Below are 57,671 nucleotides of genomic sequence, written 5' to 3' on the forward strand. Positions count from 1 at the left end.
CGCAGGATACCTTCATGGGGTACCGGCGGGCGTCGGGCCGGGTCGGGACGCGGAACTTCATCGCCGTGCTGACCTCGGTCAACTGCTCCGCCACCGCGGCCCGGCAGATCGCGGCGCATTTCACCCCGGAACGACTGGCCGACTATCCGAATGTCGACGGCGTCGCGGCCTTCGTGCATGGCACGGGCTGCGGCATGGCCGGACAGGGATCGGAAGGCTTCGAGGCGCTGCAGCGCGTGATGTGGGGCTATGCCAAGAACCCCAACGTCGGCGGCGTGCTGATGGCGGGACTGGGCTGCGAGATGAACCAGATCGACTGGCTGGTGGAGGCCTATGGCCTGACGCCCGGCCCGCTGTTCCAGTCGATGAACATCCAGGACGTGGGCGGCCTGCGCAAGACGGTCGAGCTGGGCATCCGCAAGATCGAGGCGATGCTTCCGGTGGTGAACGACGCGCAGCGCGAGGAATGCCCGGCCTCGGAACTGATGGTCGCGCTCCAGTGCGGCGGCTCGGACGCGTGGTCGGGCATCACGGCGAACCCCGCCGTGGGCCACGCCTGCGACCTGCTGGTCGCGCAGGGCGGCACCGGCGTGCTGGCCGAAACGCCGGAGATCTACGGCGCCGAGCACCTGCTGACCGCCCGCGCGGTCGACCGCGAGGTGGGCGAGAAGCTGGTCGGGCTGATCCGCTGGTGGGAGGATTACACCGCGCGCAACAAGGGCTCGATGGACAACAACCCCTCGCCCGGCAACAAGAAGGGCGGCCTGACCACGATCCTCGAGAAGTCGCTGGGCGCGGCGGCCAAAGGCGGCACCACGCCCCTGACCGGCGTCTACAAGTACGCGGAGCCCGTGACGGCGAAGGGCTTCACCTTCATGGACAGCCCCGGTTACGACCCGGCCTCGGTCACCGGCCAGATCGCCTCGGGGTGCAACCTCGTGTGCTTCACCACCGGGCGCGGGTCTGCCTTCGGCGCGAAGCCCTCGCCCTCGATGAAGGTCGCGACCAACACCGAGATGTTCAACCGCCTGACCGAGGACATGGACATCAACGCGGGCTCGATCCTGACCGAGGGCAAGTCGGTGGAGGAGGTCGGCCGGGAGATCTACGAGATGTGGCTGCGCATGGCTTCGGGCGAGAAGACGAAGTCCGAGTTGCAGGGGCTGGGCGATTTCGAGTTCGTGCCATGGCAGATCGGCGCGGTGATGTGAGGGGTTTCGCCCCGGCTGCGCCGGGACGACCCGCGGGGGCGCTGCCCCCGCACCCCCGAGGTATTTTCACCAAGATGAAGGCAGGGGCGCATTGGTTGCCGTTGCCCGGAAGACGGAACGAGAGGACGACTTCATGACACGTTTGCCGTTGTGCGTGGTGGGCGCCGGCTCCATCGGGCAGCGCCATATCGAGGTGGCGGGCCTGTCGGAGATGATCGACCTGGTGGCCGTGGTGGAGCCGCATGCCCCGCTGCGCGAGGTGCTGGCGGCAAAAGGGCTGCCCATGGTGGCCGCGCTGGACGATGTGCCGGAGCGGGTGCGCGCCGCCGTCGTGGCGACGCCGACGCAGGATCACCATGCCTCCACCCTCGCCTGCCTGTCGCGGGGCTGGGCGGTGATTGCGGAGAAGCCGCTGGCCGGCACACTCGACGACGCACGCGCCTTGCGGGACGCGGCGCAGGCGGCGGACCTGCCGCTCTTCACCGGGCATCATCGTCGCTGCCATCCGTTCTCCATCGCGGGACGAGAGGCGCTGTCCGCCATCGGCCCGCTGGTGGGCGTGCAGGGTTTCTGGTCCCTGCGCAAGCACGACAGCTATTACGAGGCCGACTGGCGGCGGAAGCCCGGGGCCGGGCCGCTGCTGACCAACATGACGCACGAGATCGACCTCCTTCGGTTCCTGATCGGCGAGATGACGGAGGTGACGGCCCTGCTCTCCTCTGCCCGGCGGGGATTCGAAATCGAGGACACCGCCGCGCTGGCCTTCCGGTTCGGCAACGGCGCGCTGGGGTCCTTCCTGATCTCGGACGCGGGCGCCTCGCCCTGGTCGTTCGAGAGCGCATCGTCCGAGAACCCGGCGATTGCCGGATCGGGCGAGGATTACCTGCGCGTGACGGGCACCGAGGGGGCGCTGGCCTTCCCGTCGCTGACCCGCTGGGGGCGCTCCGGGCCGGGGGAGATCGAGTGGTCGAAACCGCTGGCGCGGACCGACGGCGCGCGCTTTGACCGGATCGACCCGCTGCTGGCGCAGATCGAGCGCTTCGCGGCCGTCGTCGCGGGCGGCGAGGATGACGTGCTTTGCACTGCCGCGGACGGGATCGCGGCGATGGAGATGACGCTGGCCTGCGCGCTGTCGGCCCGCGAGGGACGGCCCCTGACGCCACGCGATGTACCGGGACATTACACCGGGGTATGAGCCCCGGCGACCATACGGGAGGACAACCATGAGACTGCAGGGCAAACGCGCCTTCATCACCGCCGCCGGACAGGGCATCGGCCGCGCCATCGCCGAGGGCTACCTGCGCGAGGGCGCCACCGTCGTGGCCACGGACCTGAAGGCCGGGCTGATGGAGGGCCTCGGCTGCGAGACGGCGGCGCTGGACGTGACCGACAAGGCGGCGGTGCGCGCGGCGATCGAGGCGGCAGCACCGGACGTGCTGGTGAACTGCGCGGGCTTCGTGCACGCGGGCCCGCTGCTCGACGCCACCGACGACGAGTTCGACTTCGCCATCGCGCTCAATGTCCGCAGCCAGTTCCATGCGATGCAGGCGGCGCTGCCGGGGATGATCTCGCGCGGCGGCGGGTCCATCGTCAACATCGCCTCCGTGGCGTCCTCCATCGTGGCGGCGCCCAACCGCTGCATCTACGGCATGTCGAAGGCGGCGGTGATCGGGCTGACCAAATCCGTCGCGGTCGATTACGTCAAGCAGGGCATCCGGGTGAACTGCATCTGCCCGGGCACGGTCGACAGCCCCTCCCTGCACGACCGGCTGCGGGCGATGGGCGATTACGAGGAGGCACGCAAGGCCTTCGAGGCGCGCCAGCCCATGGGCCGGATCGGCACCGCGGAGGAGATCGCGCACCTGGCGATCTACCTGGGCTCGGACGAGAGCGCCTTCACCACCGGCCAGGCGCATGTGATCGACGGCGGCTGGGCGGCGGCCTGACACCGGCGCGCTGAACCCGCCCCCTGAAGCGAGAGGACCGAGGATGTCGGAGGTGAAACCGCGCGAGGACCGCACCCGAACGGGTGTGCTGCTGATGGTGCTGGCGGTGGCCTTCTTCACCTGCATCGACAGTTCCGCGAAGCTCCTGATCATCGCGGGGCTGCCTGCGCTGCAGGTGGTCTTTGCCCGCTACACCGGGCATTTCCTTGTCGCGGTCCTGCTGTTCGGCCTGCGCGATCCGTCCGCCTTCCGGAGCCATGCGCCGTTCAAGCAGTTGCTGCGCTCGCTCTTCCTGCTGGGATCGACGGTGCTGAACTTCTCGGCCCTGCAGTTCCTGCCGATCACCGTCACCACGACGATCATGTTCGCGGGACCCATCGCCATCACGCTGCTGGCGATCCCGCTGCTGGGCGAGAAGGTGGGCCTGAGGCGGATCGTGGCGGTCTGCTGCGGCTTTGCGGGCGTGCTGGTGGTGATGCAGCCCTGGGGCGCGGATTTCCACCCCGCCATGTTCCTGTCGCTCGGCGCGCTGGTCTGTGCCGCCTTCTACTTCATCCTGACGCGGATGCTGTCGGACGTGGAGGCCAACGCGACGCAGCAGCTCTGGTCCTCGGGGGTCGCCGCTCTGTGTCTGTTGCCCTTCGTGCTGCAGGACTGGACCTGGCCCTCGGGCTGGGCGTGGGTGCCCTTCGTGCTGATCGGGTGTTTCGGGGCCACGGGACACATCGCGGCGACGGCGGGCCATCGGCTGGCAGATGCCTCGATCCTTGCGCCGGTGGTCTACGTGCAGATCTTCATGGCCGCCTTCGCGGGCTGGGCGCTGTTCGACACCCTCCCGACCGTATGGACGCTGGGCGGCGGGGCGATCATCATCGCCTCGGGGCTCTATATCTGGCAGCGGGAGCGGGTGGTGCGCGGCCGTGTCCGCAGGCCTGTCCCGGCGCAGCGGTAGGCGCGCCCGCTCCTGGTTCAGCCTGTCACGCCCGTCAGTGCCGGATACGGACGAGTTGCAGGACCCTGAAACGGCAGGGCCGCCCGGGCGTACACCCGAACGGCCCAGTGATCCGTTGTCTTCCATGACGTGACATGCCGGACGCGGCCGGGTTGCCCCGCCCGCCCGGAAAAGCTCAGCCGCGCCCGATGTAGGGCATCGCGGAGGCCATGACCGTCATGAACTGGACGTTCGCCTCCAGCGGCAGCGACGCCATGTGCAGCACCGACGACGCCACATGCGCCACGTCCATCACCGGCTCGACCTCGATGGAACCGTCGGCCTGCGGCACGCCCTTGGTCATCTTCTCGGCCATGTCGGTCAGCGCGTTGCCGATGTCGATCTGCCCGCAGGCGATGTTGTAGGGCCGCCCGTCCAGCGAGAGCGACCGCGTCAGCCCGGTGATCGCATGCTTCGACGCGGTGTAGGGCGCCGATCCCCAGCGCGGCACGTAGGCCGAGACCGAACCGTTGTTGATGATCCGCCCGCCCATCGGGTCCTGCCTGCGCATCCGGCCAAACGCCGCGCGCGCGCAGATGAAAGAGCCGGTCACGTTGATGTCGATGCACTTGCGCCAGTCATCGACGCTGATCTCGTCCACCGGGCCGCCCATGACGGACACGCCCGCGTTGTTGAACAGCGCGTCGATGCGGCCCCATTCGGCCATCGCCTTGTCGAAAGCGGTATCCACCTGCGCCTCGTCCACCACGTCGCAGGGCAAGGCCAGCGCGTTCTCGTGGCTGTCGGCCATCTCGGCCACCGTTTCGGGCGTGCGGCCCACGATGCCCACGCGCCAGCCTGCATCCAGGAAGACCTGTGCGCAGGCCTTGCCGATGCCGCGCGCGCCGCCGGTGATGATGATCGTCTTGCTCATGTGAGCCTCTCCCCCGTGTTTCTTCGAGCCTTGGAAATGCCGGAGGGCGCGCCGGGGGCCCTGCCCCCGGTCCTTCCCGGATCGCGCCCGCCCGGTCTCAGTGGTTGTCGCGGGGCAGGTCCCTGCGGATCTTCTGGTAGGCCGTCGCCAGTTCGAGGCAGCCGCCTTCGGCCAGTTGGCCGACGTGCGTGCGGTAGATCTCCTGCCACGGCGTCTGGTGATGAATCTCCGGCGCCTCCCATGCGTCGATGCGGGCCTGCCACTCTGCCTCGTCCACCAGCGCATCCATGCGCGAGGCGTTGAGGTCCAGCCGCACCCGGTCGCCGGTCTTCAGGTAGGCGAGCCCCCCGCCGACCACCGCCTCGGGCGAGGCGTTCAGGATCGACGGGCTTTCAGAAGTGCCCGACTGCCGCCCGTCGCCCACCGTCGGCAGGTGGTTGATCCCCGCCTTGATGAGCGCGTCCGGCGGTTGCATGTTCACCACCTCGGCCGAGCCGGGATAGCCCACGCAGCCCACGCCGCGGATGAACAGGATCGAATGCTCGTCGATCTCCAGCGAGGCGTCGTTGATCCGGTCGTGGTAATCCTCCGGCCCTTCGAAGACCACGGCCCGGGCCTCGTAGGTGCCCTCCTCGCCCGGCGTCGACAGGAACCGCTTGCGGAAGTCCGGCGAGATCACCGAGGTCTTCATCAATGCGCTGTCGAACAGGTTGCCGGTCAGCACCTTGAAGCCGGCGTTGGTCCGCAGCGGCTCTGCATAGGTGCGGATCACGTCGAGGTCGACGCTTTCCACCCCGGCGAGGTTCACGCCCATGGTGTTGCCCGTGGCGGTCATCGCGCCCTCGTGCAGGCGCCCGGCCTTCATCAGTTCGCCCATGACGGCAGGGACGCCGCCCGCGCGGAAGAAGCTCTCCCCGAGGTATTCACCGGCGGGCTGCATGTTCACCAGAAGCGGCACGTCGAAACCGACCGTCTCCCAGTCCTTCACGTTCAGTTCCACCCCGGCGTGGCGGGCCACCGCCTGCAGGTGCGGCGGCGCGTTGGTCGACCCGCCGATGGCCGCGTTGACGATGATCGCGTTCTCGAAAGCCTCGCGCGTCAGGATGTCGGACGGTTTCAGGTCGTCGAGCACCATCTGCACGATGCGCTTGCCGGTCTCGTAGGCCATGGCCATCCGTTCGCGGAACGGCGCGGGGATCGCCGAGGACCCGGTCAGCGTCATGCCGAGCGCCTCCGCCATGGCGTTCATGGTCGAGGCGGTGCCCATGGTGTTGCAATGCCCCAGCGACGGCGCCGAGGAGCAGACGCGTCCCATGAACTCCTCGTAATCGATCTTGCCTTCGGCCAGCAGCCGACGCGATTCCCAGACGATGGCGCCCGATCCGGCGCGCTTGCCCTTCCACCAGCCGTCCAGCATCGGACCGCCGTTCAGGGCAATGGCCGGGATGTCCACGGTCGCCGCACCCATCAGCTGCGCAGGCGTGGTCTTGTCGCAGCCGGTGGTCAGCACGACGCCGTCGATCGGATACCCGTGCAGCACCTCCACGAGGCTCAGGTACGCTAGGTTGCGGTCCAGCGCCGCGGTCGGGCGCTTGCCGGTTTCCTGGATCGGGTGAACGGGGAATTCCATCGGAATGCCGCCCGCCTCGCGGATGCCCGCCTTGATCCGGTCCATCAGGAAGACGTGGATCTTGTTGCAGGGCGCAATGTCGCTGCCTGTGTTGGCGATCCCGATCACCGGGCGGTCGGACATCAGCTCTTCGCGCGTGTAAGTGCTGTTCTGGTAGCGCTCCACGTAAAGTGCGGTCATGCCCGGGTTGTTCGGATTGTCGAACCACTCCTGGCTACGGAAACGCTTCTTCGCGCGTGTGTCTGACATACTCTTCCCTCCCTTCCCCGTTTCGGGCGATTCCCGGCGCGGGCTTCGCGGCATCCTCGCCATTTGGTATACCAAATGCAAGCACCGCCCTTGACAAGATCGGCCCGCCCCCGTGCTATGCCACCCGGAAAGGGCCGCCGCCCTGCGCGCGCCCCGAGGGAGGACATCATGAACCGTGCGCTGCCCATGCTCGCCGTGGCGTGGCTTGCCCTGCCCGCTTGGGCAGAGGAGCCCCTGACACCGGCCATCGACACCGCGGCCGTGGCCGGATGCGTGGCCGAGGCTCAGGCGCGCAAAGCCGCCCCCGACATCTGCATCGGCCCGACGCTGGCGGGCTGCGGCAGCCTGCCTGCCGACGCCCCGGCGCTGGCCACGCTCTGCTATGACGAGGCGCGCCGCCAGCTGGCGGAGGCCACGGCGACACGGCTGACCCTGCTCGACGATACGGCGCCCGAACCGCTCGCCCTGCGCGCCCGGGTAGAAGCCAAGTACGACCTGCTCTCCGGCCTCCTGCAATGTGACCGGCTGGAGGAACTGGGGCGGCTCGACGACACGCCCGCAGAGGCCCTCGCCCTGCAGAAGACCCGCTGCGAGGCGACCGCCTCCGGCCTCGCCTACATCCGCCTGCTCTGGCGTGTGGCACCGGACGACCAAGACCTGACACCGCCGGACGGCCCGGCCCAAGGAGACTGACCCATGATCGAAGAACCGCCCGTCCTGACCATCGTCGAAGGCGCACCCACTCCGACGCCGGAGCAGATCGCCGCCCTGAAGGGGGTGGAGACCGCCTTCATCTGCGACGCGATGGGCGGGATCGCCGCCATGTCCACCGCCATCGCACCGCTGGGCCTCGGGGAAGAGCTTGACCGCCACGTGGTGGGCCGCGCCCTCGTGGCCGACAGCGGGCCGATGGACATAATGGCGACCCTCGCGGCCGTCAACCTTCTGACGCCGGGTGACGTGGTGGTCCATGCCGCACATGGCCACGGCGGCTGCGCCACCATCGGCGACCAGTTGTCCGGCATGCTGAAGAACGCGGGCGCCGCGGCCTTCGTCACCGACGGGCCGATGCGCGACTTCGACGGCATCCGCGCCACCGGCCTGCCCTGCTGGTGCGCCGGCCTGAACCCGAACTCTCCCTACGCCAACGGCCCCGGCACCCTCGGCGGCGCGGCCGTTGTCGGCGGGCGCGAGGTGGCGACGGGCGACATCATCGTGGCTGACCGCAACGGCGTCGTGGTCATCCCCTACGCCCGGATCGACACGGTGATCGCCAAGGCAAAGGCGGTCGCGCAGATGGAGAAGGAGCTCGAGGTCAAGGTGAAGGACGGCTTCTGCACCCCGCTGGACATCGACGCCATGCTGGCAGACGGTCGCGCGAAGAAGGTGTAGGGGCCGCGCGGGCGGCCCGCCGATCCGGAGAGGCCGCCCTTGCCCCACGACCTGCACATGCCCTGCCGCTTCCGCCCCGCGACCGGGGCCGAAGCCGATACCCTCGCCGACATCCGCGTCGCGGCGATGCGCCCGAGCCTCGAAGCTATCGGGCGCTTCTCGCCGGAGCGCGCCCGCGAACGGTTCCTGAAGGGCTTCGATCCGGCGGACACGACGGTGATCGAATGCGGGGAAGAGATCGCCGGCTTCTTCGTCGTGCGGCGGCGGAAGGATCACCTCTACCTCGACCACCTCTATGTCACGCCGTCCCGCCAGGGCCGCGGACTGGGTTGGCGCGTCGTCTCGGACCTGCAGGCACGGGCCAGTGCCGAAGGGCTGCCGATCCGCCTGATGGCGCTGAACGGCAGCCCTGCCAATGAGTTCTACAAGCGGTGCGGGTTCGAGGTCGTGTCCTCCGACGCGCTCGACACGATCTATGTATGGCAGGCGCGCGCCACGTCCTGAAACGCCCGGGTCCGCTCGGTCAGTTCATGAAACGGCTGCGGCGGCCCTGCCGACCGGCGCGACCTGCTGTCACCAGACCGCATTCCTGAAAGCGGGCCTACCGCCGGATCAGCTGTCGTCGGACACTGGCGGAAAGCCGATAAAATACCGGCATTTCCTGCGGTACTTCGCAGTCCAGTCGCGTCCCAAGGCTCAGGGCCACCAGCCGCCCTTCGCGACAACCTGTAGGGCGGGGCTTCGCGCCGCCCCGCCGCAGCCGTCAGGCAAAGGCGCTCTTCATGCCGCCCGACATCTGTGTCCGGAAGATCGAGGTGTTGTCTTTCGCGGGCGGCAGCGGCATCCGCACCGGCACCTGCTCCAGCCTTGGCGTGAAGCACGGCTCGCCGGTGATGATCCGCTCCTGCAGGTCCGCCCAGAAGCCGCGCTGGCCCAGCCCGTGGATGTAGCTCGACGCGCCCAGAAGCGGCCAGGCATCGGCACTGGCGCATTCGTAGAACAGGATCTTGCGCGCCCGGTCGGACCGGTTCGGGGCCGAACCGTGCAGCGCGCGGACGTGGTGCACCGTCATGTCGCCCGCCTTCCCGGTCAGCGTCACCGCCTTCGACAGATCGAAGTCCGGATCGTCCGGCGACACCGCCCCGCAGAAATACCCGTCGTGGTGGTGCGACAGCACCGGTCCGCGGTGCGAGCCCGGGATCACCATCAGCGGCCCGTTCTCCTCGTCCATGTCCTCCAGCAGCACGCCGAAGGCCAGGAGGTCGTCGTTGGTCGCGGGGTAGAAGGCCCAGTCCTGGTGCCATTCCACCGCCGCCCCGCCGCCCGGCGCCTTGCAGTTCAGCTTCGACGTGTTGATGATCGTCGACGGCCCGAGCAGATCGTTCAGCACCTCCGTCACCCGCGACGCCGTCAAAAGCTGCCAGAAGAACGGATCGTTCCGGTGGGGCAGCTTCACCCGGGTCAGGCGCGGGGTCTCTGCCGAATGCCCCTTGTCGAGATCGTAGAGCTCGTCGCTCTCCGTCACGCTGCGTGATCCTTCGATCCAGTCGGTGACGATGGACTGCGCCCGGGACAGCTCCTCCGCCGTCAGCACGCTTTCGGCCTTCAGGTATCCGTTTTCGGCGTAAAACGCCTTCTGTGCCTCCGTCAGCATCCGCGCTCCTCCCTGCGTCCGACTCGATGGTACCGATACCACCGTTTCATGGTATCGGTACCATCGCTACAGCAAAGGTGTCAAACGCGGACGGGACAGGCATGACGGAACAACGGAAATGGGTGACGATGGGCGACGTGGCGCGCCAAGCGGGCGTGGGCAAGATCACCGTCAGCCGCGCCCTGCGCACCCCCGGCAAGGTCAGCCCCGACACGCTGACCCGCGTCATGACGGCGGTCCGGGACCTGGGCTACGTCCGGGACGAAACCGCCGGCGCCCTGTCCTCGCAGCGTTCACGCATCGTCGGCGCGCTCGTATCGACGCAGGAACAGTCGGTCTTTGCCACCACCATTCGCGGGCTGGAGGAAGGCCTGCGCGACGGCGGCCTGCAACTTCTGCTCGCCAGCACGGGCTACGCGCCCGAGACGGAGGCCGCGCTGATCGCCACCCTGCTGGGCCGCCGCCCCGACGCGCTGGTGCTGACCAGTTCGCTGCACACGCCAGAGGCGCGGCGCCTGCTGGACGGGGCGGGCCTGCCGGTGTTCGAACTCTGGGAGCTGCCGGAGGATCCGGTCTTTGCCGCCGTGGGGTTTTCCAACCGGGCCGCGAGCCGTGACATGACCCGCCACCTCGCGGACAAGGGCCGCGAAAGGATCGCCTTCCTGCGCACCGACCGTCCCGCCGACACGCGGGCGGAGATGCGACAGCAGGGTTATCTGGACGTGGTGGCAGAGCCGCGCATCCTTGCCGTGCCCCCCGATCCCGGCCTCACCGGCCCGGACTACGGCGCGCAGGGGCTGGCGCGTATCCTCGACCGCTGGCCCGACACCGACGCGGTGGTCTGCGTGTCGGACACGCTGGCGCTCGGCGCCTGGTGCGAGGCGATGCGGCGCGGCCTTCCGGTGCCGCAGAGGCTTGCGCTGACGGGCTTCGGCGACACCGACTTTGCCGGGGAGTCGGGCATCGGCCTGACCACGGTACGGGTCGACGGCGACACCATCGGGCGCACCGCCGCCGCGATGATCCTCGACGCCACGGCGGGCGAGGACATCCCCCGCCGCACCGTCGATCTCGGTTACACGCTGATGCTGCGCGGGACGGCCTAGCGGCCCTTCGCCGCTTCCTCCGCCATCTCGACCCCGTTCAGCCGCGCCACGTGGTCGGCCAGCCACGGCACGTAATCCTGCGCATGGCCGATGGCCTCGGCATGGACGAAGTACTGCCGCGCGGCGCCCAGCATCAGCGTCATCACGTCGGCCTCCGCCGCCATCGAACCCGCATACTTCAGGTCCTTCGACGCGTTGGCGATGGAGAACTTGTGCACCTCGCGCTCCCCGTCGACGACGCAGCGCATGAAGGTGTCGAAGAAGCCGTTGCCCAGCCGCGAGGACCCGATGACCTTCTGCACCATCTTCGGCGGGATGCCCGCCTTGGCGCCCAGCACCGTGACCTCCGCATAAAGCGCGGCGTAGCCCATCGAGATGGTGTTCATCAGGAGCTTCATCTTGTGGCCCGCGCCGACACCGCCCACGCGGTTGATGTTGCCCGCCCAGCACTCGATCACCGGCAGCACGCGGGCAAAGACCTCCTCGTCCGCGCCCACCATCGCGTCGAGCGTGCCTTCCTCGGCTTCCTTCGGGGTCCGGCCCAGCGGCGCATCGACGAAATGCCCGCCCTTCTCGGCCAGTTCCGCCGCCAGCACCATGGTGGAGGTCGGGTCGGCCGTGGTGCAATCCACCACGATCAGCCCCTCGCGCGCCCCGGCCAGCAGCCCGTCCTCGCCGCGGAAAACCGATTCCACCTGCGGCGAGTTCGACAGGCAGATGTGGACGATGTCGCACTGTTCCGCCATCTCGCGCGGGCTTGCCGCCTCGGTCGCGCCCATGCCCACGAGGCTCTCCACCGGCGTGCGGTTGCGGTTGCCCTTGACCATCATTGGATGGCCGTTCTGCAGGATGTTCTTGGCCATCCCGTGCCCCATGTAGCCCAGCCCGATGAAGCCGACCTTTGCCTTGTCCGACATATCCATTCCTCCCATGTCGCTGAAATTTCTGCGCCTGCGGGCTGGCGGGCGGGCGCCTTTGCGTCAGCAAACAGTGCCGTCCGCCAGCCCCGCGATCCGTTACAGCCGCGCGGTGATCCCCCCGTCCACGTACAGGACGTGGCCGTTCACGAAACTCGCCGCGTCCGAGCAGAGGAACACGCAGGCGCCTGCCAGCTCCTCCACCCTGCCCCAGCGGCCCTGCGGCGTGCGTTCCTCCAGCCAGCGGCAGAACTCCGGGTTCTCCACCAGCGCCTTGTTCAGCGGCGTGTCGAAATAGCCCGGCGCGATGGCGTTGACGTTCAGCCCCTTCGGCGCCCAGTCCGTCGACATGCCCTTCGTCAGGTTCGCCACCGCCCCCTTCGAGGCTGTGTAGGGCGCGATGCCCGGCCGCGCCTGCAAGGTCTGGACCGAGGCGATGTTGACGATCCGGCCCGCACCGCGCCCGATCATGTGGCGCGCGCAGGCCTGCCCCACGTAGAAGGCCGAGGCCACGTTGGTCCGCATCAGCCGGTCGAAGATCTCCGGCGGGAACTCCTCCAGCGGCGCGCGGTGCTGCATGCCGGCGTTGTTGATCAGGATGTCGATGGCGCCCGTTCCGGCCTCGAATCCGTCGACCGCCTCCCGCGCCGCCGCCGCGTCCGTCACGTCGAAGGGCAGCACCTCGACCTCCGCCCCCTCGCCGCGCAGCACCTCTGCCGCCGCCTCCAGTTTCTCCACGCCGCGCGCGTTCAGCACGAGCGATGCGCCCGCCTGCGCCAGCCCGCGCGCCAGTGCGAAACCGATCCCCATGGAGGCGCCCGTGACAAGCGCCCTCCGGCCCGACAAGTCGAAAAGTCCCATGTTCCTCCCGGCGGTCTGTCTTCGCGCGTTGACATCCCTGCGCCCAGCCGCTTTGTTCCAAATGGTATACCATCCGCGAAGCGATGCAACCCGAGGTGCGCGAAGACGCCCCGCTCGCGATGGTCACCGGAGGACCACATGCCACACACGACAGGCGCGCGATGCTGACCTTCGCCGCCGCCGTCTTCTTCCTGATCGTGACACCCGGACCCGGCGTGCTCTCGACCGCCGGGCTGGGCGCCGCCTACGGCTTCCGCGCCGGACTGCGCTATCTGATCGGCCTGTTCATCGGGACGAACCTCGTGGCGCTGGCGGTGATCTCCGGCGTCGCGGCCATCGTGCTGTCGGTGCCGGTGATCCGCTGGGTTCTCATGGTGGCCTCCATCGGATATCTCCTGTTCCTCGCCTCGCGCATCGCCTTCGCAGGCTCGCGCCTCGCCTTCATCGAGGCCAAGGCCCCGCCGGCCATAGGCGCCGGCATCCTGCTGCAGGCGATCAACCCCAAGGCCTATGCCGTCAACACCACGCTCTTCGCCGGCTTTCCCTTCGCCCCCGACAATCTCGTGTTCGAGACCGTGGCCAAGCTCCTGATCGTCAACACGATCTGGATTCCGATCCACCTCGGCTGGCTCTTCGCCGGGGCTTCGCTGCACCGCCTCAACCTCTCCGACCGCAGCCAGCGGATCATCAACATCGCGATGGCCGCCTCCATGCTGCTGGTCGTCGCCCTTGCCCTCTATTCCGGCCTGAAGAATGCCTGACACATTGCACACCAACGCCCTCACCCGTCTCACCGCCCTGCTCGGAGACCGGCTCGTCACCTCGGAGGCCGACCGCCGCCTGCACGGCCAGAACGAGACCTACTACCCCAACACCCCGCCCGACGCGGTGGCCTACCCGGAGACGACCGCCGAGGTCTCGGAGATCGTGAAGATCTGCGCCGACACCGGCACGCCCGTCACCCCCTACGGCGCCGCCAGTTCGCTGGAAGGACAGCACCTCGCCGTCCAAGGCGGCATCAGCCTCGATTTCGCGCGGATGAACCGGCTGCTTTCTGTCTCCGCCGAGGACCTGCTCTGCACCGCGCAGCCCGGCCTGACCCGCAAGCGCCTGAACGAGGACCTGCGCGACACCGGGCTCTTCTTCTCCGTCGATCCCGGCGCCGATGCCTCGCTGGGCGGCATGGCCGCCACCCGCGCCTCCGGCACCACCGCCGTCCGCTACGGCACCATCCGAGAGAACATCCTCGCGCTCGAGGCGGTGATGGCGGACGGCACGATCATCCGCACCGGGTCGGAGGCGCGCAAGTCCGCCACCGGCTACGACCTCACGCACCTGCTGATCGGGTCGGAGGGCACGCTGGGCATCATCACCGAGCTGACGCTCCGCCTGCACGGCCTGCCCGAATCCGTCGCCGCCGCCACCTGCCGCTTCGCGTCCGTCGAGGACGCGGTGAACTGCGTGATCCTGACGATCCAGTCCGGCCTGCCCATGGCGCGCATCGAACTGCTGGACCACATGATGGTGCGCGGCTTCAACCGCTACGCCCAGGCCGACCTGCCGGAAGAACCGCACCTCTTCCTCGAATTCCACGGCTCGGAGGCCGGCGTGGCCGAACAGTCCGCCGCCTTCCGCGAGATCGCCGCAGACTTCGGCGCCTCGGGCTGGAAGGACGCCGTGAAGGCCGAGGACCGCAACGCGCTCTGGGCCATGCGCCACAGCGCGCATTACGCATCGGCCGCGCTCGGCGAAGGCCGCCACATCTGGCCCACCGACACCTGCGTGCCGATCTCGAAACTGGCGGAGGCGGTGACATGGGCGCAGACCCGCGCCGCCGAGATCGGGCTGACGGCCACCATCGTCGGCCACGTCGGCGACGGCAACTTCCACGTGGGCCTCTCCGTCGATCCCGAAAACCCGGCCGAGATGGCGCGCGCCCATGACTACACCCACGCGCTGGGAGAGATGGCGCTGCGCCTGCGCGGCACGGTCAGCGGCGAACACGGCATCGGCATCGGCAAGCAGGATTTCATGACCGAGGAACACGGCCCCGCCGTCCCCTTCATGCGCGCCATCAAGCAGGCGCTCGACCCCGGGGGCATCCTGAACCCCGGCAAGTTGCTCCCGCCCGCCTGACATGCGACACCCTGAGTTTTCGGACGAAAACTCTGCCCCTTCAGGACTTTTCGAAGAAAAGTCCTCTGCCACGGAAAGACGACTGATGACACTGAGAAACCCCGACCCCAAAGGCACCTTCCTCGCCCGCGTCCTGCGCCCCGGCACAGGCCCCTGCATCGCCCGCCTCGACGGCGACACGCTGGTGGACATCACCTCGAAGACCGCGCCGACGATGCGCGACCTGCTCGAACTCGACGACCCGCTGGCCCATGTCCGCGCGGCAGAGGGCGAGAGCTTCGCCACCCTCGCCGACATCGGCACCGGCGGCCTGGAGCTGCTCGCCCCCTGCGACCTGCAGGTGGTCAAGGCCTCCGGCGTCACCTTCGCCCAGTCCATGGTCGAACGCGTGATCGAGGAGCAGGCCGCCGGCGATCCCGACCGGGCGGAGGCGATCCGCACCCGGGTCGGGCGGATCATCGGCGACAGCCTCGCGGGCCTCGTGCCCGGCTCCGAGAAGGCGGCGGAGGTCAAGAAGGTCCTGCAGGCCGAGGGCCTCTGGTCGCAGTACCTCGAGGTCGGCATCGGCCCGGACGCGGAGGTCTTCACCAAGTGCCCCACCCTCGCCGCCGTGGGCCATGGCGCCGACGTGGGCCTGCACCCCATGTCGCGCTGGAACAACCCCGAACCGGAGGTCGTGCTGGCCGTCACGTCGAAGGGCGACATCGTCGGCGCCACGCTGGGCAACGACGTCAACCTGCGCGACGTCGAGGGCCGTTCCGCCCTGCTGCTGGGCAAGGCCAAGGACAACAACGCCTCCGCCTCCGTCGGGCCCTTCCTGCGGCTCTTCGACGAGACCTACGGCATGGCGGATGTCGAATCCGCCGAACTCACCCTGACGGTCGAGGGCGAGGACGGCTACACGCTCAACGGCAGTTCGTCGATGTCGAAGATCTCGCGCCCGCCCGCCTCCATCGTCGGGCAGACCATCGGCAAGCACCACCAGTACCCCGACGGCTTTTTCCTCTACCTCGGCACGCTCTTCGCGCCGACCGAGGACCGCGACACCAAGGGCCAGGGCTTCACGCACAAGGTGGGCGACGTGGTGACCATCGCCGAGCCGAAGCTCGGCGCGCTGACCAACACCGTGCGGCTTTCGACCGACTGTGCGCCCTGGACCTTCGGCGTGGCGGCCCTGATGCGCAACCTCGCACAAAGGGGGCTTCTGTGAACTTCCTCTCCATCGGAGAAATCATGGTCGAACTGGCGCCCGCGGGCGAAGGGCTGCTGCGGCAGGGCTTTGCCGGGGACACGTTCAACACCGCATGGTACGCCCGCCGCCTGCTGCCGCCCGGCTGGACGGTCAGCTACGGCACGGTGATCGGCGAGGATGCGGTGTCCGAGGACATGGCCCGCTTCATATCCGGCGAAGGGCTGTCGACCGACGCGCTGGCCCGCCACCCCGACCGCACCGTCGGGCTCTACATGATCTCGCTGAAGGACGGCGAGCGGAGCTTTTCCTACTGGCGCGGCCAGTCGGCGGCAAAGACGCTGGCCGACGATCCGGCGCGGCTGGCGGACATGCTGAAGGGCCGCGACAACATCCATTTCTCCGGCATCACGCTGGCGATCCTGCCCTCCGAGGCGCGCCGCACCTTCTGCGATGCGCTCGCCACCGCGCGGGCCGAAGGCGCGCACATCAGCTTCGACACCAACCTCCGGCCCCGCCTCTGGGAAGGGACCGACGCCATGCGCGACGGCCTGACGCTCGGCGCCTCCGTCGCCGACACCGTGCTGCCCTCCTTCGACGAGGAACAGACCGTCTTCGACGACAAGACGCCCGAGGACACCATCGCCCGCTACGCCAATGGCGGCGCCACCTGCGTTGCGGTCAAAAACGGCGGCGCGGCGGTGACCGCATGGGCGTCCTCCGAAGGCAGCGCCGAAATCGCCCCGCCCCGCGTCGAGCAGGTCGTGGACAGCACGGCAGCCGGCGACAGCTTTGCCGCGGGCTTCCTCTGCGCGCGGGCCGAAGGGGCATCCGCGGCCGAGGCGGCCCACCGCGCGGCGGACCTCGCCTCGCGGGTCATCCAATATCGCGGCGCGCTTGCGCCGGCCATCTTCACGGGAGACGAGACATGAACATCCTCATCATCGGCGGCGCGGGTGTCGTCGCCAGAAAACTCGCACGCGCCCTCGCGGACAAGGGCACCCTGCGCGGCAAGGACATCAGCAAACTGACGCTGGCCGACATCGGCGAGGCCGAGACGGTCGACGCGCCCTTCCCGGTCGAGACCGCGCAATGCGACATCACCGATCCGGCCTCCGTCGCGAAGATCATCACCGAAGAGACCGACGTCATCTACCTGCTCGCCGCCGTCGTTTCGGCCCATGCCGAGGAGGACTTCGACTTCGGCTACAAGGTCAACATGTTCGGCACGCTGAACGTGCTGGAGCGCTGCCGCGCGCTGGGGACGAAGCCCGTTCTGGTCTTCACCTCCTCCATCGCCGTTTTCGGCGGCGAGGTGCCGCAGCCGTTCCACGACCATTCCGCGCTCAACCCGCAGATCAGCTACGGCGCGCAGAAGGCCATCGGCGAACTGCTGGTCAACGACTACACCCGGCGCGGCTTCATTGACGGGCGCGGTTTCCGTCTGCCGACGATCTCCGTCCGGCCCGGCAAGGCCAACCGCGCGGCCTCGTCCTTCATGTCCTCGATCTTCCGCGAGCCGCTGCAGGGCCAGGAAGCGGTCTGCCCGGTCGACGAGGCGTTTCCGCATTTCTACCTCTCGCCGAAGCAATGCGCGCTGAACCTCGTGACCGGCGCCGAGATCCCGGCCGAGGACCTCGGGCTCTGCCCGACCATGACCATGCCGGGCCGGGTCTGGACGATCCGCCAGATGATCGACGCGATGACCGCCGTCGCCGGGCCCGAGCCGGCCAAGCTGATCCGCTGGGAGGAACAGCCCGAGATCGCGCATATCCTCAAGGGCTGGCGGCTCGACGTCCGCCCGCAGAAGGCCGAGCGCCTGGGCCTGAAGGCCGACGACAGCTTCGAGGACAACATCCGCTACTTCCTGGAAGAGGACATCGTGCGCTGACCCGGCGCACGATCCCCGAAGCTCACCAACGCCACAGGACCACCACACCCCGAAAGGAGTGCACATGCCCGATTTTGCCATCTACCCGAGCCTGAAAGGCAAGTCCGTCCTCGTCACCGGCGGCGCCTCCGGCATCGGCGCCGAGATAGTGAAGGCCTTCGCCGCGCAGGGCGCGCGCGTGGGTTTCGTCGATTTCGACGAGAAGACCGCCGAGGCGCTGGTCGCCGATACCGAGGGCGAGCTGGCCTTCGAACCCTGCGACCTGCGCGACATCGACCAGCTCCGCGCGGCCTTTGCCCGGATCGCCGACCGCATCGGCGCGCCGACCGTGCTGGTCAACAACGCCGCCCGCGACGACCGCCACGGCTGGGAAGACGTGACGCCCGAGTACTGGGACGAACGCTTTGCCACCAACTTCCGGCACATGTTCTTTGCGATCCAGGCGGTGGTGCCGGGCATGATCGAGGCCGGCGGCGGTTCGATCATCAACATGGGGTCGAATTCGTGGTGGGAGAAATCCACCGGCATGCCCGCCTACACGGCCGCGAAGTCCGCCGTGCACGGGCTGACGCGGTCCTCGGCCAAGGAGTTCGGCAAGCACCGCATCCGGGTCAACGCCGTGGTGCCCGGCTGGGTCATGACGGAGCGCCAGAAGGAGCTCTGGGCCACGCCGGAAAAGCTGGACGAACACCTCAAGGGCCAGTGCCTGCCCGACCTGATCGAGCCGGTCTACCTCGCCCGGATGGTGCTGTTCCTCGCGTCTGACGATTCCGCCATGTGCACGGCCAGCAACTTCTTCGTCGAGGCCGGGTCCGTGTGAGGCGCGGGGGAGGGGGCGCCGCCCCCCTCTTGGCCTGACGGCCAATTCACCCCCCGAGGTATTTTCCGCCAAGATGAAGGTGGAGGTCGTGCTTTCGGGGGAGAGGGGTTGTGTCGGGCGGTTGACGGTTCGCGCCCCGCTGTCGCGGGCCTGGCCGGGCGGCGGCCATCTTGGGCACCGCCCGGCAGAGGGGTCAGTTGACCGGCGTGACGAGGTCCTTGCCTTCGAGGAAGGCGGTGATGTTGGCCAGTTGCAGCTCGGCCATGGCGCGGCGCGTTTCCACCGTGCCGGAGCCCTGGTGCGGCTGCAGGTGCACGTTCTTCAGCTTGCGGAAGCGCGGGTCGATGTCGGGTTCGTTCAGGAAGACGTCGAGCGCCGCGCCGCGCAGCTGGCGCTTCTCGAGCGCATCGAGGAGCGCGCCCTCGTCCACCGTGGTGCCGCGCGAGATGTTGACCACCACGCCCTCGGACCCCAGCGCCTCGAGCGCCTCCGCCCCGACGAAGTTGCGGGTCTCCTCGCCGCCGACCAGCGCGATCACCAGCCAGTCCACCGCACCGGCCAGAGAGACCACGTCGGAGTGGAAGGTCCAGCCCGGTGTCTCCTTCTCGGAGCGGGCGAAGTAGTGGATGTCCATCTTGAAGGCCGCCAGACGGTCCGCGATCTCGCGCCCGATGCGGCCCAGGCCCACGATGCCCACGGTGCCACCCGACATCTTGCGGTTCAGCGGCAGCGACTGCTGCGCCCATCCGCCCGAGATGGTCAGCGCGTGGCCGCGGACCATGTCGCGCGAGAAGGCCAGCATCATGCCCACCGCCAGGTCTGCCACATCGTCGTTCAGCACGTCGGGCGTGTTCGTCACCGCGACGCTGCGGGCCGAGGCCGCGTCCACGTCGATGGCGTCGTAGCCCACGCCGAAGTTCGCGATCAGGCCAAGGTTCGGCAGGGCGTCCATCGCCTCCGGACCGAAGGGGGTGTGGCCCTTGAAGGCCACCGCCCGCACTTCCGTCCGGAGCGTGGTGTCCATCCCGGCGATGTCCTCGGGGAGGACACGAAGGCGGCGGCATGGGCACCGGCGAGACGCCCGCGCTCTTCCTCGGTGAATGCGTTGCCGACGATCAGCAGATTGGTCATGTTATTTTTCCTTTCTGGCCTCCAGCAGGCCGCGGATGCGGCGCAGGGCCTCTTCTATGTTCTCGGTCGAATTGGCGTAGGAGAAGCGCAGGTAGCCCTCTCCGTACGCGCCGAAGGAGGTGCCGGCGACCGTGGCCACGCCTCCTTCCTCAAGGAACAGCGTCTGCGCCTCCATGGCGGAAAGACCAGTCCCCTCGATATTGGGGAAGGCGTAGAACGCGCCCGCCGCGTCGGCGCAGCGCACCCCCGGCAGCGCGTTCAGCCCGTCGACGATCACCTTGCGGCGGGTGTCGAAGGCCTCGTTCATCGCGGCGACCTCGTCCTGCGGGCCTTCCAGCGCGGCGATGCCGGCGAACTGCGTTGCGGCGTTCACGCACGAGTGGTCGTTGACGCAGAGCCGGGTGACATGCTCCACCAGCTGTTCCGGCCAGACCGCGTAGCCCAGCCGCCAGCCGGTCATGGCGTAGCGCTTCGACCAGCCGTCGAGCACGATCAGCCGGTCGCGGATCTCCGGGTATTGCAGCAGCGAGACGTGCTGGCGCCCGCCGTAGAGCATCGTCGAGTAGATCTCGTCCGACAGGATCGCGACGTGCGGGTGTTCTGCCAGACCGGCGACCAGCTTGTCGACCTCTTCCTTCGGCGTGACACCGCCGGTCGGGTTCGCGGGCGAGTTGATGATGATCAGCCGGGTCGCGGGCGTGATCTGGGCCAGCACCTCCTCGGCGGAGAAGGCAAAGCCGTTCTCTTCCTTCAGGGCCATCGGCACGGCCTTGGCGCCGCTGTACCGGATGACCGACTCGTAGATCGGGAAGCCGGGGTTGGGATAGATGATCTCGGCCCCCGGTTCGCCGAACATCAGGACGGCGAAGAACATCGTGGGCTTGCCGCCCGGCACGACGACCACGTGATCGGGGTTCACCTCGACGCCGTGGCGCCTGTCCAGATCGGCGGCCACCGCCGAGCGGAGCTGCGGCAGGCCGTTGGCCGGGGTGTAGCCATGGGCGCCGTCGTGCAACGCCTTCACCGCCGCCTCGACGATGTGGTCGGGCGTGCGGAAATCGGGCTGGCCGATCCCGAGGTTGATGATGTCACGCCCCTGGGCGACCAGCGCACCTGCGCGTGCCAGCACCACGAAAGCCGATTCAGTTCCGAGCCGCGACATCCCCGCGGCAAGCGTCAGTTGCGCCATGTGTCCTCCCCCGGCCATCGCCTCGCGACCGTTCGGAAATCTGGTATACCGGTTTGCCGGGGTTTGAAAGCCTCTCCGCCCGGCGGCACCCGGCCCGCAGCCGTGATGGATTTCATCACGGGCTAGCTGTAATTCCATCAGGCTTGCAAGAATCTATCACGACCCAGCCCGGCACGGCTTGCCGTGGCGTCCCCCAGTCGTTAGCGATAGCACAGCGCGGGTGACAGGTTGTCGCGGCGCTGCTAACGTCCCGATGTTCCGTTCCGCCATGGGAGGGCGAGGACGGTCAACACGGCCCGCCAAGGGGCCGGACAACAGTTGGAGGAGACATCCATGAAGAATATCCTGCTCACGGCCACCGCCGTTGTGGCACTTGCCGCACCGGCATTCGCCGAGCGTTACGTCATGATCACCCACACCCAGGGCACCGACCCGTTCTGGCCGGTCGTCGAGAAGGGTGGCAAGGACGCCGCCGCCGCCGTGGGCGCCGAACTGGAATACAACTACGACGCATCCGGCGACATGTCCGCGATGGCCAAGCTGATCGAGGCGGCCGCCGCGACCCAGCCCGACGGCATCATCGTCTCGCTGCCCGACGCCGATGCGCTTGGCGGCGCGATCAAGGGTGCGGTGGATTCCGGCATCCCGGTCATCACGATCAACTCCGGCCTCGAGGCGTCGAAGGAAGTGGGCGCGCTGATGCACATCGGCCAGCCGGAGAAGCTCGCGGGCCAGGCCGCAGGTGAGCGCGCCAAGGAAGAAGGCGTGACCAAGCCGCTCTGCCTCAACCAGGAAGCCTACAACACCGCGCTCGCGGACCGTTGCCAGGGCTACTTCGACGCGATGGGCATGGACCTGAACATGATCGACGTGTCGAACGACGTGGCGCAGATCAAGACCCGCACCGCGGCCGCACTGCAGGCGGACGAGTCGATCGACGGCCTGCTGGCCACCGGCCCACACGTCTGCGAAGCCGCAGCCGCCGCGGTCGAGGAAGTGGGCGCCGACGTGCACCTCTCCTGCTTCGACCTCTCTCCGGGCGTGATGAACCTGATCGAGGCGGGCCAGGTCGCCTACACCATCGACCAGCAGCAGCGCCTGCAGGGCTACCTGCCGGTGATCTTCCTGCATCTCTACAACACCAACGCGGGCATGCTGCCGGGCTCCGACGTGCCCTCCGGTCCGGGCTTCGTCGATGCGTCGAACGCAGGCGACGTGGCAGACCAGGCCGGCGTGAACCGCTGAGGCACCGGCACTGTTTGTAAGGTGACAATGGGGGGACAGACGGACAACCGCCTGTCCCTCTTCTTGCAAGAGACCTTGCCCGTCGGGAGGACGGGACCCAATCGACAAAAAGGGGGACAGGATGTCTGATCGCAGCGAAGCGGACAGGCTTGTGAGGGAATCCGGGCTTCAGAGACTGCTCCGGCGGCCCGAAGTCGGCGCGTTCAGCGTGATGCTGGTGATCGTCGTGGCACTCGCCATCGCCTCGGATTTCAAGGCCTTCAATCCGCTCGGCCTCAAGAACAACATCGCCATCGTCGCACAGTACGGCATCATCGCCACCGGCGCCGCCGCCCTGATGATCGCAGGCGAATTCGACCTTTCCATCGGCTCCATGATCGGCTTCACCGGGATGATCATGGCCATGGTGCTGAAATACGGCTTCCTGCCGCTGGGCATCCCGCCCGGCCTGCCCGTGGCCGCCTTCCTGATCGCGCTCACCGCGGCGCTCTTCCTCGGCTGGGTGATCGGCACGATCGTGGTCCGGTCGGGGCTGTCGTCCTTCATCGTGACGCTGGCGTTCCTGTTCTTCCTGCGCGGGGCGACCGAGGCCTCCTACCGGCTGATCAACCAGTCGACGCAGATCTCCGGCCTGCAGGACTTCAAGGAAACCTCCTGGTTCGCCAACATCCTCGGCGGCGAGGTCTTCGGCTGGTTCTACGACGCGTGGTTCATGCTGGGCGGCAACCTCAACCGCCGCGGCGAACAGTGGGTCACAGGCTTCGACGCGCGCTTCCTGTGGTGGCTGGTGATCGCAGGCGTGGCGTGGTTCGTCCTGTCGCGCACCCAGCTCGGCAACTGGATCTACGCCACCGGCGACGACAAGAACGCGGCCCGCGCCAACGGCGTTCCCACCAACAAGGTGAAGATCGGCCTGTTCATGTTCACCGCCTTCTGCGCCACCATGTTCGCCGCCTGCCAGGTGTTCGACACCAACACCGCGGACGCCGCCAAGGGCAACCTGCTTGAGCTTTTCGCCATCGCCATCGCCGTTGTCGGCGGCACGCTGATGACCGGCGGCTTCGGCTCCATCCTGGGCGTGGCCTTCGGGGCGATCACCGTGGGGCTCGTGGCAAACGCCGTGTTCTTCATCCCGTGGATCGACGGGTCGTGGTTCCGCGTCTTCGTGGGCACCATCCTGCTGGCCGCGGTCTTCGCCAACGAACGCATCCGCAAGCGCATCACGGGGGGATATGATGACTGTCACCGTCCAGACACCGACGACCCGGAACAGGGAGTGCGCGACATGACCGAACCCTATCTCCGCGTCGAGAACGTCATCAAGAAGTTCGGCCCCTTCACCGCGCTGAACGGCGTCAACCTCGAGGTCTACCCCGGCGAAGTGCACGCGCTTCTGGGCGACAACGGCGCCGGCAAGTCCACCCTCATCAAGACGCTGGCGGGGGTGCACGAACCGACCTCCGGCCAGCTCTATATCGAGGGCAAGCCGGTCAACTTCCGCTCGCCACGCGATGCGACGGCCGCTGGCATCGGCACGGTCTACCAGGACCTCGCGCTGAACCAGCTCATGTCGGTGACGCGCAACTTCTTCATGGGGCGCGAACTGAAGGGGCCGCTCGGCACGATGCGCATGTCCGAGATGGACCAGATCGCCCATGACGAGATGGCCAAGATCGGCATCAACTTCTCCGATCCGACGCAGGCCGTGGGCACCATGTCCGGCGGCCAGCGCCAGACCCTCGCCATCGCGCGCGCCATCTACTTCGGCGCCCGCGTGCTGATCCTGGACGAACCGACCTCGGCGCTGGGCCAGAAGCAGCAGATGGAAGTGCTGAAGACGATCATGCGGGTGAAGAAGCGCGGCGACATCGCCATCATCTTCATCACCCACAACGAGATCCACTCCCAGCTCGTGGGCGACCGCTTCACCTTCCTCGCCCTCGGCGAAGTCATCGGCTCCGGCAGGAAGGGCGAGCTGACCCACGACGAGATCCGCCGCCTGATGGCCGGCGGGACAGAGATGAAGGACCTCGCGGGCGAACTCGCCGCGATCTGACGTATCCCTTTTAGACAGGCGCAAGGGCGGGGCCACGGTCCCGCCCTTCGTGTTTGCTTTGCCCTTGCGCCTGTGGTCCGATGCTCCTGCGTGGAAGGCCCCCGCGTGCGAAACCCTCCCGGCCCCCTCACACAGGACGATGCCCATGCTGGATCCGCTCGACGACAATCTCTGGGGCGTCGGCGGCCCGGACGTCGTGGCAGCGCTGGGGTTCAGCTATCCGACCCGGATGATCGTGGCCCGGCTGCCGGACGGCGGGCTGTGGGTGCATTCACCCATCCGCCTGACCGACGACCTGCGCGCCGCACTGGCCGGCCTCGGTCCCGTGGCCCACATCCTTGCACCGAACGCCCTGCACGACACATGGCTGGCGGACTGGGCCACGGCCTTCCCCGGTGCTGCCGTGTGGACGGCCCCCGGCGTCGCCGGGCCCGACCGCGCGCAGGTGGTCGAAACCGCCCCCGAGGCCTGGCAAGGCGTCTTCGACACGGTCCTGTTTCCCACCCGCCTCGCCCGGGAGCTGGTGCCCTTCCACCGCCCCTCGGGCACGATCCTCTTCACCGACCTCGTCCAGCACCTGTCGCCCCGGCGCTATCGCGGGTGGCGGTCGGTCGTGGCCCGCCTCGACGGCATGACTGCCCCCGCCCCCCGCGTGCCGCGAAAGTTCCGGCTGGCCACCGCCCCGCGCGAAGACGCCCGCGCAGCCCTGCGCGTGATGCTGGGCTGGCCGGTGACACGGATGACCATGGCACACGGGCCGGTCACACCGCAGCCCGACCTGGCGGCGCTCTTCGACTGGCTTTAGGAGCCGCCGATCTCCGTCTTCAGCAATTGCTGGAAGGCCACCGGGCTCAGGGCGCCGGGCTGCTCGAACGGGTCCGAGAAGGCGTAGATCACGTACATCACCAGCCCGCTGAACGCGCCGTAGACACTCAGCAGCATCAGGTGCAGCCGCGTCGGCGAAAAGACGAAATACGGCACCGTCACCAGCACCAGCCCCGACAGCGCCGCGACCCAGAACAGCATGTTCACCTCGTGCAGCGCCGTGTTCTGGCGTGCCTGCCGCAGCTCCGCGATCAGCTGCGCCTTGTGGACCATGTGCGTCCGCAGGTCCTCCTCCCGCGCGGTGCGGGGTTCGAGGTCGAGGACGGCGAGGTAGATCTTCTCCCGCAGCTGCCAGCCCTCCGCGCTCAGCGCCCGGTCGGCGGCCAGCTCCTGCCATTCCTCCTCCACCACCAGATGGGTGTAGCGCGTCAGCGCGGGCTGGACCTGTGCCGCGACATCCTCGCCGTAGCGGGCCGCATCGTTCCAGATGTCGGCGATGGCGGTGGCTTCCTCCGTCAGGTTGCCCTGAAGCTGGGTGTAATCCACCAGCTCCTGCGCAAAGACCAGCGCAAGGATCAGCCCGTGCAGCGCCGAGACGCGGATGATCACAGATCCCGCCAGCGTCTGCGTGTCGTCGGAGAAGCGCTGCCCCGCCAACAGCCGCACCGCGAAATAGACCGTCCAGGCGATCAGCACGGTGCCGCCCACGAACAGCACAGGATAAAGCATGTCGAGCACCCGCGTTCCCCCCTCTCGGCCCCCGTCATGGATAATCCGGGCGGCGCCTCTCTGCCAAGCCGGCAGACCGCAGGCCCCGCGAAGAGCCCGCGCACCATGGCAAATAGCGCGCAGCCCCCACCCCGTCCCGGCGCCGCGCCGAAAACGGATGACTGACCTGCCCCGCGGATTGCGCTATTGATCCGGCAAGGCCCGGCCCCGCCGGGCGGCCAGAACGGGAATCGCACCATGTCCTTCGTCATAGACCCCCAGCCGCAACCCTCCGTCGAGGTGGCCGGCAGCGCCGACCGCTTCCCGGTGCGCCGCATCTTCTGCGTCGGGCGCAACTACGCCGCCCACGCCCGCGAGATGGGAAAGGACCCGGATCGCGAACCGCCCTTCTTCTTCACCAAGCCCGCCGACGCCGTCGTCGGCCACGGCGCCACCATCCCCTATCCGCCAGAAACCGAGGACCTGCATTACGAGGCAGAGCTCGTGGTCGCGCTCGGCACCGGCGGCGCCGACATCGCCGAGGCGGACGCGCTCTCGCACATCTGGGGCTATGCCGCGGGCAACGACCTCACCCGGCGCGACCTGCAGGCCGCCGCGAAGGAACTGGGCCGCCCCTGGGACTTCGGCAAGGCCTTCGACAACTCCGCCGTGATCGGCCCGGTGCACCCCGTCAGCCGCACCGGCCACCTGTCCGAGGGCAGCATCCGCTTCACCGTGAACGGCACCGTCCGGCAGGAGGGCGACCTGGCCGAGATGATCTGGACCGTGCCGGAGGTGATCTCCATCCTGTCCCGCTCCATGACGCTGAAACCCGGCGACCTGATCATGACGGGCACGCCCGCGGGCGTCGGCGCGCTGACCTCCGGCGACACCTGCACCGTCTCGATCATGGGACTGCCCGACCTGACCTTCGGCATCGGACCACGGGGCTGACGGGCATGATCCTGCACAACTACTTCCGCTCCTCCACCTCGACCCGGCTGCGGGCGGCGCTGAACCTCAAGGGGCTGGGCTACGATTACGTCGCTCTGCCCCTGAAGGAGGGCGCCCACAGGACGCCCGAATTCCTCGCCAAGAACCCCGCCGGGCTGGTTCCGGTGCTGGAACTGGACGACGGCACGCTGCTGTCCCAATCGCTGGCGATCATCGAGTACCTCGACGACGTCCACCCCGAGCCGCCGCTCCTGCCCGCCGATCCGGTGCTCAGGGCCAAGGCGCGGGCGCTGGCCTATACCGTCGCCTGCGAGATCCACCCGCTGAACAACCTGCGCGTCCTGCAATACATCGCCCGCTCCTACGGCGCCTCCGCCGAAGCGCAGAAGGAGTGGTTCACCCACTGGGTCACCGAAAGCTTCGAGGCGCTGGAAACCATCCTCGCCGCATCGCCGGAAACCGGCACCTTCTGCATCGGCGACACGCCGGGCCTGCCGGACATCTGCCTCTATGCGCAGGTCTGGAACAACCGCCGCTTCGGCATCGCCACCGAACAGTGGCCGACCATCGCCCGGATCTACGCCACGCTCGACGGCATCGACGCCTTCACCCGCGCCGCCCCGCCGAACCAGCCCGACGCGGAGTAGCCGCGTCTCGGCCGACAGGGCCGGCTCTCCGGCCCCGTCCCGGCACAACCGCCACGCCAGAGGTCATTCAAGGCCCTGCCAAGCGACCGGCCCGACCACGCGCAAGGCGTTCGCGACCCGCTTCACAGGTCCGCATCCCCAAGCCCCAAAGATAAAGGCCGGAGGCTTCCGCCCCCGGCCCTGTCCCTCACACGGCCCCCTCCGGGGTGTGCGTCAGTAATCCTTCTCGAAGTACACGCCCAGGCCGCTGGTGCCGTCGGACCCGACCCGTCCCCGCACCGTCACCGAATCCGTGACGTTGAGGTTCAGGTTGATCTCGCTCGTACCGTCGCTCCCGACCACCACGTCGGTATAGATGTTCTCCGAGATGTACTTGCCGACCCGCGCCTCGGCGGTGCCGTCCTCCGACGTGCCGATGTCGAGGTTGTCGACACCAAGGCCGTTGCGCAGCTCGTTGGTCAGGCCAAGCCCGCCCTGCCCCGACAGCGTCCGGATCGCGGCGGCCAGCTGCACCGCCTGCAACGGCGACAGGTTCGTGACCGACTGGCCGAAGAGGAAGAAGGCCAGCGCCTCGTCCTGCGGCAGGTCGGGCGAACTGGTCACCGTCAGCTCCGGCGAGGTGGCCGGCCCCTCGATCGAGATGGTGATCTCCGTGTCCTCGACCCGGCTGACCGCGGCGAAGCGGATGTAGGGGTCGAAACTGCCGCGCAGCGCGACCTCCCCGACCGTCAGGTCCAGCCTGCGGCCCAGCAGGTCCAGACGACCGCGCACGAGGTCGAACTGCCCCACCGGCACGATGTCCGCCGTGGTGCCCGTCAGCCGCAGGGAGCCGCCCAGTTCCGCGTCCAGCCCGCGCCCGCGCACGAAGATGCGGTTCGGCGCGTTCACCGTCAGGTCGATGGGATAGGCCGCGCGCGCGCCGCCGTCCCCGCCCTGCGCCGCCTGCACCTTCGGTCCCAGCCCCGCGAACTTCAGCGTCAGCGCCACGTCCGAGGGCATGTTGACGTGCTTCAGCCCGTCCAGCGCCTGGTAGCTCGGCCCGATGTTGGGGATGCGCACCTCGACCTGTCCAAGGTCGATGCGGCCCGCGATCCGGGCACCGCCGGTGAGCGGCCCGTCGACGGTGATGCGCCCGTCCGCCGTGGTCTCGAACACGTCCGCGCGGCGCAGCCCGGCATCGACCAGCGTGGCGACGAGCTGCGCGTTGTACGGCGCCGACAGCGTGATCGGTCCGGTGATCCGCACCTGCCCGCCGGTCGAGATGTTGCCCGTCAGGTCAAGCTCCGCCCGACCGCCGTTCAGCCCCACGCCACCCGCAATCCCGTCGAGCGAGATGTCGAGCGAGGGCACCGCCAGCCGCGCGCCGGTGGTCGACACGCGCCCGCTGATCGCCGCAAGCGAGGGCCGCCCGTTCACCGCCACCTCGAAATTGAGGACGCCGGTGATCGACTGCGGCGCCAGCCGCGCGTTGGCCAGCCCCAAGGGCGCCGTGCCGTTCAGGTTCAGGTTCACGGTCGAGAAGTCCTGCGCCGCCGTGCCGCTGACCCGCGCGCCAACCCCGCCCGGCCCGGTGCCGTTCAGGTCCACCTGCCATGGTCCGCCGGAATGCCGCACCGTGCCAGAGACGGTCCCGGTGCCCGGAAGCTCCGGCACCAGCCGCTCCAGACCGGCAACCGAAACGTCGAGCCTCAGGTCCGCCGCCTGCCCCGACAGCGACCCGCTGACCGAGCCGTCGATGGAAGAGCCGTCGACCACCAGCCGCTCGATCCTGAGCGCGCCGCCCGCGGTGCGCTGGATGTCGATGTCGGCCCGCGTGGTGCCCGCAAGGAAGGGGTCCAGCGTCAGGTTGCCGATGCCGAGGCCCTGCGCCGTCACCGTGCCGGTCACGTCCACCGGCCCGTCCGGCTGCACCAGCGCGATATCGGTGTCGAAGGTGACCGACCCGCGCAGCGCCTGCCCGGTCAGCCCCGCCAGCGCGGAAAGGTTGGGCATGCTGCCCTGCGCCCGGCCGTCGACCCGAAGCTGCCCGTCGTCCATCAGCCCCGCCACGGTGCCGGAGAAGCGCAGGTTCGCCGCGCCGTCCAGCGACAGCGACGACACGGTGATGACGTCCGACGCATCGCGCGAGGCCGTGACGTTCAGCGTCGTGGTGCCGCGCAGCAGGGGATCGACCGCCGGGATCGACAGCGCCACGTCGCGCGCCTGCACGTCCGCCGACAGGTCGAGCGGTCCCGACATCAGGGTGCCGCTGGCCCGCACATCGGCCACCACCGCGCCCGACAGCTGCCGTCCCGCAAGGCCCGACAGCGGCGCCAGCCGCGGCAGGTCCGCCTGCACGCGCCCGTCGATGGCCGCATCCTCCAGCGAGGAGCCAGACACCGTGCCGTCCAGCGTGACCGTGCCCACGCCGTCATAGTTCAGATCGCTCAGGGTATAGCGCCCCTCTGCGTCCCGCTCTGCCGCGAAGCGCAGCGAGGAGGTCCCCGCCAGAAGCGGATCGACGGAGGGCAGCGACAGGACCACGTCCCGCGTCGATGCCGTGCCCGACACCTCCAGCGGCCCGGACATGATCGTGCCCGAGGCGGTGACATCGGCGATCACCGCGCCCGACATCTCCCGCCCGGCCAGCCCCGACAAGGGTGCCAGCCTTGGCAGGTCCGCCTGCACACGCCCGTCGATGGCGGCATCCTCCAGCGAGGTGCCCGTCACCGTTCCGTCCAGCGTGATCGTCCCGATGCCGCGATAGGTGAACGCGCTCAGGGTATAGAGCCCATCCGCATTCCGCCGCGCATCGAACTGCAGGTCCGAGCGTCCGGTCAGCAGCGGATCGAAGCGGTCGAGCCCGGTCACCACGTCCTGCGTCCGGGCATTGCCGCGCAGGGTCAGCGGGCCCTGCATCACCTGCCCCGTCGCATCGACGTTGGCCAGCACGCTGCCCGACATCTGCCGCCCGGCGACACCGCTCAGCGGCGCGAGGTTCGGCACGTCGACCAGCAACTTGCCGTCGACCTCCGCATCCTCCAGCGAAGACCCCGTCACCGTCCCGTCCAGCCGGATCGTGCCCAGCCCGTCGTACTTCAGGTCCTGCAGCTCGAACCGCTTGTCGATGCCGCGCCGCGCGGTGAAGGACAGGTCCGACACGCCGTCCAGCAGCGCATCCACCGCGTCGATGGACACCGACACGTTGGTCGTCCGCGCCTCGACCGTCGCCTCGAAAGTCTGCGCGCCGACCACGCCCTGTCCGTTCACCGACAGGTTGGCCGCGCCCGACAGGTCGCGCCCCGCAAGCTCGGAGAAGGGCGAGAGCCGCGACACCTGCGCCTCGAGCGCGCCGATGATCGACGGACCGTTCTGCGCCTCCGGATCGACCGTCCCGTCGAACTGCACCTGCGCCACGTCCGGGATCGTGCCGTTCAGGTCGATGTCCCAGCCCTGCGGCCCCTGCACCGCCGTCACGGCGATGTCCGACTGGCCCTCGACCCCCGGCAGCAGCAGCGCCGTGTCGTTCAGCACGATGTCGAGGTCCGCCTGCCCGGTGCCGCTGGCCAGTTGCGCCGTGCCGTTGATCTGCGCCGCCGCCGTGGCGATGCGCAGCACGTCGGCAAACAGCCCGGTCTCGTCGCGCCGCGCCTCCACCCGGATCGATCCGCTCCCCGCGAGCAGCGGGTCGGCCTGCGCGATGCCGGTGGCAAGGTTGCGCGTCGTACCGTTCAGCGCGATGTCGAACCCGCCCGAGGACGGCAGCACCGCCCCGCTGATCCTCACCTCGGCGGAACCGTCGAGGTCGAGACCCGCCAGCGCGCCAAAGCGCGACAGGTTGTCGGCCCTCAGCCGCACATCCGGCGAGATCACCGGGTTCAGCGCGTCCAGCGCGCTCACCGACACCTCGCCGTCCAGCCCGTAGTCGGCGCCCGACAGGTCGAGATCGGTGATCAGCAGCGGCGAACTCGGCTGCCAGCCGAAATCGAGCGTCCCGTTCAGCGCCGGGCCCACCGCCTGCGCCAGCGCCGGATCGTCCAGCCCGAGGTCCGACACGCCAAGCCGCACGGTCCCCGTGACCCGCGTCTCGTCGCGCGCGATCTCGCCGTTGCCCGACAGGGACAGCCGGTCGATGGTGCCCAGCCCCTCGCGGTCGAAGCCCTCGACCACGGTCTGCAGGCTCCAGCCGTTGCCTTCCTCGGCGTTGAAGGTGGCCTCAAGCGTGACACCCGCCACGCTCGTCTCGGCCCCCGGGATCGGCAGGACCACGCGCTCGCCCTGCGGCGGGGTGATCCCGCCCTGAAGGTCCAGCCGCTCCGGCCAGCCGTCCGCACCGATCCGGGCATACCCGGTCAGCCGCAGCGCCTCCGCGCTCAGTTCCAGCTCGCTCAGCTCCGTGGCGCCGTCCGCCTGCTGCAGGACCTCCGTCGTCATCGACACGCTGTCGCCCAGGAACTCGCGGTACTGCGGCGCCACCAGCGAGGCCACGTCGCCCGCCACGTCCATCCGGAAGCGGCGCGTGTCCTCGTTGCCGTCGGCGCGCAGGATCACCGTCCCGGCCAGCCGCTCCGTGCCGTCGGTGGCCAGCGTCAGCTCCGCCTCGAAATCGTCGATCGGCGCATTGCCCTGAAGGGTCAGCGCCAGCGACGGCTCCCCCGGCACGCCCAGCAGCGACACAGCAAGACCGCCCTCGGGCTCCTGCACCGACAGGTCGAGCCCCAGCACCCGCGTGCCGTTCGAATAGCTGCCGGTCAGCGCGATCTGCCCGCCCCGGTCCAGCCGCTCGATGTTCAGTTCCGCCTGCCCCTCGCCGCCCTGGAGGGAGGCAGAGCCGGTGACGCGCAGCTGCGCCGCCTCGCCGATCACGGCCTCGCCCAGCTCGACCGTGTCGACCTGCAACTGTTCGAGGATCAGCGCCACCGGCAGGTCGGGCAGCGCGAAGGCACTGCGCGCCTCGGGCGCCGGCGTCTCGGACGGGGCACTGGGCAGACGCGGCAGCGACAGCGTCTCCATCGAGATCTCCTGGATCTCGACCCGGCCACGCAACAGGTCGCTGCGGTTCCACTGGAGCGCGACGTTCGACGCCTCCAGCCAGACGCCCTGCGGATCGGCGATGGTGATCCGGTCGACCGTGGCGCGCGACGACAGCGCCCCGCGGAACCCTTCCAGCCGCACCGTCATGTTGTCGTTCGACAGCGCGTCTTCCAGAAGCCCCTGGATGTAGCCGCGGTCGCTGTTCTCGTCCTGCGCCACGACCGCAAAGGGCCACAGCAGGCAGAGGCAAAGTAGGAGAAGCCGCATCAGAAGGCCTGCCCGATCCCGATATAGAGTTGCACGCCGTCGCCCGTATCGCCCGACACCGGCCCTGCGATGTCGAAGCGGATCGGGCCGACCGGCGTCTTATAGCGCGCGCCGATCCCGGCACCGGAGTGCCAGTCGCCGCTGCCGTCGTAGAAACTTTCGGGGCCGATGTAGCCCGCGTCGGCAAAGGCCACGATGCCCAGCTTGCCGGTCACGTCGACCCGCACCTCGCCCGACAGGCCGACGAAGCTGCGCCCGCCAAGGCGCGTGCCATCGGAATAGAGCGCATTGAGCGACTCGAAGGGCTGGCCGCGCACGGTGCCGCCGCCGCCCGAGTAGTACAGGTAATCCGGCGGCGCATCCGCCGCCTCCGGCCCGAACAGCCCGCCCAGTTGCAGGCGCGCCGCGGCAACCACCGCGTCGTCCTCCATGAAGGCCTTGTAGTACCGCGCGTCGAAATCGTACTTCGCGCCCGCGTCGTCGCCCGACAGGATGGTGAACGGCTCCACCGCCGAGCGCAGGAAAAATCCGTTGCGCGCGTCAAGCTGATCGTCGCGCTTGTCCCATGTCAGCGAGACCGGCAGCGCCAGCACGTCCAGCGTCCGCTCCGGTTCGCCCGGCAGGTAGAGGTCGGTGATCTCCGACCGCGACAGGGTCAGGCCGATCTCGCCGGTCAGCGTGTCGCTGAACTCCTGGCTGACACCGATGCCAAAGCCCGCCTGCCGCGAGATGTAATCCGGCTCTTCCTCGTAGCTGACCGAGGCGGTGGCAAAGAACAGCGTGTCCGGCCCGTAGACCGCCGGCTTCTCGAACCGGGCGGAAATCTCGTAGTCCGGCTTCACGTCCTGCCCGGCAAGCTGCCGCACCTCGCCGTCGATGCGGAACCGTTCCGCCCCGCCGAAGATGTTGCGGTGCAGCCAGAAGGAGGTCAGCTTCAGCCCCTCGTTCGAGGACAGCTCCGCGCCGAAGCCGAAGCGCCGCGGCTTGCGGTCGGTGACGTCGATCAGGATGTCCAGCTCGTTGCCCGGCCCGGGCCGCTCTTCCAGCGTGACCGACCGGAAGGTGCCGACGGTGCGCAGCCGCTCCGCGCCCTTGTCCACCTCGTCGGGATCGAAGACCCCGCCGCGCGGGATGCCCGCGATCTGCCGGATGCGCGCGTCTTTGACCGCGCTGTCGGAGGTCACGATCACCTCGCCGAAGCGGTACTGACGGCCCGGGTCGATGCGCACGATCACGTCGAGGATACCGGCCTCGTGACGCGCGGTGATCGACTGGTCCTGCACCCGCGCCGTGGCGTTGCCCACCTGCCGCCAGCCGGTGATCACGTCTTGCGTGCGGTTGCGCACGGCGCTGGCCCGCGCCCGCTCGCCGCTGTCGAACTGCTCGGTCTCTGGCGTGCCCGGCGCCACCGGCGCCACCACCGCGTCGCCGAAGACGAACCGCTTGCCCGGTTCCACGATCACGTCGATATGCGAAATCCGGTCCGGCGTCTCGAACGGCGGAATGGTCGCCGCCTCGCGCCCGTCGATGCGGATGCGCACGTTCGGCCCGTAATAGCCCTGCGCATAAAGCGCCTCGACCAGCCGGGTGTAGTCCCCCTGCGCCGCGGCCATGACGTCCTGCGGCGGCTGTTCGTCCCGCGACTCGATCTCCGACAAGGTCGAAACGGCCCGCAGGATGTCCCGCAGTTCCTCCGACACGTCGCCGACGTACTGGAAATTGATGCTGTCGAGCGCGGGCGCGATACCCGGGCACATGGCCAGAACCATCACACCACAGGCCTTGCCTGCACGCCGCCACCCCCGGAGCCCCATGCACGTTCCTTTCCCGTGTCTCATTGGCGGAAACACTAAATCATCTTTGTTCAGTAGACAGGGCCTAATCCGAAATTAGGCGAAAAAAGGCACAGATTTTGTGGCCTGGGCGCGTGCAGACCGCCACTTATGTCGGTGCCCACAAGAGTTGCCCCTGCGGAAACTTCCAATCCGGGGCTACGCCCGGGCAACTTTTCCGTGTTAAGGACGGCCAGTCCCGGCACGTGGGCGGACCCGGTCCCTGCCCCGCGCCCCATCCATCCGACCGGAGACGCGCCATGTCCCACCCGCCCTTCGCCGACTGGCTCAGCCAGACGAACGATGTCACCTCCACCTTCCTCGCCGCGGGCCAGATCCCCGGCCTGATCAACCTGGCGGGCGGGCTGCCCGATCCTTCCGCCTGGCCGGTGGAGGCGCTGGCCGACCTGGCTAAAGAAGCGGTGCGGGACTTCCCGGCGGAATCGCTGGCCTACGGCCCGGTGCCCGGACAGCCCCGGCTGCGCGACGCCATCGCCGCGCGTTTCTCCACCGACGCGCTGCCGCTCACCCGTGACAACGTGCTCGTGACCACCGGCGGCACCCAGGCGCTGGCCGCCCTCGGGCTGGCGCTGGTGATGCCCGGCCAGACCATCGCCGTGCAGACGCCCGCCTACCTCGGCGCGCTCGACACATGGCGCGCGCGGATGCCCGACTACCGGCCCATGGTGCTGGAGGATCCGGGCTTCGACCCGACAGCCGCCATGACCGGCGCGCAGTTCGCCTACACCGTGCCGAACTTCTCCAATCCGTCCGGACGCCTCGTCGGCACGGACCGGCGCCGCGCCCTGATCGACGCCGCCCGCCACACCGGCACATGGCTGGTGGAGGACGATCCCTACGGCGCGCTCTACTACGACGGCGCCCCCCTGCCCACCATGCTTGAGATGGCCGGCCCCGGCAGCCCGGTGATCTACCTCGGCACCGTGTCGAAGGAGCTGGCCCCCGGCCTGCGCATCGGCTGGGCCATCGCCGACCCCGCGATGATCGAGGCGCTCTCTGCCGCCAAGCAGGGCACCGACATGTTCTCCTCCGGGCTCTGCCAGATGGTCACCGCGCTGGCCTTCGAACGCGGCGTGCCGGAGGCGATCCGCCCGCACATCCTGTCGATGTACCGGGCGCGCCGGGATGCGCTCTGCGCCGCGATGGAGACACACCTCTCCGACTGGTTCACCTGGGAAAAGCCTGAGGGCGGCATGTTCATCTGGGCCCGCGCCCGCGACAGCCGTCTGAACACCGACGCGCTGATGCGCGCAGGGCTGGCGGAAGGCGTGTGCATCTCCCCCTCCAGCGTCTTCGACCCGGCGCACCGCGACCACGGCGGGATGCGGCTGAACTTCACGCTGAACCCGCCGGAGAAGCTGGAGGAAGGCATCCGCCGCCTCGCCCGCACCACCCGCGCCGTCCTCCGCGACGCCGCCTGACCGGCCCGCGCAGGCACACAGCTTGCCGGAGAGGACCGTCGCGCTCAAGCGGCGGTCTTCAGTCACGGCCCGCGGCCCTCCGCGTCCCTCCCCAATCGCACCGATCCAACCGCAAACGCCCCTTTCCGCGCGGCAAAAATCCGGCCGGCAGCCCGCCGTGCAGGACATGCGCGTGCCCCGGCCTCACGCGAACCGGACAAGCCTCCGATCCAACGCCAAACGCCCCTTTCCATGCAAAAAGCGCCTCTCCATCGGCCTTTCGCGCACGATCCCGGCGCGCCCGCCCCAAACAGCGTGCCCGATCCCTCGCGGTCCACCAATGAACGCCCGTTTTCGTGCATCAAACGCCGCGCCAAAGGCGCATCCTGCACGATACCCGGCGGGCGATGCGTGACGCCCCCGGCCCCGTCCTCCATCACCCCCGCCCTCTCGACATCCGCGACCGGCTCCGCCAGAACACCCCGGACCGCGAATTCAGGACAGGTGATGCGATGGCCAACCCGCTCTACGACGCCCTTTTCGGCAAGCACGAAGGCAAGGACACGCCCTTCCTGCACATGCTCGACGGGACGACGCTGACCCATGCGAGCTTTGTCCGCAACGCCGCGCGCATCGCCCATGTGCTGACCTCGCTCGGCCTCGAACCCGGGGACCGGCTGGCCATGCAGGTCGAGAAGAGCGCCGAGGCCCTCGCCCTCTACGCCGCCTGCGTGCAGGCCGGGGTGATCTTCCTGCCGCTCAACACCGCCTACACCGCAGACGAGCTGAGCTATTTCATCGAGAACAGCGGCGCGAAGGTCGTGGTCTGCGACAGTGCCGCCGTCCCGGTGCTGGAGCCCATCGCCGACCGCCTCGGCGCGCGCGTCGAGACGATGGACGCCGACGGCACGGGCACGCTGACGACCTCTGCCGCGGGCCAGCCCGACACCTTCATGACGGTGGACCGCACGAAGGACGACCTCGCCGCCTTCCTCTACACCTCCGGCACCACAGGGCGGTCGAAGGGCGCGATGCTGACGCAGGACAACCTGCTGTCGAACGCCACCGTCCTCGCCACCGAATGGCGCTTCACGGCGGACGACGTGCTGATCCACGCGCTGCCGATCTTCCACACCCACGGGCTTTTCGTGGCCACCAACGTCTCGCTCGTCGCGGGCGGCGCGATGATCTTCATGCCGAAGTTCGACGCCGCCACCGTGCTGGACCGGATGCCCGAAGCGACCGCGCTGATGGGCGTGCCGACCTTCTACACCCGCCTGCTGGACGAGCCGCGCTTCACCCGCGACCTGGCCGCGGGCATGCGGCTCTTCGTCTCCGGCTCCGCGCCGCTGCTGGCCGAAACCCATGTCCGTTTCGAGGAACGCACCGGCCACCGCATCCTCGAACGCTACGGCATGACCGAGACCAACATGAACACCTCAAACCCCTACGACGGCGAACGCCGCGCCGGCACCGTGGGCTTCCCGCTGCCGGGGGTGGAGCTCAAGGTCTGCGACCCCGAGACCGGCGCCGACCTGCCGCGGGGCGAGATCGGCGTGATCGAGGTGCGCGGCCCCAATGTCTTCAAGGGCTACTGGCAGATGCCCGAGAAGACCGCCGCCGAGCTGCGCGAGGACGGCTTCTTCATCACCGGCGACCTCGGGATGATCGACGCGGAGGGCTACGTGGTGATCGTCGGGCGCAACAAGGACCTCGTCATCTCCGGCGGGTTCAACATCTACCCCAAGGAGATCGAGCTGGTGCTGGACGACCAGCCCGGCGTGCTGGAAAGCGCGGTGATCGGTGTCCCCCACCCGGATTTCGGCGAGACCCCGGTGGGCCTGCTGGTGGCAGAGGCGGGCGCCACCCCCGACCTCGACGCGATCGCCGCCGACGTGGCGGGGAAACTCGCCCGCTTCAAGCATCCCCGCCGCCTGATCGTCGTGGACGCCCTGCCGCGCAACACCATGGGCAAGGTCCAGAAGAACGTGCTGCGCGAGACCTACGCCGGCCTCTTCGCCTGAGCGGGGTTGCCGGTTTCGCCGCGCTGACGCGCGCCGATCCGCGCGCGGGCAAGGCCCGCGCGGTGGGGGCGCTGCCCCCGCCGCCCGAGGCGGCTCCCCCGAGGTATTTTCGCCAAGATGAAGGCCGGGAGCGGTCCGGCGGTTCCGGGGAGGGCGGCCCGTATGGGGTGCCGTGCGGGGCGCGTCCGACCGGGCCGCCGGGGGCGCCTTGCCGGGCCTATTCGTCGGTCGGGACCATGTCGACGCTGTGTTCCGTCGTGTGCGGCCCGGCGCTGCGCAGCGAGCCCTTGACCGGCGCCACGTCGGCGTAGTCGCGCCCGACCGCCACCGCCACGTGGTCCTGCGCCACGCGCAGGTCGTTTGTCGGGTCGATCTCCACCCACCCGGTTTCGCGCCCGCACCAGGCACGCACCCAGGCGTGCATCGCATCGGCCCCTTCGAGGCGGGGCTGGCCTTCGGGCGGCGTGGTCCTGAGGAACCCCGAGACGTAGCCCGCGGGCACGCCCACCGACCTCAGCCCCGCGATCATCACGTGGCTGAAGTCCTGGCAGACGCCGCGTCTCTGGCGGAAGGCCTCGGCGGGATCGGTGGCCACGTCGGTCGCCTCCGGGTCGAAGGCGAAGGCCTCGTGCAGCGCCGTGCTGAGCGCGGTCACCGCCTCCAGCGCGGTCTGCGCCGGGTTCGTCACGTCGCGCGCGAAGGCGGTGATGTCCCTGACCGGGCGCACCCGTTCGGAGGCGCCGGTGAAGTGGTGCGGGCTTTCCGGTCCCAGCGCGTGTTCCGCCGCCACGTCCTCCTTCAGGAGGCCCAGCGGCGGCGAGAGGTCCATCAGCGCCTCCGGCCGGTGGCACATCATCCGCCCCTGGAAGCGGAAGGAGACGTCCTCCAGCGCCTCCTCGAAGGTCATCGCCGTCAGCGCGTTGCCGAAGAAGTCGCGCTCGTCGCTGCGCAGCTGCGGTTCGGGATCGGCCGAGACATGCCCCGCCATCAGCCGCTGGCGCGCGTTGGTCAGCGGCAGCATCCTGAGCAGCGTCCGCGCCGCGGTGGCCGGGCTCTCGTACAGGTAGCGGATCGCCAGCGTGATGTCGTATTGAACAGGCATCTGCCCCTCAGTTCATGTAGCGCGCGCCAAGCGCATCCGACACCGCCATCAGCCGCTCCGCCACCCCGAGCAGGTCCGCGGTGGTCACGGTCTCCGGCGTGGCGACGGCCAGGTCGGTCTCGAGCCGCAGGAGCGCGCGCGCCGTGTCGCCCATCTGCGTGCCCTCGTAGGGCTGCGGCAGGCGCGCCTGTTCCGCCCTCAGGATCTCCACCTGAGAGAAGATGGAGCGCGGGTTGTCCGGGTCGAGGGCCAGCATGTCGACCACCGTCTCGCGCTGTGCCACCACGGAGTAGCGGCGGCGGTGGGTCATGACGCTGTCGCCGATCTCGATCGCCGCGTCGAGCCCACCGGGCGGCGCCTCCTCGTCGGCGAAGGCGGCCAGAAGCCGCGCGGTCTGGATGCCGCGTTCGACGCAGCGCCCCATGGTCATGAAGCGCCAGCCCGAGGCGCGGAACATGTTGTCGTTCACAAGCCCCGCGAAGCCCGCGTTCTTGCGCAGGAGCTGGCTCATGGGGCGGGCCATGTCCACGTCCTCCGCCTCTTCGCCGGACAGCGTGCGGGCCAGCGCCGTCACCTCGTTCAGCGCGTACCAGCCGTCGTCGGAGAAGCGGTCGCGCACCTTGCCCGCGCAGGTCAGCGCGCTTTCGAAGAGGCGCAGCAGCCCCTGCGGGATCACCTGGTCGTCGTCCATGCCGAGGCCGCTCAGCATGTCGTCGAAGATGTCGAACAGAGGGCTGTGCCCCAGACCGCTGTCGTCGCGCCTCAGCCGCACGGCGCGCAGCGTGCGCATGGCGAACTCGGCCCGTTCCACGTAGCGGCCCAGCCAGAAGAGGTTGTCGGCGGCCCGCGCCGGCAGCCGGGCAGAGCGGTAGCGCACGAAGGGCGCGCCGCCGGTATGGGTCAGGCTGTCGGGTTTCACCGGTTTCCTGGCCACCACCCAGACGTCCGCGACCGATCCGCCGGACTGCATCGCCAGCGCCGTGGGGTCTTCCGTCCGGCCGATGCGGGCATAGCCGCCGGGCATCACCTCCCAGCCCTGCGGGGTGCGCACGGCGAAGGCGCGGATCACCATCGGGCGCGGCAGCAGCTTGCCGTCGATCATCGCGGGCGTCGTGGACAGCGTCACCGCCTCCTGCCCCACGAGGTCGGCGCCGTTCGCCTCCAGCCAGTCGCGGACCGCCATCTGCGCGGTGGAGCGGAACCGCCCCCCCAGCGCCGTCGAGCCGTCCATCTCGAACGGCAGGTCGGTGGACATGGCGGGCGCGATCATCATCCGTTCGAGGTTCTCGCGCACATGCGCCAGCTCGCGCCGCTGGCCGCACCACCATGTCGCGATGTTGGGCAGCTTCAGCGGCGCGCCGGTCACCTGCTCGCAGATCCGCGGCAGGAAGGCCATCAGCGCCCGCGCCTCCAGCACACCCGACCCCAGCGCATTCAGCATCGACACCGTGCCCGCGCGCAGGGCGGACACCATCCCCGGCGTCCCGATGGCCGAACGTTCGTCCAGCTCCAGGGGATCGGCAAAGCGCGCGTCCAGCCTGCGCCACAGCACCGACACAGGCTCAAGCCCGTTGATCGTGCGCACCATCAGCCCGTCCGGCGTCACCGTCAGGTCGGCGCATTCCAGCAGCAGAAGGCCCAGGTAACGCGCGATATAGGCATGTTCGAAATAGGTGTCGGTGTGCTGGCCCGGCGTCAGGATCGCCACCTGCCCGCCGCCCGGCCCCTTCAGCCCGGTCAGGCTGTCGCGGAACGAGCGGAAGAACCCCGCCAGCCGGTGCACGTTGGCCTCCGGGAAGAAATCGGTGAAGGTCCGCGTCGTGGCCATGCGGTTTTCCAGCGCAAAGCCCGACCCCGAAGGCGCCTGCGTCCGGTCGCCCAGTACCAGCCAGCTGCCGTCCGGCGACCGACCGATCTCGAAGGCGATCATGTGCAGGTAATGTCCCGACCGCGGCTGCACGCCCACCAGAGGGCGCAGCCATTCGGGGTTGTCGGTCACCAGCTGCGGCGGCAACAGCCCCTTCTTCACCAGGTCGCCCGGCCCGTAGAGGTCCGCCATCAGCGCCTCAAGCAGGTCGGCGCGCTGGATCAGCCCCTCGGCCAAATCGGCCCATTCGGATTCGGCGATCATCACCGGGATGTGCGACAGCGGCCAGTCGCGCATGGTGGAATCGCTGTCGGTGTACTGCCGGTAATAGACGCCCGCATCCTTCAGGTACTGGTCGCCGCGCGCGAAATCCGCCGCCAGATCCTCGGGCGAGGTCCTGGCGAGGAACTCGATCATCGGCTTCCAGACCGGGCGCACCGTGCCGTCGGCGCGCAGAAGCTCGTCGGCCACCCCTTCGGGCGGCCGATAGCCTTCGATCGCCTTGAGGCGTGACTTGGCGGCCCTCCCTTCCGCCATGGATCACACCCCCGGCGAGCGGCGCAGGTCCAGCGTCATCGGGAACTCCGGGTGCGGGACCTCGCTTGCGGGCCAGAAGGCGCCGGCCGTGTGGCCGAACTTCTCGAACCGCGCAAGGCGGCGGGCATCGGCCTCGTTGGTGTTGACCGGGAAGGTGTCGTAGTTGCGCCCGCCCGGATGCGCCACGTGATAGGTGCAGCCGCCGATGGAGCGCCCCGACCACGTGTCGAAGACATCGAAGACCAGCGGCGCATCGACCGGCAGCACCGGGTGCAGCGCCTCCGCCGGCTGCCACGCCTTGAAGCGCACGCCGCCCACCTTCACGCCGCTCGTCTCCGTCGCGGTCAGCGGCACGGCGCGGCGGTTGCAGGTCACCGTGTAGCGGTCGGGGTTCAGCGAGGTCAGCTGCACCTGCATCCGCTCCACCGAGCTGTCGGTATAGCGCACCGTCCCGCCGATGGCGCCGCGCTCGCCCAGCACGTGCCAGGGCTCCAGCGCCTGCCGGACCTCGAGGTTCACGCCCTGGTAGGTCACGTCGCCCGCATAGGGGAAGCGGAACTCCCGCTGCGCCTCGAACCACTCCGGCCGCAGGTCGAACCCGTTGTCGCGCAGGTCGCCCAGCACGTCGAGGAAATCGGCCCAGACGAAATGCGGCAGCATGAACCGGTCATGCAGCTGCGTGCCCCAGCGCACCGGCCGGCCCTTGATCGGGTTCTTCCAGAGCCGCGCGAGGATCGCCCGGATCAGCAACTGCTGGGCAAGGCTCATGCGCGGGTCCGGCGGCATCTCGAAGCCGCGGAACTCCAGAAGACCCAGCCGCCCGGTCGGCCCGTCCGGAGAGAACATCTTGTCGATGCACAGCTCCGCCCGGTGGGTGTTGCCGGTCACGTCGATCAGCATGTTCCTGAGCAGCCGGTCCACCAGCCAGGGCTGGGGCTGCGGATAGTCCTCGCCGGGATCGGGGATCTGCGCCAGCGCGATCTCCAGCTCGTAAAGCGTGTCGTGCCGCGCCTCGTCGATCCGCGGCGCCTGGCTGGTCGGGCCGATGAACAGCCCCGAGAACAGGTAGGAAAGCGCCGGGTGCCGTTGCCAGTAGAGGATCAGCGACCGCAGCAGGTCCGGACGCCGCAGGAAGGGCGAATCGTGGGTCGTGGCGCCGCCGACAACCACGTGGTTGCCGCCCCCGGTGCCGACGTGCTTGCCGTCGATCATGAACTTGTCGGCGCCCAGCCGCGACTGCCGCGCCTCCTCGTAGACGCCGGTGGTGATGTCGACGCAGTCCTGCCAGTTCTGCGCGGGGTGGATGTTCACCTCGATCACGCCCGGATCGGGCGCCACGCGGATCACGTTCAACCGGCTGTCGGACGGCGGGGCGTAGCCCTCGATGTGGATCGGCAGCCCCAGCTCTGCGGCGGTCGTCTCGGCCGCAGCAAGCAGTTCGAGGTAATCCTCAAGCGTGCCCACCGGCGGCATGAACAGGCACAGCCGCCCGTCGCGCGGCTCCACCGCGATGGCGGTGCGCACGTATCCCAGCGCCGGGTCGACGCCGTCCATGCTCATCGGGTTCTGCCGTGCCTGCCGCCCGCCCTCCTCGGGCTTGACCCCCGACACCGGCTGGCTGCGCTCCTGCGTGACATCGGGCAGCACGTCCGCCTCTTCGGCGGCGATGCGCTCCAGCTCCTCGAGGATCGCCTTCCGGCGGCGCTCAAGTTCCGCGTGGAAGTTCGGCAGCGCGGCGACCGGCACGCTCGGATCGGCGCTGTAGGTATAGGGATAGTCGGAGGCCGGGATATAGGGCAGCGTGCCCAGCGGCAGGCGGAAGCCCACGGGGCTGTCGCCGGGGATCAGGTAGAGATGCCCGCGCCGCGTCTTCCAGTGCTCCGACACCCAGGACGACTTCGACGCCTTCCCCTGCCAGCGCTGGATCGGCAGCACGTGACCGGCAGGCTCCGTCAGCCCGCGGTTGAAGACCCGCGCGATCCGGGCGCGCGCCTCCGGGTCCTTCAGCTTCGGATCCTCCGGCGTGACGTTGATCGGCAGCCCGGCCTCCTTCAGCACCCATTCGGCGGGGTCCTCGTAGGCGGGCCGGACGAACTCCGGCTCGATCCCCAGGGTCTCCGCGAAGGTCTCCATGAACTTCTCGGAATCGGCGTTTGTCGCGCCCGACTGCGTTTCCGGCGCGACGAGGTCGGGGTTCTTCCAGATCGGCTCCCCGTCGCGGCGCCAGAACAGGCTGAAGGTCCAGCGCGGCAGGGTCTCGCCCGGATACCACTTGCCCTGCCCGTAATGCAGGAAACCGCCCGGCGCGAAACGCTGCCGCAGGCGGCGGATCAGCAGGTCGGCGCGCATCCGCTTCGTCGGACCCACCGCGGCGGTGTTCCACTCCGCGCTCTCGAAATCGTCGATGCTGACGAAGGTCGGCTCGCCGCCCATGGTCAGCCGCATGTCCTCGGCCTCCATCACCGCGTCGACCTCGCGCCCCAGCTTGTCGAGCGCCTGCCAGCTTTCCTCGCTGAACGGCTTGGTGATGCGCGGATGTTCCGCGACGCGGTGCACCTCCATCTCGAAGTTGAAGGCGGTCTGGGTGTCCGGATCGCCGGTGAACCCGCCGACGATGGGGGCTGCGTTGGAATAATGCGGCGTTGCAGCCAGCGGGATGTGGCTCTCGCCGGTCAGCAGGCCCGAGGTCGGGTCAAGCCCGATCCAGCCCGCGCCCGGCAGGTAGACCTCGCACCAGGCGTGCAGGTCGGTGAAGTCGTGGTCCGTGCCCGACGGCCCGTCCAGCGCCTCGAGGTCGGGCTTCAGCTGGATCAGGTAGCCCGAGACGAAGCGCGCGGCAAAGCCGAAGCGCCGCAGGATGTTGATCAGCAGCCACGAGGTGTCGCGGCAGGAGCCCGAGCCCTTCTCCAGCGTCTCCTCCGGCGTCTGCACGCCCGGCTCCATGCGGATCAGGTAGTCGATCTCCTGCTCGAGCCGCGCGTTGAGCGCCACGAGGAAATCCACCGTGCCGGTCTTCTCGCGCGGGACGCTGTCGACCCAGGCCTTCACCTTCGGCGTCAGATCGACCGCCTTGAGGTACTGCGCCAGGTCGCCCGCGATCTCCGCCGGGTAGTCGAAAGGCCACTCCCGCGCGCCCTCTTCGAGGAAGAAGTCGAACGGGTTGTAGACCGTCATGTCCGCAACGAGGTCCACCTCGATCGAGAACTCCGTCACCGGCTCCGGAAACACGAAGCGGGCCATCCAGTTGCCGTAGATGTCCTGCTGGTGATTGACGAAATGCCCCTCCGGCCCGACTTTCAGAGAGTGCGAGATCACGCGGGTCCGGCTGTGCGGCGCCGGCCTCAGGCGCACGATCTGCGGCGACAGGGTGACCGGCCGGTCGTACTTGTAATGCGTGAGATGCCGGATGCTTGCGGTGATCGCCATGAGGTGCCTTCCAGGGTGATGTCCTGCCCGACAGATGACCCGCCAGGCGCTCCGATGTAAAGCAAGCCCGCTTTGCTGCGCCACAAATCCGGGCATTCCCGCGACACCCTGCCATCGAAACACGCAGACCCGCCCGCCGCACCCGTCCCGTCCCGATAAGGGTTTCGCCGCGCTGACGCGCGCCGACCCGCGCGGGCTGCGCCCGCGCCACCTTTGACCGAGCCTCCGCTCCCCCGTCCGGATCGCACATAGCTTGGCCCGGCGCCCGTCGCGCTGCGCGCGAAGGGGGGCGCTGCCCCGCCGCGCCTGCGGCGCGACTCCCCGAGGTATTTGGACCAAGATGAAGGACAGGCGCCGCGCTTACACCTTCATCTTGGTCCAAATACCTGTGACGGCGGTGCCGCCATGCCTGCGGCCGGGCGAAGGCGGGCCCTTTGCGGCAGAAACAGCCACGGGGCGCGGGCAGCCGGTTTCAGGCGACGCGGTCGGGCGGCGCCCGGCCATCCAGCGCAGCGGCGAGGTTCTCGAGGGCGCGGAAACCCATGGCTTCCCGCGTTTCCCGGGTGGCGCTGCCGAGGTGCGGCAGCACGACGATGTTCGGACAGTCGAGGAGCCGCGCTTCGACCGCCGGTTCGCCGTCGAAGACGTCGAGCCCCGCACCGCCAAGCCGCCCCGCGCCGACCGCCTCGGCAAGCGCCGCCTCGTCGACCACCTCGCCGCGCGCAGTGTTGATCAGGAAGGCGCCGGGCTTCATCAGCGCCAGCCGCGCGGCATTGACGAGGTGCCGGTTCGCAGCCCCGCCCGGGCAGTGCAGCGAGACGAAGTCGCATTCGGGCATCAGCGCCTCCAGGCTCTCGACCTGCCGCGCGTCGCAGGCCGCCAGCACCTCCGGCGCCACGGCAGAGCGGTTCTGGACAAGGATCCGCATGCCGAAACCATGATGCGCCCGGCGCGCCATCTCCTGCCCGATCCGCCCGAAGCCCACGATGCCCAGCGTCTTGCCGGTCACCTTCGTCCCCACGAGGTGGGTGGGCCGCCAGCCGGTCCACGCCCCGGCACGGACCTCGCGTTCGCCCTCGCCCGCCCGGCGCGCGGCCATCAGCAGAAGCGTCATGGCGATGTCCGCCGTGCAGTCGCTCAGCACGTCCGGGGTGTTCGTCACGACGATGCCGAGCCGCGCCGCAGCCTCCGTGTCGATGTGCGAGAAGCCCACCCCGTAATTCGCCAGCACCCTGCAGCGCGGCGCCTCGATCCCGTCGAAGACCGCGCGGCCCATGGCATCCGTCACCGTGGGCAGGATCGCGTCATGCGTCGCCAGCGCCTCCCGGAAGGCCGCGGTGTCGAGCGGCCTGTCCTCCGCGTTGAACGTCGCATCGTAGCGCTCGGCCAGCGCGGCCTCCACCGCCTCCGGCCAGCGGCGGCTTACCAGAACCTTCGGTCGCGACATCGCGCTCTCCCTCCTGTCTCGGCCGCGCATGGGTCCTGCCCGGCCATCTTGCCCGCAGGCACCCCGCAGCGCCGCCCTGCTCCAGACAAACCCCGATGCCGGCGCGCCGTAAACCCAGTCTTTCGGCGCGGCCTCAGTAAAGCCCCGCCACCCTGCCGCGCAGCGCCACCAGCGCCAGCACCGTATCGATCGCCGGCGTCGCCACACCCGTCAGCCGGCCCAGCTCCTGGACCGAGGCCACCAGCGCGTCGATCTCCATCGGGCGCCCGGCGTCGAGGTCCTGCAGCATGGAGGTCCGGTGCGCGCCCACCGCCGCACCGCCGTCGATCCGCCGCTCCACGTCGATGGGGAACTTCACGCCCAGCTTCTCGGCGATCTCCTGCGCTTCCAGCATCATCGCCTTCGCCACAGCGCGCGTGCCCGGATCGGTGCAAAGCACGTCGAGCGTCGCGTGGGTCAGCGCCGAGATCGGGTTGAACGACAGGTTGCCCCAGAGCTTCACCCAGATCTCGTCCCTCAGCCTCGGCCGCACCGGCGCCTTCAGCCCCGCCGCGGTCAGCGCCTTCGACAGGGCCTGCGCACGCTCCGACTTGCTGCCGTCAGGCTCCCCCAGCGAGAACCGGTTGCCCTCGACGTGCCTGACCACGCCCGGCCGGATCACCTCCGCCGCAGGGTAAACCACGCAGCCCAGCACCCGGTCGGGGCCGAAACCGTCCCACTGCCGGCCGCCGGGATCGACGGTCTCGAGCCGCGTGCCCTCCAGGTCCCCGCCGTGCTTGTGGAAATACCACCACGGCACGCCGTTCACGCCCGAGACCACGCAGGTCCCCGCGCCGATCAGCGGTGTCATCGCGTCCACCACGCCGGGCACCGAATGCGCCTTCAGCGTCACGATCACGTAGTCCTGCTCGCCCAGTTCCGCCGCATCCGAAGAGGCGCGCACCGGCACCACCGTCTCCGTCCCCTCCTCGATCAGCCGCAAGCCGTCCGCCTGCATCGCCGCCAGATGCGGGCCGCGCGCCACCAGCGACACCTCGGCCCCGGCCTGCGCCAGCTTCGCGCCCATGTAGCCGCCGATGGCCCCCGCGCCAAAGATACATATCCGCATGTCACCCCGCCCGGCCCGCGCCCGGCGCCCCTGCTTCTCTGCTTTCCAAATACTCACCCGCGACACCCGCCGCGGGCGTGCCGGTCAGGACACCAGCCCCAGCTTCTCCGCCATGCCGATGCGCTGCATCTTGCCCGTCGCGCCCTTGGGGATCTCGTCGAGGATCACCACCCGCGCCGGCACCTTGAAGGCCGCCATCCGCTCCGTGGCAAAGGCGCGGATCTCCGCCTCGTCCGCCGACATGCCCTCGCGCAGGACCACCGCCGCCGCGACCTCCTCGCCCAGCTTGGGGTGCGGGCAGGCGAAGGCCACGCATTGCGCCACCGCCGGGTGGTCCATCAGCACGCCGTCCACCTCCAGCGGCGACACCTTCTCGCCCCCGCGGTTGATGATCTCCTTCAGCCGCCCCGTCAGGAACAGGTAGCCGTCGGCGTCGAAGGCACCCTGGTCGCCGGTGCGGAACCAGCGCCGGCCCTCCGCCTCGAAGAACGACTTCGCGTTGGCCTCCGGGTTGCCCTCGTAGCCGGGCGTCACGTTCGGGCCCGAGATCACGACCTCGCCGGTGCCCTCTGTCAGCCGGTCCTCCGCCTCGTCGGCGATGGCCACCTGCGGCCCGGCCGCGATCCCCACCGCGCCCGGCTTCTGCCGCGACAGCGGGTTGCAGCACATCTGGTGCGCAGCCTCGGTCATGCCGTAGGCCTCCACCACCGGCGCGCCGAAGGTCTCCGCCAGCGCCGTCATGACCTGCGCCGGAAGCGAGGCCGAGGACGAGCGCAGGAAGCGCAGCGGCACCTCCGCGATGACTTCCGCGTTGCGTTCCGCGCGCGACAGGATCGCCTGGTGCATGGTCGGCACAGCGGTGTACCAGGTGGGCCGCGCCTCCTTCATCATCGCGAAGAAGTTCAGCGCGTTGAAGCCGCCGGTGCAGAAGATCGACGCCCCCGCCGCCAGCGAGGCCGAGACCGCCGCCACCAGCCCGTGGATGTGGAACAGCGGCATCACGTTCAGGCAGCGGTCGCCCGGCTCCAGCGACAGCGAGGCCGCGATGTGACCGGCCGAGGCCGCCACGTTCGACTGCAAGAGCGGCACGATCTTCGGGCGCGAGGTGGTGCCGGAGGTGTGCAGGATCAGCGCCACGTCCTCCGCGCCGGGCATGTCACCCTCCGCCGGCGTGACCTCGCCCTCCGCCGTCAGCGCAAAGACCCCCGCCACCGAAGGGTCCTCCGCCAGCCGCAGCACCGTCAGACCGAAGCGCCGCGCCGCCGCCAGCGCCGGCCCGTCATAACCCGCCTCGAGGATGATCGCCCGGGCCTTCAGGTCCTCGAGGTAGAAGGCGAACTCGTCCTCGCGGTAGGCCGGGTTCAGCGGCGCGGTGCAGGCCGCCTGCGCCACGGTGACAAAGGCCGCGGCCATCGCCGCCCCGTTCGGCAGCACGATGGCCACCCGGTCGGACGGCCCGACACCGGCGGCGCGCAGGTCCTCGCGCACCCGCTCCGTCAGCGCCCGGAGCCCGTCGTAATCCAGCCAGTCGCGGCCCGGCCCGCCGATCGCCGGCGCCTCGCCCGGATGTTTCGCCAAGAGCGCGTTGATGGTCGTCATGCCATCCTCCCCTTCCAAGTTCCCCGGCCGGTTCCGGCCCTTGCCCCCGTTCTAGCGGATCGCGCCCGCAAGAACAGGCCCCATCGCCCCGCCTGTACCGACGCGCCGCGCACCGCCCGGTCCCGGGTGTCCGGACAGCCGCAAACCGAAGGGCGCAGCCCGAAAGCCCCGCCCCTCATCCGTCCGGCCCGGAAGCCCCAGTGCCTCCGGGCCTCTGGGCCTCTCTGCCCCTGCGCCTCCGCGCGCCCCCGGCCTACAGCACGACCCGCGCCGCCACGCCCTGCTCCTCCGCCAGCCGCGCCGCGACAGAGGCCACAGCGAGGTCCTGCAGCCCCACGCCCGTGCCGTCGAACAGGGTGATCTCCGCATCGGAGGTCCGGCCGGGGTGTGCCCCGTTGATCACCGCACCGATGGGCGTGATGTCGCCCTCCGCCAGCAGCCCCGCCGCCACCGCGTGCTGCGCCTCGCCGATGCTGACCGATTGCGCCACCTCGTCGGCAAAGACCGTCGCCGCCGCCAGAAGCGCCGCGTCGACCTCCATCTTGCCCTTCGTGTCGGTGCCCATGCAGGCAACATGCGTGCCGGGCCGGATCCAGTCCCGCATCAAGAGCGGCTCGAAGGCCGATGTGATGGTGATGATCACATCCGCCTCCGCGCCCAGCGCCTCCGGCGTCACCGCCTCGAACGGCAGGCCGAGGCTCGCCGCCACCTCCGCCAGCTGCGGCAGCATCTCCGGGTGCGGGTTCCACGCCACGACCTTCTCGAAGGCGCGCTGCTCCGCCGCCGCCCGCAACTGGAAGGCCGACTGGTGCCCGGCGCCCACCATGCCCAGCACCTTCGCGTCCCGCCGTGCCAGATGCGCGATGGATACAGCCGAAGAGGCCGCCGTCCGCACCGCCGTCAGGTGGTTGCCGCCGACCAGCGCCGAAAGCCGCCCGGTATCCGGATCGAACAGGCAGACCGTCGACTGGTGGTTGGTCAGCCCGCGGCCAATGTTGCCCGGCCAGTAGCCCCCGGCCTTCACCCCCATCACCATGCCCGCCCGGTCGAACCCGGACTTGAAGCCGTAAAGCGCATCGGCATGCCCGATGGCCTCCCGCACCACCGGGAAATTCCGCGCCTGACCCGAGGCCATGGCGGCAAACACCTCCTCGACGGCGGCAAAGGCCTCCGCCCGGCCCACCAGATCCCTGCAGACCTCCTCGCCCACGATGAGCACCCCATCGCCCTGCTGCGGCGTATCCTTCATGGCATCACCCTCCTGTCTCACCCGCCGGTTCCCCGGCCCTTCGTTCCCCGGCCGCCCCCGGCCACTGACCCCGCATCCGGCCACATCGCCAGCCGCCACCGGCCAGTCCCGGCACGCAACAGGCGCGGACACGCACCCCGCAACCGCGCCAGCCCGTCCCGGCCAGCCCAGACGCCGCCGCCGCCCCTTCATCTTGGCAAAAATACCTCCGGGGGGTCCGGGGGGCGGCGCCCCCCGGCGGACCGGGGCGCCCAAGGCGCCCCGAAACCGCAGGCAAAGGCTCAGTACGCCTTGCCGCGCGCCGACACCGGCCAGAGCGTCTCGACCTTGCCCTTGCGCACGCCCACGTACCAGTCGTGCACGTTGCAGGTCGGGTCGCAGTGCCCCGGCACCAGCCGCAGCCGGTCGTTCACCTTCAGCGCGCCCGCCGGGTCCGTCACCACGCCATGCTCGTCCGAGCACTTCACGTATTCCACGTCGTCGCGCCCGAAGACCACCGGCAGACCCGAATCCACCGACTGCGCCTTCAGCCCGGCGTCGACGATGGCCTTGTCCGCCTTGGCGTGGCTCATCACGGAGGTCAGGATGAACAGCGCGTTCTCCCACTCGCCCCGGTCGATCCGCCGGCCGTCGGCGTCGAGGATGCGCCCGTAGTCCGCATCCATGAAGGCGTAGGACCCGCACTGCAGCTCGTTGTACACGCCCGAGGCCGTCTCGAAGTAATAGGACCCCGTGCCGCCACCGCCGACGATGTCGCAGCCGAGGCCCACGGAAGCCAGCCCCTCGACCGCCTCCTTCACCATGGCCACCGCCACGTCGATCTTCGCCTTCCGGTCGGCATAGGCGTCGAGATGCTGCATCGCGCCCTGGTAGGCCTGGATGCCGGCGAACTTCAGCCCCTCCGACCCGGCAATCGCCTGCGCGATCTCCACCACCTCGGATGTCGTCGTCACGCCGCAGCGCCCGGCGCCGCAGTCGATCTCCACGAGACACTCGATCTGCGTCCCGTGCCGCCGCGCCGCCGCCGAGAGGTCCTCGACGTTCGCAAGGTCGTCGACGCAGCACAGCACCCGCGCGCCCAGCTTGGGGATCTGCGCCATGCGGTCGATCTTCAGCGGGTCGCGCACCTGGTTCGACACCATCACGTCGCGGATGCCGCCGCGGGCAAAGACCTCCGCCTCGCTCACCTTCTGGCAGCAGACGCCGCAGGCGCCGCCCATCTCGATCTGCAGAAGCGCCACGTCCACCGACTTGTGCATCTTGCCATGCACCCGGTGCCGCATCCCGTGCGCCGCCGCGAACTCGCCCATCTTCCTCACGTTGCGCTCCAGCGCATCGAGGTCGAGCACGAGGCACGGCGTCTGGATCTGCGCCTCGTCCATGCCCGGCAGCGCCGGAATGTCGAACCCCACCTCGTAGTCGTCGAACGTCTTCATGTCCTTCATCGCACCCGTCTCCCTCTGTTTCGTCATCCGCCGCGCTCGCGGCCTGTCTTGCCACCGGCCGCCCGCGCGGCCCTTTCGTCATCCGCCCGCGCCACCGGCCCGGACATCGTCCAGCCCAGCCGCCGGGCGCGACCTCCCGTAGGGTGGGCTTTCAGGCCACCCCTGCCCCGGCGTCCTTCAACCCCACCCCGGGACCCGTCACCCCGTCATCCACGGCAGGCGGTCCAGGTCGACGTTGCCGCCGGTCACGATCACACCCACGCGCTTGCCCGCGAACCGCGCGCGGTGTTTCAGAACCACCGCCAGCGCCACGGCAGAGGATGGCTCCATCACCACCCTCAGATGCTTCCACGCCAGCTTCATCGCGTCCACGATTTCCGCCTCGGTCGCGGTCGGAATGTCGGTCACGAAGCGCGACACGAAATGCCATGTGTTTTCCTTGAGCGGCACCTTCAGCCCGTCCGCCACCGTGTCGGGCGCGTCGTCCGCGATGATCCGCCCGGCCTGCAGCGACCGCGCCGCGTCGTCGGCGTTCTGCGGCTCGGCGGCAAAGACCGCAACCTCCGGCGCGACATTGGACAGGGTCAGGCAGGTGCCCGAGATCATGCCGCCGCCGCCGATGGGCGCCACCACGGCCTCCAGCCCTTCCACCTGCTCCAGCAGTTCCATCGCGCAGGTCGCCTGCCCGCAGATCACCCGCGGGTCGTTGTAGGGGTGCACGAACTCGCCGCCCGTCGCCGCCTGCACTTCGGCAAAGACCGCCTCCCGCGAGGTGGTCGAGGGCTCGCATTCGGTGATCGTGCCGCCATAGCGCCGCACCGCGTCCTTCTTGGCCTCCGGCGCAGTGCGCGGCATGACCACGTGGCAGGGAATGCCCCGCCGCCCCGCCGCCCACGACAGCGACAGCGCATGGTTGCCCGAGGAATGCGTGCACACCCCCTTCTCCGCCAGCGCCGCCTCCAGCCCGAAGACCGCATTGGTCGCGCCCCGCACCTTGAAGGCCCCGGCCTCCTGCAGGTTCTCGCACTTGAAGTGCAGCGCCGCCCCGGTCAGCGCGTCGAGGTAATCCGACCGCAGCACCGGCGTGCGGCGCACATGCGGGCCGATCCGCTCATGCGCTGCGCGCACGTCGTCGATCGTCAGGGCCGAGGCTTCGGTCATCGCATCCAGCATCGCCGCCTCCCGCCTCAGGCCGCGTCGCGCAGGGCGCCCGCGCCCCGGCTCGACCGGTAATGCTCCTGCGCCGCCGCAATCCCGCTGCCCAGCCGCACCGGGTAGCCCAGGTCGGCCATCGCCATCTCCACCGTGGCCAGCCCCGACAGCACCATCACGTCGGTCAGCATGCCCAGGTGGCCGATGCGGAAGGCCTTGCCGTTCAATTGCCCCAGCCCGACGCCAAAGGACACGCCGTACGCCGTGTAGGCATGATCGGTCAGCGCGTTGCTGTCGAAGCCCTCCGGCACGCGCACCGCGCTCACCGTCGGCGAGCGAAGCTCGGGCGCGGCCGCGACCAGTTCCATCCCCCAGGCAGAGACGGCGCAGCGCACCCCCTCCGCCAGACGGACATGGCGGGCATAGACGTTCTCCAGCCCCTCCTCGAACAGCATGTCGAGCGACTCGCGCATCCCGTAGATCAGCTGCAGCGGCGGCGTATAGGGAAAGCCGCCCCTGGCGTTGTTCGCCAGCATGTCGCGGAAATCGAAGTAGCAGCGCGGCAGGCGGGCCTGCTCCATCGCCGCCATCGCCTTCTTCGAGACGCAGGTGATCGCCATGCCGGCGGGCAGCATGAAGCCCTTCTGCGAGCCCGACACCGCCACGTCCACGCCCCAGGCGTCGAAGTGGAACGGGACGGAGGCCAGCGAGGACACGCAGTCGACGAACATCATCGCCGGGTGGCGCGCGGCGTCCATCGCCCGGCGCACCGCGCCCACGTCCGACAGTACGCCCGTCGCGGTCTCGTTGTGGGTCACCAGCACGACCTTGATCTCGTGGCCCGTGTCGGCGCTCAGGATCTCCTCGAAGCGCGCGGCGGGCGCGCCTTCGCCCCAGGGCACGTCGATCACCTGCACGTCCAGCCCGAAACGCTGGCAGAGGTCGATCCACTTGTGGCTGAACAGCCCGTACCGCGCCACCAGCACCCTGTCGCCGGGCGAGAGCGTGTTGGCCACAGCCGCCTCCCACCCGCCGGTGCCGGAGCCGGGGAAGGTGATGACCTCCCCCTCGGTGGTGCCGAAGACCTTTTTCGTGTCCTCCAGCATCGGGCGGAACACCCCGGCGAAATCGGGGGCCCGGTGGTCCATCGTCTGCGCCAGCATTTTCGCGCGCAGACGGTCCGGCATGTTGGTCGGGCCGGGAATGAAAACGGGGTTCTGGTTGCTCATGGGATCTCCTCCGGTCGGGCTCAGCATCCGCGATCCGCCCCGCGCTTGCAATTTTCTTGAAAAACATTTTCACTCAGCGGAAAATAGGGGCAAGCCCCTGTTCCGCCTCACGATTCCATTTCTCATTTTCCCGGAACGCCGCAGCGCAGAGAGTTTTTCCGTCCCGCGAGCCCCCGCAAATGCCCCGGTCCGGACGCCCCGACCCGCCGTTCCAAGCCCCCGAAAGGAGCCGCCCATGCCCCCCGAAAGACGCCCCCGCGGCCGCCCCAAGTCCGCCTTCAAGGAAAGCTCCGCCGGCGGGCTGCAGTCGCTCGACCGGGCGCTGATGCTGCTCTCGGCCGTGGCGCGCAGGCAGTCGGCCACGCTCTCGGACCTCGCGCGCGAGACCGACATCCCCACTGCCACCACCCACCGCATCCTCACGACCCTTCAGGCCCAGCGCTACACCGCCTTCGACGAGGAGCGGCAGGAATGGCGCGTGGGGATCGAGGCCTACCGCACCGGCCTCTCGTTCCTTGCCCGCACCTCCGTGGCCGAGGTCGGCCGCCCGGTCATGCGCCGCCTGATGGCCGACACCGGCGAAACCGCAAACCTCGCCGTGCCGGACGGGGCAGAGGTGGTCTTCATCGGGCAGGTCGAGACGCCGAACCCGATCCGCGCCTTCTTTCCGCCGGGCACGCGCACCTCCATGCATGCCTCCGGCACCGGCAAGGCGATCCTCGCCGCGCTGCGCCCCGACCGGCTGGCGCGGGTGATGGAACGCATCGCCTTCGACGCCTATACGCCCGGCACGCTGTCCACCGAAACGGCCCTGCGCGCCGACCTGTCGGAGACCGCGCGGCGCGGCTGGTCGCTCGACCTCGAGGAACGGCACCCCGGCATGTCCTGCATCGGCGCGGCGATCCGCGACGAACAGGGGGAGCCCTGCGCCGGCATCTCCGTCTCCGGCCCCACGGCGCGCTTCTCGCCCGACCGGGTGGCGGAGCTGGGCACGGCGGTGCGCGAGGCGGCGCGCGAGATCACCGAACTGTCGGGCGGGCGCTGGGCCTGAGCGGTCTCGGCGCGCTGCCGCGCGCCGATCCGCCGGGGGGCTCCGCCCCCCGGACCCCCCGGAGGTATTTGGGCCAAGATGAAGGGGGATCGGTGCGGGGCATCCGGGCGACGTGCCTGCGGCCGGTGGGGGGGCGGGCTGCCTGCGGCTTGGGCATTTCCTGTGGGGTGCTGCCGGCGCGGCGCGCGTGACGCTTGCCGTCACGGCGGGGAGTGTCCTAGGCTCCGCGCCATGCAAGCCACGTTTTCCCGCCGCGACCTGATCGCCCCGACCCGCCTGCGCGCCCTGATGCAACGCTCCGACCTGCGCGGCGCGCTGCAGCTTGGCAGCCACTTCGCCGCCATCGCCCTGACCGGCACGCTGCTCTGGACCACCTGGGCAAGCCTCTGGTCGATCCCGCTCTTCATGGCGCACGGGGTGCTTCTGAACTTTCTCTACGCCGGGCAGCACGAGCTGTCGCATGACACCGTCTTCCGCACCCGGCGGCTGAACGAGGTCTTCGGGCGGCTGATCGGATTCCTGATGATCTACCCCCGCGATTTCGACAAGATCCAGCACTGGGCGCACCACCAGCACACCCAGAACTGGGAGAAGGACGGCGAGCTGACGCGCGAACCCTACACGCTGAAGACCTACCTGTTGTGGTTCTGGGGCGTCACCTACTGGCAAAGCCGCGTCGCGCGGATCGTGCGGTTCTCGCGCGGGATCGTGCTGGAACCCTACATCCGCCCCGAGCAGCACGCGCAGGTGATCCGCGAGGCGCGCATCCATGCCGCGCTTTATGCCGCCGTGGCCGTGCTGTCGCTTGTCACGCAAAGCTGGGCCGCCGTGCTCCTGTGGCTGGCGCCGATGGTGGTGATGAAGCCGGTCCACCAGCTGCAGAACACCATCGAGCATCTGGGCCTCAGCCACGAGGACAACATCCTCGAGAACACCCGCTCCACCCGCACCAACGCGGTGATGCGCTGGCTCTGCTGGCAGATGCCCTATCACACCGCGCACCACAGCTTCCCCGCCGTGCCCTTCTGGCAGCTGAAGGACCTCGACGGCGAGATGAAGAAGAACGGCGCCGCGCCGCACGCCATGGGCTGGATCGAGTTCCAGGTGGAGGTGATCCGCAAGCTCTCGGCCAAGTCGGAGGCGGACTACCCCTATGACGAGGTCTGGATCGTGCCGCGCGGCAACGGCACCAGCGCGCGGATCGAAGCGGCGTGACGCTGCAGGTCTTCCAGTCGCTCTGGGCGATGTCTCCGCACGACCAGAGCGGCGAAACCCTGCCCTACGACGCGATCTGCGGCATGGTGAAGGACGCGGGCTTTCACGGGCTGGCGATCGACCTCGGCGCCGCCGACGTGCAGACCGCCCACGACGTGCTGCCGCACATCCGCCACCACGGGCTGGTGCCGCTGATCGTGGCCTTCCCCCGATCGGTGTCCGCCCTGCGCGACACGCTGAAGATGGCGAAGGACTTCGGCTCGCCCTTCGTGAACCTCATCGGGCAGGTCTTTCCGCTGAGCACCGCGGGCGCCATCCCCGTGGTCCGCGCCTGGATCGAGATGTCGGAGGAGGAAGGCGTTCCCGTGCAGTTCGAGACGCATCGCAACTGCATCACCAACGACCTTTTCACCACGCTCGAACTGATCGACGCCGTACCGGAGATGCGGCTGTCCGGCGACCTGTCGCATTACCTCGTGGACCGGGAATGGAAGCTGCCGCTGGGCGCCTTCGAACGCGGCCTCCTGACCCGCATCCTGCAGCGTTGCGACAGCTTCCAGGGCCGGGTCGCCAGCCGCCAGCAGATCCAGCTGCAGCTGGACTTCCCGCAGAACGCCAAGTGGCTGGAGCTGTTCACCGCGATCTGGCGCGAGGGCTTCGGCCATTACAAGGCCGTGCACCCCGAGACGCCGCTGACCTTCCTGTGCGAGCTTGGCCCGCCGGAATACGCGATGACCGACGCCACCGGGCGCGAGATGTCGAACCGCTGGCAGGAGGCGCTGCGGCTGAAGGCGCTGGCCGAGGGGCTCTGGGCGGAGGCCTGAGGGGCGGGCGGGGTGCCAAAGGTTAATCGCTGACAAAGGGTGAATGCCGAGCCTCTGCACAAAGGTTACCAACCGGCCGGAAACGGGGGCCGAACCGGCCGGTTTGCCCCATAACATCCGGTTAACCGGCGGCGGGCGGCGTTAACCCCTTGTGGCGGGGCCGTTGCGCCGCTGCCAGATCTTGCGGCGCGCGCAGCCTTAAGCATCGGCCGCAGCCTGCACGTTTCATTCACAAAACCCG

Annotated in this window: 43 protein-coding genes and 1 pseudogene (1 of these 44 running past the window's edge); 24 read left to right on the plus strand and 20 right to left on the minus strand. The window is 69.4% G+C overall.

The genetic code is table 11. From position 1 onward, the window contains the following. The 4 genes from CDO87_RS02210 to CDO87_RS02225 all read left to right on the plus strand — a co-directional run. On the plus strand, positions 1-1,211 hold the 3' portion of the coding sequence (locus tag CDO87_RS02210; RefSeq protein ID WP_100927242.1) for a UxaA family hydrolase. The gene continues 283 nt to the left of window position 1, outside the view; only the last 1,211 of its 1,494 coding nucleotides appear in the window; its start codon lies beyond the left edge, outside the window; the stop codon is at positions 1,209-1,211. 133 nt (positions 1,212-1,344) lie between these two features. Continuing rightward, positions 1,345-2,406 (plus strand): Gfo/Idh/MocA family protein, encoded by a 1,062-nt coding sequence (locus CDO87_RS02215; protein WP_100927243.1) that lies wholly within the window; start codon positions 1,345-1,347, stop codon positions 2,404-2,406. A gap of 28 nt (positions 2,407-2,434) precedes the next feature. Further along, entirely contained in the window at positions 2,435-3,157 is a 723-nt protein-coding gene (locus CDO87_RS02220) for an SDR family oxidoreductase (RefSeq protein WP_100927244.1), read from the plus strand. Between the two features lie 43 nt (positions 3,158-3,200). Then, complete coding sequence (locus CDO87_RS02225) at positions 3,201-4,109, plus strand: DMT family transporter (RefSeq protein ID WP_100927245.1); 909 nt, start codon at positions 3,201-3,203, stop codon at positions 4,107-4,109. A gap of 175 nt (positions 4,110-4,284) precedes the next feature. On the opposite strand, the gene CDO87_RS02230 is transcribed toward CDO87_RS02225, so the two are convergent. Together CDO87_RS02230 and CDO87_RS02235 are read right to left on the minus strand one after the other, a co-directional pair. Further along, positions 4,285-5,022: an SDR family oxidoreductase gene (locus CDO87_RS02230; RefSeq protein WP_100927246.1), complete on the minus strand. Its 738-nt coding sequence runs from the start codon at positions 5,020-5,022 to the stop codon at positions 4,285-4,287. Positions 5,023-5,119: 97 nt separating this feature from the next. Then, positions 5,120-6,901: an IlvD/Edd family dehydratase gene (locus CDO87_RS02235; RefSeq protein ID WP_100927247.1), complete on the minus strand. Its 1,782-nt coding sequence runs from the start codon at positions 6,899-6,901 to the stop codon at positions 5,120-5,122. 168 nt (positions 6,902-7,069) lie between these two features. Here CDO87_RS02235 and CDO87_RS02240 point away from each other — a divergent pair, with 168 nt between their 5' ends. From CDO87_RS02240 to CDO87_RS02250, 3 genes are read left to right on the plus strand one after another with little or no spacing between them, the layout of a single operon-like run. Next, positions 7,070-7,594, plus strand: coding sequence for a hypothetical protein (locus CDO87_RS02240; protein ID WP_100927248.1), 525 nt, complete (start codon positions 7,070-7,072; stop codon positions 7,592-7,594). Positions 7,595-7,597: 3 nt separating this feature from the next. Next, positions 7,598-8,293 (plus strand): RraA family protein, encoded by a 696-nt coding sequence (locus tag CDO87_RS02245; protein WP_100927249.1) that lies wholly within the window; start codon positions 7,598-7,600, stop codon positions 8,291-8,293. Positions 8,294-8,332: 39 nt separating this feature from the next. Continuing rightward, a complete protein-coding gene (locus tag CDO87_RS02250) occupies positions 8,333-8,797 on the plus strand; it encodes a GNAT family N-acetyltransferase (RefSeq protein ID WP_254698290.1) in 465 nt (154 codons plus the stop codon). Between the two features lie 259 nt (positions 8,798-9,056). Here CDO87_RS02250 and CDO87_RS02255 read toward each other — a convergent pair whose 3' ends face one another. Continuing rightward, the gene (locus CDO87_RS02255) at positions 9,057-9,947 is read right to left on the minus strand and encodes a phytanoyl-CoA dioxygenase family protein (RefSeq protein WP_100927250.1); all 891 of its coding nucleotides are present in this window, start codon (positions 9,945-9,947) and stop codon (positions 9,057-9,059) included. 101 nt (positions 9,948-10,048) lie between these two features. Between CDO87_RS02255 and CDO87_RS02260 the strand changes: the two genes are divergently transcribed. Continuing rightward, positions 10,049-11,053: a LacI family DNA-binding transcriptional regulator gene (locus CDO87_RS02260; RefSeq protein WP_198521805.1), complete on the plus strand. Its 1,005-nt coding sequence runs from the start codon at positions 10,049-10,051 to the stop codon at positions 11,051-11,053. Here CDO87_RS02260 and CDO87_RS02265 read toward each other — a convergent pair. Both CDO87_RS02265 and CDO87_RS02270 read right to left on the minus strand, forming a co-directional pair. Continuing rightward, the gene (locus CDO87_RS02265; protein ID WP_254698292.1) at positions 11,050-11,970 is read right to left on the minus strand and encodes an NAD(P)-dependent oxidoreductase; all 921 of its coding nucleotides are present in this window, start codon (positions 11,968-11,970) and stop codon (positions 11,050-11,052) included. The two genes, CDO87_RS02260 and CDO87_RS02265, sit on opposite strands and share 4 nt — an antisense overlap. Before the next feature lie 99 nt (positions 11,971-12,069). Beyond that, a complete protein-coding gene (locus tag CDO87_RS02270; RefSeq protein WP_100927253.1) occupies positions 12,070-12,831 on the minus strand; it encodes an SDR family oxidoreductase in 762 nt (253 codons plus the stop codon). A gap of 161 nt (positions 12,832-12,992) precedes the next feature. Between CDO87_RS02270 and CDO87_RS02275 the strand changes: the two genes are divergently transcribed. The 6 genes from CDO87_RS02275 (at position 12,993) to CDO87_RS02300 (ending at position 18,867) form a co-directional block, all read left to right on the plus strand. Further along, a complete protein-coding gene (locus CDO87_RS02275) occupies positions 12,993-13,592 on the plus strand; it encodes a LysE family translocator (protein ID WP_100930808.1) in 600 nt (199 codons plus the stop codon). Continuing rightward, positions 13,585-14,967: an FAD-binding oxidoreductase gene (locus CDO87_RS02280; protein ID WP_100927254.1), complete on the plus strand. Its 1,383-nt coding sequence runs from the start codon at positions 13,585-13,587 to the stop codon at positions 14,965-14,967. Before CDO87_RS02275 ends, CDO87_RS02280 begins: the two co-directional genes overlap by 8 nt. An 85-nt stretch (positions 14,968-15,052) precedes the next feature. After that, positions 15,053-16,177 (plus strand): fumarylacetoacetate hydrolase family protein, encoded by a 1,125-nt coding sequence (locus CDO87_RS02285; RefSeq protein ID WP_100927255.1) that lies wholly within the window; start codon positions 15,053-15,055, stop codon positions 16,175-16,177. Continuing rightward, positions 16,174-17,088 carry a sugar kinase gene (locus CDO87_RS02290; RefSeq protein ID WP_100927256.1) on the plus strand — a complete coding sequence of 305 codons (915 nt, stop codon included), beginning with the start codon at positions 16,174-16,176 and terminating at the stop codon, positions 17,086-17,088. Before CDO87_RS02285 ends, CDO87_RS02290 begins: the two co-directional genes overlap by 4 nt. Then, positions 17,085-18,047 (plus strand): D-erythronate dehydrogenase, encoded by a 963-nt coding sequence (gene denD / locus CDO87_RS02295; protein ID WP_100927257.1) that lies wholly within the window; start codon positions 17,085-17,087, stop codon positions 18,045-18,047. The genes CDO87_RS02290 and denD overlap by 4 nt, the downstream gene beginning before the upstream one ends. Before the next feature lie 64 nt (positions 18,048-18,111). Beyond that, complete coding sequence (locus CDO87_RS02300) at positions 18,112-18,867, plus strand: SDR family NAD(P)-dependent oxidoreductase (RefSeq protein WP_100927258.1); 756 nt, start codon at positions 18,112-18,114, stop codon at positions 18,865-18,867. Between the two features lie 193 nt (positions 18,868-19,060). Here CDO87_RS02300 and CDO87_RS02305 read toward each other — a convergent pair. After that, a pseudogene (locus tag CDO87_RS02305) lies at positions 19,061-19,924 on the minus strand (2-hydroxyacid dehydrogenase); the annotation flags it as partial. A gap of 75 nt (positions 19,925-19,999) precedes the next feature. After that, positions 20,000-21,187 (minus strand): pyridoxal phosphate-dependent aminotransferase, encoded by a 1,188-nt coding sequence (locus CDO87_RS02310; RefSeq protein WP_100927260.1) that lies wholly within the window; start codon positions 21,185-21,187, stop codon positions 20,000-20,002. A 333-nt stretch (positions 21,188-21,520) separates the two neighbouring features. Here CDO87_RS02310 and CDO87_RS02315 point away from each other — a divergent pair, with 333 nt between their 5' ends. From CDO87_RS02315 to CDO87_RS02330, 3 genes are all read left to right on the plus strand, one after another. Continuing rightward, positions 21,521-22,432, plus strand: a complete 912-nt coding sequence (locus tag CDO87_RS02315; protein ID WP_100927261.1) for a sugar ABC transporter substrate-binding protein — start codon at positions 21,521-21,523, stop codon at positions 22,430-22,432. Positions 22,433-22,553: 121 nt separating this feature from the next. Further along, complete coding sequence (locus CDO87_RS27475; RefSeq protein WP_308213913.1) at positions 22,554-24,488, plus strand: ABC transporter permease subunit; 1,935 nt, start codon at positions 22,554-22,556, stop codon at positions 24,486-24,488. Between the two features lie 145 nt (positions 24,489-24,633). Further along, the gene (locus tag CDO87_RS02330) at positions 24,634-25,293 is read left to right on the plus strand and encodes a DUF4336 domain-containing protein (protein WP_100927262.1); all 660 of its coding nucleotides are present in this window, start codon (positions 24,634-24,636) and stop codon (positions 25,291-25,293) included. On the opposite strand, the gene CDO87_RS02335 is transcribed toward CDO87_RS02330, so the two are convergent. Continuing rightward, a complete protein-coding gene (locus tag CDO87_RS02335) occupies positions 25,290-26,042 on the minus strand; it encodes a DUF4239 domain-containing protein (RefSeq protein ID WP_157814895.1) in 753 nt (250 codons plus the stop codon). The two genes, CDO87_RS02330 and CDO87_RS02335, sit on opposite strands and share 4 nt — an antisense overlap. 237 nt (positions 26,043-26,279) lie before the next feature. Here CDO87_RS02335 and CDO87_RS02340 point away from each other — a divergent pair, with 237 nt between their 5' ends. Together CDO87_RS02340 and maiA are read left to right on the plus strand one after the other, a co-directional pair. Further along, a complete protein-coding gene (locus CDO87_RS02340; protein ID WP_100927264.1) occupies positions 26,280-26,975 on the plus strand; it encodes a fumarylacetoacetate hydrolase family protein in 696 nt (231 codons plus the stop codon). 5 nt (positions 26,976-26,980) lie between these two features. Beyond that, positions 26,981-27,622, plus strand: a complete 642-nt coding sequence (maiA, locus tag CDO87_RS02345; RefSeq protein WP_100927265.1) for a maleylacetoacetate isomerase — start codon at positions 26,981-26,983, stop codon at positions 27,620-27,622. Positions 27,623-27,835: 213 nt separating this feature from the next. Here maiA and CDO87_RS02350 read toward each other — a convergent pair whose 3' ends face one another. Then, positions 27,836-32,902, minus strand: coding sequence for a translocation/assembly module TamB domain-containing protein (locus tag CDO87_RS02350; protein WP_100927266.1), 5,067 nt, complete (start codon positions 32,900-32,902; stop codon positions 27,836-27,838). Beyond that, complete coding sequence (locus CDO87_RS02355) at positions 32,902-34,716, minus strand: autotransporter assembly complex family protein (protein ID WP_254698294.1); 1,815 nt, start codon at positions 34,714-34,716, stop codon at positions 32,902-32,904. Before CDO87_RS02355 ends, CDO87_RS02350 begins: the two co-directional genes overlap by 1 nt. Positions 34,717-34,994: 278 nt before the next feature. Here CDO87_RS02355 and CDO87_RS02360 point away from each other — a divergent pair, with 278 nt between their 5' ends. Beyond that, positions 34,995-36,176 carry a PLP-dependent aminotransferase family protein gene (locus CDO87_RS02360; RefSeq protein ID WP_100927267.1) on the plus strand — a complete coding sequence of 394 codons (1,182 nt, stop codon included), beginning with the start codon at positions 34,995-34,997 and terminating at the stop codon, positions 36,174-36,176. Positions 36,177-36,667: 491 nt separating this feature from the next. Next, complete coding sequence (locus CDO87_RS02365) at positions 36,668-38,179, plus strand: malonyl-CoA synthase (protein ID WP_100927268.1); 1,512 nt, start codon at positions 36,668-36,670, stop codon at positions 38,177-38,179. Positions 38,180-38,396: 217 nt separating this feature from the next. Here the strand turns inward: CDO87_RS02365 and CDO87_RS02370 are convergent, their stop codons facing one another. From CDO87_RS02370 to bhcA, 10 genes are all read right to left on the minus strand, one after another. Beyond that, entirely contained in the window at positions 38,397-39,281 is an 885-nt protein-coding gene (locus CDO87_RS02370) for a transglutaminase family protein (RefSeq protein ID WP_100927269.1), read from the minus strand. 7 nt (positions 39,282-39,288) lie between these two features. Further along, positions 39,289-41,685, minus strand: a complete 2,397-nt coding sequence (locus CDO87_RS02375) for a circularly permuted type 2 ATP-grasp protein (protein ID WP_100927270.1) — start codon at positions 41,683-41,685, stop codon at positions 39,289-39,291. 3 nt (positions 41,686-41,688) lie between these two features. Beyond that, entirely contained in the window at positions 41,689-45,111 is a 3,423-nt protein-coding gene (locus CDO87_RS02380; protein ID WP_100927271.1) for a DUF2126 domain-containing protein, read from the minus strand. A gap of 472 nt (positions 45,112-45,583) precedes the next feature. Next, on the minus strand, positions 45,584-46,558 hold the full coding sequence (locus CDO87_RS02385; RefSeq protein ID WP_100927272.1) for a D-glycerate dehydrogenase: 975 nt from the start codon (positions 46,556-46,558) through the stop codon (positions 45,584-45,586). A 133-nt stretch (positions 46,559-46,691) separates the two neighbouring features. Next, the gene (locus CDO87_RS02390; RefSeq protein WP_100927273.1) at positions 46,692-47,666 is read right to left on the minus strand and encodes a 2-dehydropantoate 2-reductase; all 975 of its coding nucleotides are present in this window, start codon (positions 47,664-47,666) and stop codon (positions 46,692-46,694) included. Positions 47,667-47,750: 84 nt separating this feature from the next. Then, positions 47,751-49,265: an acyl--CoA ligase gene (locus CDO87_RS02395; RefSeq protein ID WP_100927274.1), complete on the minus strand. Its 1,515-nt coding sequence runs from the start codon at positions 49,263-49,265 to the stop codon at positions 47,751-47,753. Positions 49,266-49,518: 253 nt separating this feature from the next. After that, entirely contained in the window at positions 49,519-50,514 is a 996-nt protein-coding gene (bhcD, locus tag CDO87_RS02400; RefSeq protein ID WP_100927275.1) for an iminosuccinate reductase BhcD, read from the minus strand. A gap of 281 nt (positions 50,515-50,795) precedes the next feature. Next, complete coding sequence (bhcC, locus tag CDO87_RS02405) at positions 50,796-51,959, minus strand: 3-hydroxy-D-aspartate aldolase BhcC (RefSeq protein ID WP_100927276.1); 1,164 nt, start codon at positions 51,957-51,959, stop codon at positions 50,796-50,798. Positions 51,960-52,157: 198 nt separating this feature from the next. Continuing rightward, a complete protein-coding gene (gene bhcB / locus CDO87_RS02410; RefSeq protein ID WP_100927277.1) occupies positions 52,158-53,132 on the minus strand; it encodes a beta-hydroxyaspartate dehydratase BhcB in 975 nt (324 codons plus the stop codon). 14 nt (positions 53,133-53,146) lie between these two features. Beyond that, positions 53,147-54,340, minus strand: a complete 1,194-nt coding sequence (bhcA, locus tag CDO87_RS02415) for an L-aspartate--glyoxylate aminotransferase BhcA (RefSeq protein ID WP_100927278.1) — start codon at positions 54,338-54,340, stop codon at positions 53,147-53,149. A 235-nt stretch (positions 54,341-54,575) separates the two neighbouring features. Here bhcA and CDO87_RS02420 point away from each other — a divergent pair, with 235 nt between their 5' ends. The 3 genes from CDO87_RS02420 to CDO87_RS02430 all read left to right on the plus strand — a co-directional run bounded on the left by CDO87_RS02420 (position 54,576) and on the right by CDO87_RS02430 (position 57,430). Then, positions 54,576-55,391, plus strand: a complete 816-nt coding sequence (locus CDO87_RS02420; RefSeq protein WP_100927279.1) for an IclR family transcriptional regulator — start codon at positions 54,576-54,578, stop codon at positions 55,389-55,391. Positions 55,392-55,622: 231 nt separating this feature from the next. Then, positions 55,623-56,606 carry a fatty acid desaturase gene (locus CDO87_RS02425; RefSeq protein WP_100927280.1) on the plus strand — a complete coding sequence of 328 codons (984 nt, stop codon included), beginning with the start codon at positions 55,623-55,625 and terminating at the stop codon, positions 56,604-56,606. Beyond that, positions 56,603-57,430: a sugar phosphate isomerase/epimerase gene (locus CDO87_RS02430; RefSeq protein WP_100927281.1), complete on the plus strand. Its 828-nt coding sequence runs from the start codon at positions 56,603-56,605 to the stop codon at positions 57,428-57,430. Before CDO87_RS02425 ends, CDO87_RS02430 begins: the two co-directional genes overlap by 4 nt. Positions 57,431-57,671: the final 241 nt, after the last annotated feature.

This window comes from Sagittula sp. P11 (assembly GCF_002814095.1).
In the GTDB taxonomy this organism is placed as follows: domain Bacteria; phylum Pseudomonadota; class Alphaproteobacteria; order Rhodobacterales; family Rhodobacteraceae; genus Sagittula.

Bases quoted from the DNA above. Each gene is read 5' to 3' on its own strand.
- CDO87_RS02215 (WP_100927243.1), top strand. From the start codon at position 1,345: ATGACACGTTTGCCGTTGTGCGTGGTGGGCGCCGGCTCCATCGGGCAG.
- CDO87_RS02220 (WP_100927244.1), top strand. From the start codon at position 2,435: ATGAGACTGCAGGGCAAACGCGCCTTCATCACCGCCGCCGGACAGGGC.
- CDO87_RS02225 (WP_100927245.1), top strand. From the start codon at position 3,201: ATGTCGGAGGTGAAACCGCGCGAGGACCGCACCCGAACGGGTGTGCTG.
- CDO87_RS02230 (WP_100927246.1), bottom strand. From the start codon at position 5,022: ATGAGCAAGACGATCATCATCACCGGCGGCGCGCGCGGCATCGGCAAG.
- CDO87_RS02235 (WP_100927247.1), bottom strand. From the start codon at position 6,901: ATGTCAGACACACGCGCGAAGAAGCGTTTCCGTAGCCAGGAGTGGTTC.
- CDO87_RS02240 (WP_100927248.1), top strand. From the start codon at position 7,070: ATGAACCGTGCGCTGCCCATGCTCGCCGTGGCGTGGCTTGCCCTGCCC.
- CDO87_RS02245 (WP_100927249.1), top strand. From the start codon at position 7,598: ATGATCGAAGAACCGCCCGTCCTGACCATCGTCGAAGGCGCACCCACT.
- CDO87_RS02255 (WP_100927250.1), bottom strand. From the start codon at position 9,947: ATGCTGACGGAGGCACAGAAGGCGTTTTACGCCGAAAACGGATACCTG.
- CDO87_RS02260 (WP_198521805.1), top strand. From the start codon at position 10,049: ATGACGGAACAACGGAAATGGGTGACGATGGGCGACGTGGCGCGCCAA.
- CDO87_RS02265 (WP_254698292.1), bottom strand. From the start codon at position 11,970: ATGTCGGACAAGGCAAAGGTCGGCTTCATCGGGCTGGGCTACATGGGG.
- CDO87_RS02270 (WP_100927253.1), bottom strand. From the start codon at position 12,831: ATGGGACTTTTCGACTTGTCGGGCCGGAGGGCGCTTGTCACGGGCGCC.
- CDO87_RS02275 (WP_100930808.1), top strand. From the start codon at position 12,993: ATGCTGACCTTCGCCGCCGCCGTCTTCTTCCTGATCGTGACACCCGGA.
- CDO87_RS02280 (WP_100927254.1), top strand. From the start codon at position 13,585: ATGCCTGACACATTGCACACCAACGCCCTCACCCGTCTCACCGCCCTG.
- CDO87_RS02285 (WP_100927255.1), top strand. From the start codon at position 15,053: ATGACACTGAGAAACCCCGACCCCAAAGGCACCTTCCTCGCCCGCGTC.
- denD (WP_100927257.1), top strand. From the start codon at position 17,085: ATGAACATCCTCATCATCGGCGGCGCGGGTGTCGTCGCCAGAAAACTC.
- CDO87_RS02300 (WP_100927258.1), top strand. From the start codon at position 18,112: ATGCCCGATTTTGCCATCTACCCGAGCCTGAAAGGCAAGTCCGTCCTC.
- CDO87_RS02310 (WP_100927260.1), bottom strand. From the start codon at position 21,187: ATGGCGCAACTGACGCTTGCCGCGGGGATGTCGCGGCTCGGAACTGAA.
- CDO87_RS02315 (WP_100927261.1), top strand. From the start codon at position 21,521: ATGAAGAATATCCTGCTCACGGCCACCGCCGTTGTGGCACTTGCCGCA.
- CDO87_RS27475 (WP_308213913.1), top strand. From the start codon at position 22,554: ATGTCTGATCGCAGCGAAGCGGACAGGCTTGTGAGGGAATCCGGGCTT.
- CDO87_RS02330 (WP_100927262.1), top strand. From the start codon at position 24,634: ATGCTGGATCCGCTCGACGACAATCTCTGGGGCGTCGGCGGCCCGGAC.
- CDO87_RS02335 (WP_157814895.1), bottom strand. From the start codon at position 26,042: ATGCTTTATCCTGTGCTGTTCGTGGGCGGCACCGTGCTGATCGCCTGG.
- CDO87_RS02340 (WP_100927264.1), top strand. From the start codon at position 26,280: ATGTCCTTCGTCATAGACCCCCAGCCGCAACCCTCCGTCGAGGTGGCC.
- maiA (WP_100927265.1), top strand. From the start codon at position 26,981: ATGATCCTGCACAACTACTTCCGCTCCTCCACCTCGACCCGGCTGCGG.
- CDO87_RS02350 (WP_100927266.1), bottom strand. From the start codon at position 32,902: ATGCGGCTTCTCCTACTTTGCCTCTGCCTGCTGTGGCCCTTTGCGGTC.
- CDO87_RS02355 (WP_254698294.1), bottom strand. From the start codon at position 34,716: ATGGGGCTCCGGGGGTGGCGGCGTGCAGGCAAGGCCTGTGGTGTGATG.
- CDO87_RS02360 (WP_100927267.1), top strand. From the start codon at position 34,995: ATGTCCCACCCGCCCTTCGCCGACTGGCTCAGCCAGACGAACGATGTC.
- CDO87_RS02365 (WP_100927268.1), top strand. From the start codon at position 36,668: ATGGCCAACCCGCTCTACGACGCCCTTTTCGGCAAGCACGAAGGCAAG.
- CDO87_RS02370 (WP_100927269.1), bottom strand. From the start codon at position 39,281: ATGCCTGTTCAATACGACATCACGCTGGCGATCCGCTACCTGTACGAG.
- CDO87_RS02375 (WP_100927270.1), bottom strand. From the start codon at position 41,685: ATGGCGGAAGGGAGGGCCGCCAAGTCACGCCTCAAGGCGATCGAAGGC.
- CDO87_RS02380 (WP_100927271.1), bottom strand. From the start codon at position 45,111: ATGGCGATCACCGCAAGCATCCGGCATCTCACGCATTACAAGTACGAC.
- CDO87_RS02385 (WP_100927272.1), bottom strand. From the start codon at position 46,558: ATGTCGCGACCGAAGGTTCTGGTAAGCCGCCGCTGGCCGGAGGCGGTG.
- CDO87_RS02390 (WP_100927273.1), bottom strand. From the start codon at position 47,666: ATGCGGATATGTATCTTTGGCGCGGGGGCCATCGGCGGCTACATGGGC.
- CDO87_RS02395 (WP_100927274.1), bottom strand. From the start codon at position 49,265: ATGACGACCATCAACGCGCTCTTGGCGAAACATCCGGGCGAGGCGCCG.
- bhcD (WP_100927275.1), bottom strand. From the start codon at position 50,514: ATGAAGGATACGCCGCAGCAGGGCGATGGGGTGCTCATCGTGGGCGAG.
- bhcC (WP_100927276.1), bottom strand. From the start codon at position 51,959: ATGAAGGACATGAAGACGTTCGACGACTACGAGGTGGGGTTCGACATT.
- bhcB (WP_100927277.1), bottom strand. From the start codon at position 53,132: ATGCTGGATGCGATGACCGAAGCCTCGGCCCTGACGATCGACGACGTG.
- bhcA (WP_100927278.1), bottom strand. From the start codon at position 54,340: ATGAGCAACCAGAACCCCGTTTTCATTCCCGGCCCGACCAACATGCCG.
- CDO87_RS02420 (WP_100927279.1), top strand. From the start codon at position 54,576: ATGCCCCCCGAAAGACGCCCCCGCGGCCGCCCCAAGTCCGCCTTCAAG.
- CDO87_RS02425 (WP_100927280.1), top strand. From the start codon at position 55,623: ATGCAAGCCACGTTTTCCCGCCGCGACCTGATCGCCCCGACCCGCCTG.